The organism is Comamonas sp. wu1-DMT (assembly GCF_040187805.1).
GTDB classification, from domain to species: Bacteria; Pseudomonadota; Gammaproteobacteria; order Burkholderiales; family Burkholderiaceae_C; genus Comamonas; species Comamonas thiooxydans.
Window position 1 is genome coordinate 1 of sequence record NZ_JBANEM010000021.1, and the last position, 55,551, is coordinate 55,551.

Consider the following 55,551-nt stretch of genomic DNA (forward strand, 5'->3'; position numbering starts at 1 on the left):
ATATGTAGCAAAGCTTCCTGCCAGGAGTGGTAGTTCAGTTGGTTAGAATACCGGCCTGTCACGCCGGGGGTCGCGGGTTCGAGTCCCGTCCACTCCGCCAGATTCAAAAAGCCGCAATCAAGCAATTGATTGCGGCTTTTTCTTTGCCCGGGATCCCGAGAAAAGGCCTTGCGGCAAGGCCTTTGATTTACCCATTATTTCGGGGCCATGCGAATGGCGCCGTCCAGGCGGATGACTTCACCATTGAGCATGTCGTTTTCCAGGATCTGCTTGACCAGCTTGGCGTAGTCCTCGGGTTTGCCCAGGCGACTGGGGAAGGGCACGCTGGCGGCCAGTGCATCCTGAACTTCCTGCGGCATGGTGAACAGCATGGGGGTGCCGAAGATGCCGGGAGCAATCGTCATATTGCGAATACCGCTACGAGCCAGGTCGCGAGCAATGGGTAGCGTCATACCGACCACGCCGCCCTTGGAGGCTGAGTAGGCGGCCTGACCGATCTGGCCGTCATAGGCTGCGACGCTGGCTGTAGAAATCAGCACACCGCGCTCGCCGGTAGGCTCTGGCTCATTCTTGCTCATGGCATCCGCTGCCAGGCGAATCATGTTGAAGGTGCCGACCAGGTTGACCATGATGGTCTTGGTATAGACGGCCAGGCTGTGCGGGCCGCTTTTGCCTACGGTTTTCTCGGCCGGTGCAATACCGGCGCAGTTGATCAGGCCGGCGAGTTTGCCCAGGCTGGTGGCTTTGGCGACCACGGCCTGACCATCGGCCTCATTGCTGACATCGCAGCACAGATAGACGCCGCCGATCTCACTGGCTACGGCCTCGCCGCGCTCTGCATTCATGTCGGCAATCACGACCTTGCCGCCGTTGGCGGCCAGCATGCGCGCCGAACCTTCGCCCAAGCCTGAAGCGCCACCGGTCACGATGAATACGCGATCCTGAATCTGCATGAACTGTCTCCTTGTTCGATGTCTGTTGACGTTGACGTAAACGTCAATTATGCACAGAGTGAAGGAACTGGCGACCTGAGGAAAGCGCGCATAAAAAAAAGCCCAATCGGGAAGATTGGGCTTTGAAGGGATCCATGAAACGGGGGTTTCAGGAGGATCCAAGGAGACAACTTGCGCAAGGTCAGCATCTGATTCAATGTATGCCGACCTGACATGCTGGTGATTATAGGGTAAACCCTAGTCTTTGCCAAGCATGTCAATAACCATGTTCTTAACGCTTGGCAGCGGTCGTGGCCTTGACAGCTTCGGTTGCTGTCTTGGTGGCTGCGTTGAAATTGGCTTCGGCCATGTCGGAGGCTTGCTTCACCGCCTTTTGCACGGATTCGAAGGCGTTGTTGGCGGCGGAGACTGCGCTCTTGACCATGGCAACAGCGGATTCGGAACCGGCAGGAGCATTCTTGGTCGTGTTGTCCAGCAGGGCATTGAAGTTCTTGCGAGCTTCGGTGGACTGGGCTTCCAGCGTCTTGTTGAATTCGCCGGCAGTGTTGCTGGCGATGTCGTACAGGTGGCGGCTGTAGGAAGCGGTTTTCTCGGCCAGCGGCTGGAACAGGCCTGCTTGCAGAGTCAGCAGTTCCTGGGCGTCCTTGACGCTGAGCACGGCCTGGGTGTGCTGGGCAGCTTCGGCCAGTGCGGCGCGCGAGGCGGTGACGTTCAGTTCCACCAGCTTTTCCACGCCTTCGAAAGCTTTGCTGGTCAGGCCGAACAGTGTCTCGAAGTGGGCTTTTTGTGCGCTCAGGATTTGGTCAGGGGTCAGGCTCATGGCAATTCTCCAAAATTACGGATCTAACAAAGGGATCGGACCGGAGGAAACGTCTGCCCTGACATGACCGCTATCTTTGCCAGCCGTATGTTGCAGTGCAGCATGAGTGCATTGTGAAAGAGAATTTGTGGCAATGCAAGCTTTAATTTGTTGCACTGCAGCAAAAAAATTAATGACTCTTTGTTTTTGATAAGTATATGATTTTTAAAAGACTTTGTTATGTCTGATAACTGACAAAAATTGAAGTGGCGTGTTTTCTTTGTGCGGTGCGTCATGCGTTGATGAGTGACAACCTGCAAGCCCTGTCGCGGTGGTGCTGGCGGCGCCGGGGCAGCTCTGCAAAATGACTGCATGACTGCATCGTTATCTCATGGCAAACCTTTGCGCGCCCAGCCGCAGGCGCGCGACTCCTATCCCGTGTTTCGTGAAATCAGCACCCGCTGGTCGGACAACGATGTTTACGGTCATGTGAACAACGTCATCTACTACAGCTGGTTTGATACCGCGGTCAATGCGTATCTGATAGAGCAGGGCGCGTTGGATATTCATGATGGGCAGACGATTGGCCTGGTGATAGAGACCCAGTGCAATTACTTTGCCTCGTTGGCTTTCCCCCAAGCCGTGGAAGCGGGTATTCGCGTGGCCCATCTGGGTAGCTCCAGCGTGCGCTATGAAGTGGGTCTGTTTGCCAGGGGTGCGAGCCAGTCGGCTGCTGCCGGGCATTTTGTGCATGTCTATGTCGACAGGCAGACGCGCCGGCCTGTGCCTTTGCCCGAGCCCTTGCGGGCGGCGCTACAGTCACTGCTGCGTGCAGAGCCTGCTGGTGAATAGCAAAAATGATAGCTTCTCGCGTATGTGTATCAAAGGTTTGATTCTGATCCGATTGATATATCTGGCGGCAAATCCGAAGCCCGCATCTGCAAGAAGCGCTTAGGAGCCGTGAGTACGGTGCAGGGTGTGGAATAGCCTACACTCGTCAGTCTCTGTTGAGGCTGGCGCAGCCTGTGTTTTGAGCCAGCCTTGTTCCATGACTGAACGGACCGTCAGGCCCACCGTCGTCCATGATCATCACCAGTCTGCTAGACACCGACCTGTACAAATTCACGATGATGCAGGTGGTGCTGCATCAGTTTCCGGGCGCGCAGGTGGAGTACCGCTTCAAATGCCGCAACCCTGGCGTGCAACTGGCTCCGTACGTCAATGAAATTCGTGAAGAAATCCGCTCTCTGTGCAAGCTGCGCTTTCAAGATGCCGAGCTGGCCTATCTGAGTTCGCTGCGCTTCATCAAGAGCGATTTTGTCGATTTCCTGAGCCTGTTCCAGCTCAACGACAAATACATCACGGTCACGCCCCTGGCCAGCGGCGAGATCGACATCACCATCCAGGGCCCTTGGCTGCACACCATCCTGTTCGAGATTCCAGTGCTGGCCATCGTCAACGAGGTGTATTTCCGCAATACCCAGCCAGTACCCAACTTTCTGGAAGGACGCAAGCGCCTGGACGAGAAGATCGAGCTGCTGCAAGCGCCTGGCCTTGAGTCGCTCAAGATTGCCGATTACGGCACCCGCAGGCGCTTTTCCAGGGCCTGGCATGAAGAGGTGCTGCGGGTGCTTTGCGCCAGGCTGGGTCATTCGGGGGCGGCGCGCGTTAACGGCCAGCGCAAGGGGCAACTGGCGGGCACCAGCAATGTGCTGTATGCGATGAAGCTGGGCCTGATCCCGCTGGGCACCTTGGCCCATGAATATCTGCAGGCCTGCCAGTCGCTGGGCCCGCGCCTGCGCGACAGCCAGATCTTCGGCTTCGAGTCCTGGGCGCGCGAGTACCGGGGCGATCTGGGGATTGCGCTGTCCGACGTCTATGGCATGTCGGCCTTTCTGCGTGATTTCGATCTGTACTTCTGCAAGCTTTTTGACGGTGCGCGCCATGACAGCGGCGACCCGTTTGACTGGGGCGAGCGCCTGATCGCGCATTACAAGGCCAACAAGATCGATCCGCTGAGCAAGGTGCTGATCTTCAGCGATGGGCTGACCATCCCCAAAACCATCGGGCTGTTCGAGCGCTTCAACGGTCGCTGCCAGCTGGCGTTCGGCATCGGCACCAATCTGACCAACGATTTGGGAAATCCCCCCGAGCATGTGCCATTGCAGATCGTGATCAAGATGACGCGCTGCAACGGCCAGCCCGTGGCAAAGCTATCGGACACACCGGGCAAGAGCATGTGTGACGATGAAAAATACCTGGCCTATCTGCGCCAGGTGTTCAGCATTGCGCCGCCGGAGCCGGTTTCGCCGGCATAGAAATCAAAGAATCATTGGCGGGAGTTATGCCTGTTGCAGGGCAAAGAGCAGAGAGGATGGGCGTTTGAACAGCAAATCTTTTATGAAAGCCGCGGCGGCCGCGCTGCTGACGCTGGCAGCGGCCACCGCGCAGGCCGCAGACATTGACGGCGCAGCCATGTCCGTGGCCTGGGGCCTGCCGTTTGTGGGCATGCTGCTGTCCATTGCGCTGCTGCCGCTGCTGCTTCCGCAATTCTGGCATCACCATTTCGGCAAGGTCACTGCCGGCTGGGCGCTGGCCTTCCTGCTGCCTTTTGCGTTGGTCTACGGGTTGGGCGCGGCGGGCGTGAATCTGGTGCATGCCTTGCTGGCCGAGTATCTGCCATTCGTGATCCTGCTGACCGCGTTGTACACGGTGGCCGGAGGCATCTATGTGCGCGGCAATCTGCGTGGTTCGCCGGGGTTGAATACCGCCATCCTGGCCATTGGAGCGGTACTGGCCAGCTTCATGGGCACGACCGGAGCTTCGATGCTGCTGATACGCCCCTTGCTGCGCGCCAACGATAACCGCCGTCATCAGGCTCATGTGGTGGTGTTTTTCATCTTCATCGTCTCCAATGCTGGGGGGGGCGTTGACGCCGCTCGGAGATCCGCCGCTGTTCCTGGGCTTTCTGAAGGGGGTGGACTTCTTCTGGACGGTGAGCCATATCTGGGGCCCTATGCTGTTCCTCACGCTGGCGCTGCTGGCCATCTTCTATGCGATAGATCACAAGCTGATGGGGCAAAAGGGCGAGACCGATCTGCCCGATCCCACGCCCAGCATGGATGTGACCGGGGCTCAAAGCCGCCTGGGCTTTGAAGGCCGCGTGAACTTTGTGCTGCTGATGGTGGTGGTGGCTCTGGTGCTGGTCAGCGGCATCTGGCGCACTCCTGCGGGTATCGAGATCGCCGGGACCCATGTGGGCCTGCCCGGTTTGGTGCGTGATCTGGGTTTGCTTGCCGTGGTGCTGCTTTCGCTCAAACTCACACCCGCTCATGTGCATCAGGCCAATGAGTTCGGCTGGGGACCCATGCAGGAAGTGGCCAAGCTGTTTGCAGGTATTTTCCTGACCATCATTCCCGTCATCGCCATGCTCAAGGCAGGTGTCGATGGCCCGTTCGGTGCCGTGGTGCGCGCAGTCACCAATGCCGATGGCACGCCCAACCCGGCCATGTATTTCTGGGCCACGGGTCTGTTGTCTTCCTTCCTCGACAACGCTCCGACTTATCTGGTGTTCTTCAATACCGCCGGCGGCGACCCCGCTCACCTCATGACCGAGATGGCGCTGACGCTGACAGCCATTTCTGCCGGTGCCGTGTTCATGGGTGCGAACACATACATTGGCAATGCGCCCAATCTCATGGTCAAGGCGATTGCTGAAGATCGCGGTGTGAAGATGCCGGGCTTTTTCGGCTATATGCTCTGGTCGGTCTGCGTGCTGGTACCTCTGCTGGTTTTGATTACCTGGATTTGGTTTAGGTGATGGCTCTCCCCTTGAGGGGGACGACATCATTGCTGCGGGACGGCTCTTGCTTGATAGCTCGGGCTGTGCCGGGCGAGCTGATATGTTCTAAAAAGATGAATGAGGAGACAGCGCGATGAGTCAAAAGCCCCGTATCTTGATTGCCCGCGCCATTTCACCCGAGGTGGTGCAGCGGTTGCAGCAGCATTTTGAAGTGCAGTCCAATCAGGAGGATGTGGTCTGGTCTCCGGCAGAGCTGGCACAGCAGTTGCAGGGCAAGGATGGCGTACTGACCACGGGGTCGCAGCGCATCGATGCTGAGTTGCTGGCCGCCTGCCCGCAGCTCAAGATCGTGGCCAATATGGCGGTGGGCTACAACAATTTCGATGTGCCCGCGATGACGGCCGCGGGCGTGCAGGGCACGAATGCCCCCGATGTGCTGACCGAGACAACGGCTGATTTCGGCTTTGCCCTGCTGATGGCCACGGCGCGCCGCATTGCCGAGAGCGAGCACTATCTGCGTGCCGGGCTCTGGAAGGACTGGCATTACGACCTGTTTGCGGGTGCCGAGGTGCATGGCAGCACGCTGGGCATCCTGGGCATGGGCCGCATCGGTCAGGCCATTGCACGCCGTGCGGCTTACGGCTTTGGCATGGAGGTGATCTATCACAATCGCTCGCGTCTGGATGCTGCGCTGGAAGCCGAGTGCAAGGCCAGTTATGTCGGCAAGCAGGAGCTGCTCGAACGTGCAGACCATCTGATGCTGGTGCTGCCATTCACCCCCGAAAACCGCCACACCATAGGCGCGGCAGAAATTGCGCAGATGAAGCCCACAGCCACGCTGATCAATATTGCGCGTGGCGGCATCGTCGATGATGCGGCTCTGGCCCAGGCACTGAAAGACGGGCGCATTGCTGCAGCGGGGCTGGACGTGTTCGAGGGTGAGCCTGTCGTGCATCCCGATCTGCTGACCGTGCCCAATGTGGTGCTGACACCTCATATCGCCAGCGCCACCAAGGGTACGCGTACGGCCATGGCGGGGCTGGCGGCTGACAACCTGATCTCGTTCTTTGCTGGCAAGGGGCCGCTGACGCCCGTCAATCAGCTGGCCTGATGCCGCGATTAGGCCGTATCACGTCATATCAGTTTGAGGGCGAATACGTGCTCTGAGTGCGTTGTCGGCTTTGATAATTTCTGCCCGCTTGGCGTCTGTGCGCACAGCGGGCTTTTTTATATCAAGCGAGATAGCAATGCCTTTTATCCGCACCAGCGTCCACAAGGACACCATGCCCGCCCAGCGCCAGGCCATCGTCAACGGTATTCATCAGGCCCTGATCGACGGCATCGGCATGCCCGCCGATGAGCTGTTCAACATGGTTGAGGAATATGACGAGCAGAAGTTCTTCTTCAGCCGCACTTTCAACGGCTACAAGCGCTCGGACCGCGTGGTCGTGGTCGAGATCACCATGCGCCGTGGGCGCAGCGATGCCATGAAGCGCGCGCTGTATGCCAACATCGCCGCCAATCTGGAGAAAGATGCGGACGTCGCACCCAGCGATGTGTTCATCTTCACGCACGAAAACGACTATTCCGACTGGTCCGTGGGCGGCGGCAAGTTCGCCATGGCCATTGCCCAGCAAGTGGGCCCCGACGCCTGATTCTTGCGTCAACCGATTGCAGCCTAGCTGTCACCAAGGCTGCAACCGGAAGCAGCACTTTTGATCGCATTGAATTTTTCGTGGCTCTGAGGACTGATAATTTGCCTGCGCGCTAGTGCTTGCAAACTTCAGTCTGCAATGCCCAGGGCGGAAATTCAATGAATAGGTCTGTAGCGATTTGCTGATAAGCGCTTGCAGCTATCAAAAAAGAGTGCGAAAGGCGTGGCAAGACAGTGACTACGTGGTGGCTTGGGTTGGCGGCGCTGGCCGTATTGATGGTGGGCCTGCTTCTGGTGCTGCTGTGGTGGCTGCAGGGGCTGCGCCGTCAGACGGAACTTGCTCTGGGCCCTGATGCGATGAGGTTGCAAGCCCAGCTGCTGCAGGGATTGCAGGCGCTGGATGTCAGGCTGCAGCAGCTGGAGCGCAGCAGCCAGAGTACCCAGATGACGGTGGCCAAGAGCGATGGAGCCCTGGACCGTGTCACCCAGCATGTACAGACCCAGTTGGCCCAGGCCCAGCAAGATGCACTGGCCGCACGGCGCGAGCAGGCGGCGGCGCTGGCATCCTTTCGTGAAGACGTTTCCCAGCTTGCGCAGCGGCTGACGGGCGACAGCCAGCAAGCCCGTGCGGCACTGGCCCAAAGCAGTGCAGAGCAGGCAGTCCATGTCCAGCAGCGCTTCGAGGCCCTGGCCGAGACGACGCGCGGTACGCTGGACTCGCTCAAGGGCGACATCCAGCAGCAGCTCACGCATATGAGTACCAATATGGGGGCTGCGCTCAAGGATCAGCTGGGAAGCAATGGCGAGCAACTGCGTCATCAGTTTGCCGTGTTGCAGGATGCGGTGAGCCAGCAACTGGCTGCGCTGGCACAGGGCCAGCAGACCACGGCCGAGCAGCTGCGCGCAACGCTCAACGAGCGACTGGCCACGATTCAGAGCGAAAACTCCCTCAAGCTCGACGAGATGCGCCGCACTGTCGATGAAAAGCTGCATGCCACGCTGGAGCAGCGTCTGGGCGAGTCCTTCAAGCTGGTCAGCGATCGGTTGGAGCAGGTGCACAAGGGGCTGGGCGAGATGCAGACTCTGGCGGGCAGCGTAGGCGATCTGAAGCGCGTGATGACCAATGTGAAGTCGCGTGGCACCTGGGGCGAGCTGCAACTGGGCAGCATCATCGACAATGTGCTCACGCCCGAGCAGTACGCCAGAAACGTCAAGACCGTGCCTGACAGCGATGAGCTGGTCGAGTTCGCCATCCGGCTGCCGGGACGCAACGACGAGCAGCCCGTATGGCTGCCCATCGATGCCAAATATCCGGTCGAGCATTACCAGCGCCTGCAGGATGCCCAGGACAGCGCAGATCGTGTGGCCATTGCCGCTGCAGGCAACGCCTTCGAGACATCGATTCGAGGCGAGGCCAGGAAGATTGCGAGCAAGTACATCGCGCCGCCGCACACCACGGACTTTGCCGTCATGTATCTGCCCACCGAGGGCCTGTTCGCCGAAGTGTTGCGCCGTCCGGGCCTGGTCGAGGCGCTGCAGAACGAGCATCGCATCGTGATTACCGGTCCCGCGAATCTGGCCGCCATGCTCAGCAGCCTGCAGATGGGCTTCAAGACGCTGGCGATCGAGAAGCGCTCCTCCGAAGTCTGGGGCGTGCTCGGTCAGGTCAAGACCGAGTTCGGCAAGTTCGGCGAAGTGGTGGAGGCTACGCGCAAGTCCATCGATGCCGCTGCGCGCAAGTTCGATCAGGTGGGTGTGCGCACGCGCGCCATTCAGCGCCATTTGCGCAATGTGCAGGAGCTGCCGAATGAAGCCGGGCAGGAGCAGCCCCTGTTTCCGGCCACATCGCCTGGAGGCGATCAGACCGCCAGCGAGGACGAAGAATGAATGCGGCCCTGCTGCGCCTGATCCTTGCGCAAGTCTGTATCCACGGCACCATGACCGGAATGCGCATGGCCACGCCGCTTTTGGCGCTCAAGGAGGGCTATAGCGCAGCCGCGGTCGGCATGCTGCTGGCGCTGTTCGCGCTGACCCAGGTGTTTCTGTCGCTGCCCGCGGGCCGCTATGCGGACCGTCACGGGCTCAAGCGCCCGCTCATCATCAGTGTGGTGGCCGCATGTTCCGGAGCGGGAGTGGCCGTGCTGTTCCCGATCTATCCGGTGCTGTGCCTGAGCGCTTTGCTGACGGGCGGCGCAGCCGGCATGGCGCTCATCGCCCTGCAGCGCCATGTGGGGCGCATGGCACACAACAAGGACGAGCTGCGCAAGGTCTTCAGCTGGCTGGCGATTGGCCCGGCCATTTCCAACTTTCTGGGACCGTTTGCGGCCGGGCTGCTGATCGACTATGCAGGCGGAGAAGCGGCCAGCACGACGGGCTTCAGGGCCGCCTTCCTGCTGCTGACCCTGATGCCTCTGGCGGCATGGTTCTGGGCGAGAACGGTGCAGGAGCTGCCGGCGCTGCAGACCGAGAGCGCGAACCAGAAGGCAACGGCCTGGGACCTGGTGCAGAACCGGGGCTTCAGGCGCCTGTTGCTGTTGAACTGGGCGCTTTCCTCTTGCTGGGATGTGCATACCTTTGTCGTGCCCATTCTGGGTCATGAACGCGGACTGCCTGCCTCGGTGATAGGCAGCATCCTGGGCGCCTTTGCGATTGCTGCAGCCGTGATCCGCCTGTTGATGCCCATCATCACGCGCCATATGGCTGAATCGCAGGTGGTGCTGGGGGCCATGGTTGCTGCCTGCGCCCTGTTCATCGCCTACCCCTTCATGCCCGGTGCCTGGAGCATGGGTGCCTGTTCGGTCTTGCTGGGCGTGGTGCTGGGATCGGTGCAACCCATGGTGATGAGCATGATTCATCAGATCACGCCGCCCGAGCGTCATGGCGAGGCGCTGGGATTGCGCATGATGGCCATCAACGGCTCCAGCGTGCTGATGCCGGTGCTGTTCGGCTCGCTCGGCACGGTGGTCGGTGTCTCGGCCCTGTTCTGGGCGGTGGGGGCGCTGGTCGGCGTGTCCTCGCGCCTGCCCTGGCTGATCGGCAAGCAGGATATGCCGGCCGATGAGTGGAGTGGCCATTAAACGGGCCGGCTGCTTGCATTTAAAAAGAGCGCCCTGGGCGCTCTTTGTCTTCTGGACGTGCTTTACAGCTCTTCGACCCTGCGTGCCGGATAGCTGTCCCAGCTCTGGCAGCCGGGGCAATGCCAGAAATGGGTGCGAGCTTCAAAGCCGCAGGCTGCGCAGCGGTAGCGGGTCAGGGGCTTGGTGGCATGGTTCAGTGCCTTCTGCACGGTGGCATGGTACTGCTCTTCGGTCAGGGTCTCGCCTTCCAGCCATTGGGCGGCCGCCACCAGGGACGACTCATGCTCCAGATGCTGCACCAGGCGCTGGCGGCCGGGCGCTGCAGCATCACCGCTTTTCTGGTCCAGGGCGACCAGTGCCTGCAGCAGATCCAGCGATGGTGCCTGTTCATAGTGCTTGAGCAGCAGATCGCGAGCCTCGGCGAGCGCGCCCGTTGCTTCGGCCACTTCCACCAGCAGGCTGGCGGCCAGGGGCAGGGCTGCGGGGCTGTTCTGCGCCAGGGCCTGAAGGCTGGACAAAGCCTGCGCGGACCGGCCCTGGCGATGCTGGAGCTGGGCCAGCTCCAGTCGGGGGCGCGGAGCTTGCGGCGCCGTCTCCAGGGCCTGCTGCAGCTGCGCAAAAGCCTTGTCGAGCTGGCCATGGGCCACCTGGGATTGCGCATCTTCGCAAAGATAGTGGGCCAGGCGGGTGCTGAAGTCTCCCTGGCCCGCAGCCTGCATCTTGCGCACGATGGCCGCTGCCTGGGCCCAGTCGCGAGAGCGCTCGTAAATGGCCAGCAGTGCCAGGCGTGCCTCGCCTTCGTACTGCGTGCCTTCCAGGCGGTTCAGCGCCTCCTCGGCGCGATCCAGCAGGCCTGCCTTGAGAAAGTCCTGCGCCAGTGCATGCTGGGCACGGTCCCGGTCGGGGCGGGTGAGGTCGGCGCGGCTGAGCAGATGCTCGTGGACGCGCACCGCACGGTTGTATTCGCCGCGGCGGCGAAACAGATTGCCCAGGGCAAAGTGCAGCTCGGTAGTATCGGGGTCGTTCTGTACGGCCTCGATAAAGGCATCGATGGCCTTGTCCTGCTGCTCGTTGAGCAGAAAGTTCAGGCCCTTGAAATACGCCTTGGGAGCCTGGCGGTTGTCGGCACGCACCTGGCGCAAATCCCAGCGGGAGGCCAGCCAGCCCAGCACAAAGGCTGCAGGCAGGCCCAGCAAAATCCAAGTCAGATTAAATTCCATGCACGTCGCCCGGCGCAATGATCGAAGAAGAGTTCTGTTCCTTCACCGCAGGTGCTGCACTGGCAGCGTTGGCTGCGGCGTTCGGTACCTGTTGAGTGGCCTGTGCTTCGCGCGCTGCGCTGCGATGCTTGAGCCAGCGTGGCACCATGCCCAGCACTCCGACAAAAAGGCCCAGTGCGAAAGCAGCCAAAACCACCAGCACCAGAGGTGCGGTCCAGGCCGTGCCAAAGAAGAAATGCACGGTGGCGTCTTGCTGGTTGTTGAGTGCGAATGCGAACAGAGTGAAAAAAAATGGCTGCCTTGAGCAGCCACAGCAGGTATTTCATGCTTCCCTTTATGCGCCTTGTGTGACGGGAAGATTTTAGGCCAGCCTATGCGCGGACTGGCAAACGGCGGCATGCTCAGCCCTGATTGGGCTGACGGTGCCTACGGACTTCAGGCGGTCTGCGGCTGCTGGGCAGCGGAGTCGTCGGCCTTGAGATTGTCCACGGCTTCGCGCAGGGCCTTGCCGGGCTTGAAATGAGGAACGCGCTTGGAAGGAACCTGAACGGACTCGCCCGAGCGGGGGTTGCGGCCTATGCGGGGCTGGCGGTGATTGATGGCAAAGCTGCCAAAGCCGCGAATTTCGATACGGTGACCGCGCACCAGGGCATCGCTGACGGCATCCAGAATGGTTTTGACGGCCTGCTCGGCATCACGTTGGTTGAGTTGGCCAAACTGGGCGGCAAGTTCTTCGACGAGATCGGATCGGGTCATCGGGTGGCGGAGGCTCTAGGTTGAAAACAACAACGGGCGCACAGGGCGCCCGTTGTCTTTGACGCTTGGCGGTCAGCCAGGCGAGCTGGCTGACCGGCTGATGCAAGATTTACTTGTCAGCGTCCAGCTTGGCGCGCAGCAGAGCGCCCAGGCTGGTGGTACCAGCGTTTTCCTTGGAGGACTGAGCCGACAGGGAAGCCATGGCGACTTGCTGTTCAGCGTGATCCTTTTGCTTGATGGACAGCTGGATGTTGCGGCTCTTGCGATCCACGTTCACCACCACGGCAGTCACTTCGTCGCCTTCCTTCAGGACGGAACGAGCATCTTCCACGCGGTCTTGCGAGATTTCGGAAGCGCGCAGGTAGCCGATGATGTCTTCGCCCAGGTCGATTTCAGCGCCCTTGGCGTCCACAGTCTTGACCTTACCGGTCACAACCTGGCCCTTGTCGTTCACGGTCACGAAGGTCGTGAAGGGATCGCTGTCCAGCTGCTTGATGCCCAGGGAGATGCGCTCGCGCTCAACGTCCACGGCCAGCACGATGGCTTCGACTTCTTGACCCTTCTTGTAGTTACGAACGGCGGCTTCGCCGGCTTCGTTCCACGACAGGTCAGACAGGTGCACCAGGCCGTCGATACCGGCAGCCAGACCCACGAACACGCCGAAGTCGGTGATGGACTTGATGGGGCCCTTCACGCGGTCGCCGCGCTTGGTGTTCTGGGCGAATTCTTGCCAGGGGTTAGCCTTGCACTGCTTCATGCCCAGGGAGATGCGACGCTTGTCTTCGTCGATTTCCAGAACCATGACTTCCACTTCGTCGCCCAGGGACACGAGCTTGGTGGGAGCGATGTTCTTGTTGGTCCAGTCCATTTCGGAAACGTGCACCAGGCCTTCGATGCCGGGTTCCAGTTCCACGAATGCGCCGTAGTCAGCAATGTTGGTGACCTTGCCGAACAGACGGGTAGCGGAGGGGTAGCGGCGAGCCACGCCCATCCAGGGATCGTCGCCCATTTGCTTCAGACCCAGGGACACGCGGTTCTTTTCGGTGTCGAACTTCAGGATCTTGGCAGTGATTTCCTGACCAGCAGTCACCACTTCGGAGGGGTGACGCACACGGCGCCATGCCATGTCGGTGATGTGCAGCAGGCCGTCGATACCGCCCAGGTCCACGAACGCACCGTATTCGGTGATGTTCTTGACCACGCCCTGAACGATAGCGCCTTCCTTCAGGGTTTCCATCAGCTTGGCGCGTTCTTCGCCCATGGAGGCTTCCACCACAGCGCGGCGCGACAGCACCACGTTGTTGCGCTTGCGATCCAGCTTGATGACCTTGAATTCCAGGGTCTTGTTTTCGTAGGGAGTCAGGTCCTTGATGGGACGTGTGTCGATCAGCGAACCGGGCAGGAAAGCGCGGATGCCGTTGACCAGAACGGTCAGGCCGCCCTTGACCTTGCCGGAAGTGGTGCCGGTCACGAATTCGCCGGATTCCAGAGCCTTTTCCAGCGACAGCCAGGAAGCCAGACGCTTGGCGGTGTCACGGGACAGGATGGTGTCGCCGTAGCCGTTTTCGATGGAGCCGATGGCCACGGACACGAAGTCACCCACTTGGACTTCGACTTCGCCCTGGTCGTTCTTGAACTCGTCGAGGGGCACGTAGGCTTCCGACTTCAGGCCGGCGTTCACCACCACGAAGTTGTGCTCAACGCGCACGACTTCAGCGGTGATAACTTCGCCAGGACGCATTTCGGTGCGTGTCAACGACTCTTCAAAAAGGGCGGCAAAAGATTCAGACATGTAGTTCCTTGCCCGCAACCAGGTTTCCGTCGGCACCATTGCCAAGCGTTTTTAAGACTGATTGCGGAGGTTGTGGGTTTGGGCCCACGGGGTTAAAGGTTAACAACCTTGCTGCCGGTCCGCGGTCTGCGAAAGCCTGGCATCAAGGGCCAACAAGCCAGATGCGGGGCTGTCCCGAAAACTTCAAGCTGAAGTTTCAAGAGCGGCCAAACGGCTGGCGTTCCTGCCACCACGACAGCACCTGGGCAACCACTTCTTCAATGGTCATCTCGGAGCTGTCGAGCTGCAAAGAATCCTCGGCGGGCTTGAGCGGAGCGGTGGCGCGATTCATGTCGCGCGCGTCTCTTGCCTCAAGGTCTGCCAAAAGGGTGGACATATTAGCTGAAATTCCTTTGGAAATCAACTGTTTATATCGGCGCTCCGCGCGGCACTGGGCAGATGCCCACAAATAGACCTTGAGCGGGGCGTGGGGGAAGATGACCGTACCCATGTCGCGGCCGTCGGCAACCAGTCCCGGCAGAGCCTGGAAGGACAGCTGCAGATCCACCAGCGCGGTGCGTACGGCGGGCAGGGCCGATACGCGCGAGGCGTTCATGCCGGCTTCTTCGCTGCGGATGGCCAGGCTGATGTCCTCGTCGCCGAGCCAGACACGCTGCTGTGCATCGAAGCGTACCGGCATGTCCAGCGCCATCTCGGCAATGGTTTCCTCGTTCGACTCGTCAAGCGTCATGCCGGCGCGCGATGCGGCCAGGCCGGTGATGCGATACAGCGCGCCTGAGTCCAGCAGCTGGTAGCCCAGTGCCCTGGCGACTTCTGCGGCAATCGTGCCCTTGCCGGAGGCTGTGGGCCCGTCGATGCAGATCACGGGAATGTGCTCGCGCTCGGCTTCACTGACGGAGAACAGTGCCTCGAAATAGTCGGGAAAGGTCTTGGCCACGCATTTGGGGTCTTCGATGCGCACGGGCAGCTTGGCCGGGTTGAAGGCCGCCAGAGAGAAGCACATGGCGACGCGGTGGTCGTCATAGGTGTGGATGCTGGCTGCTTTCCAGGCGGCCTTGCCGGCCGGGGGAGTGATGCGGATGTAGTCCGCACCTTCTTCCACCGAGGCGCCGAGCTTGCGCAACTCGATCGCCATGGCGGCAATGCGGTCGGTTTCCTTGACGCGCCAGCTGGCGATGTTGCGCAGCGTGGTCACGCCGTCGGCATACAGCGCCATGGTGCCCAGCGTCATGGCCGCGTCGGGAATATGGTTGCAATCGAGGTCGATGGCTTTCAGAGGCCAGCTGCCACGGCTGACCTGCAGCCAGTTGGGGCCGCTTTCGATCTTTGCGCCCATGGCCTGGGCGGCCTCGATGAAGCGGATATCGCCCTGGATCGAGTCCTGGCCCACACCCAGAATGCGGATGCTCTTGGGCTGCGGCGCGTTGTCGGCATCGGCGTCATCGGTAGTGCCGGTGGCAATCGCGCCCAGCGCGATGAAATAGCTGGCCGACGAGGCGTCGGCCTCCACATGGATGGCGCCCGGCGACTGGTAGTGGCTGCCCGCGGGGATCACAAAGCGCTGCCAGTTATCGTTTTGCACGGCAATGCCAAAGCGCGCCAGCAGTTCCAGCGTGATGTGGATATAGGGCCTGGAGATCAGCTCGCCCACCACCTCGATGCTGATATCTCGATCCTTGGCCAGCAGGGGCAGGGCCATCAGCAGCGAGGTCAGGAACTGGCTGGAGACATCGCCGCGTACCTTGATGGATTCGCTGCCCAGCTGGCTGAAGTCGGGCTGGCCGATCTTCAGGGGCGGAAAGCCTTCATCCTTCAGATAGTCGATCTTGCAGCCCAGCTGGCGCAGCGCGTCGACCAGGTCGCCGATCGGGCGTTCGTACATCCGGGGCACGCCGGTCATCTCGAAGTCGCCGCCCAGCACCGACAGCGCCGCGGTCAGCGGGCGCATGGCTGTGCCGGCATTGCCCAGGAACAGCGTGGCCGCAGTGCCGGCCGGCAGCTGACCGCCGATGCCGGTGACCGCAATAGCCTGGCCGGGTGTGACGACGTCCGGGCTGATGCTGCAGCCCAGCTGCTTGAGTCCGGCCAGCATGACGCGGGTGTCGTCCGAATCCAGCAGGTCGTGAATGGTGGTAGTGCCCTGGCTCAGTGCGGCCAGCAGCAGCACGCGATTGGAGATGCTCTTGGAGCCGGGCAGGCTGACGGTGCCGTTGGCGGAGTCCAGTGCGGGCAGATCCAGAAATTCGGTGGTGAACATAAAACTCTCGTAACCCCTGCGCAGCCTGGCTGCTTCGACACCGGGCTGCGCGGCGGGCGTTGCCCGGTGTCTGTGGCGGTTGGGTGAATAGATCGACGCCGCTAGTTTAAGAGCCTCGCTTGCCGCCCATGGTCCATTCGGCGCGCGCGGCGCTGGCCAGGGTCAGGCGGTCCTGCAGGCCCTGGCCGTCGTTGGCTTGCATCAGCCCTTCGAGCTGCTCCAACGCCTGGCGAAACTGACGTGACTGGGCCAGCACCTGATCGCGGTTGGCCAGCAGCACATCGCGCCAGAGCTTGGGGTCGCCCGCGCCTATGCGCGTGAAATCGCGAAAGCCGGGTCCGGCCAGCGCCAGCATATCGTCGGCACCGGGCTGGTTCAGCACGCTTTGCATCATGGCAAATGCCAGCAGATGGGGCAGGTGGCTGACGGTGGCGAGTGCGCTGTCATGGGCTTCGGGCGACATGGCCGTGACCTTGCATCCCAGGGCCTGCCACAGCGCCTGGGCCTTGGCCAGATGCGCTGTCAGCGTGCGCTCCGTAGGGGTCAGCACGACCTGGGCGCCCTGGTAGAGCTTGACATCGGCGTGCTCCACGCCGGCCACTTCCTTGCCGGTGATGGGGTGGGCGGGCACAAAGCTGCCGATCTGGTCGCGCAGCGCCGAACGTGCGGCCTGCACCACATCGACCTTGGTGGAGCCCACGTCCATGATCATCATCTGGGGCGTGACCAGATGCTTGATGGACTTGAGCGTGGCCTCGGTGGCCGCCACGGGCACGGCCAGCAGCACCAGATCGGCGCCGGCCGCCGCCAGCAGGGCGGAGGGCGCTTCCACGTCGATCACGCCCATCTGGCGCGCACGTTCGGTGGTCGAGGGCGATTTGCTGTAGCCCACCACGCGCTTGACCAGGCCTGCTTTCTTGAGTGCCAGCGCGAAGGAGCCGCCCATCAATCCGCAGCCGATCAAGCCGAGCTGCTCGAACGGCTGCAATTCCTGAGTCGCCATCACTTGCTCACCGGGTAGGTGCCCAGCACCTTGTAGAACGCGCACAGGCCCTGGAGCTCTTGCAGGGCGGCGGCCACATTGGCCTGGGCCGGGTGGCCTTCGATGTCGATGTAGAAGTAGTACTCCCATTGGCCGGTGCGGGCCGGGCGCGACTCGAAGCGCGTCATCGAGACGCCATGCTTCTTCAGTGGCACCAGCAGGTCATGCACGGCGCCGGCGGTGTTGGGCACCGAGACCACCAGGCTGGTGCAGTCGCTGCCGCTGGGCGCGGCCGTGGCCAGCGTGTGCGGCAGGCAGATGACGGCAAAACGCGTGCGGTTGTAGGCATCGTCCTGGATCGCGTGGCTGACGATGTGCAGGCCGAACTGCTGGGCTGCGCGCTCACCGGCAATGCCGGCCCAGTTGGGATGCAGGGCCGCCAGGCGTGCGCCTTCGGCATTGCTCTCCACGGGGCGGCGTTCGGCATGCGGCAGGTGCTTGGACAGCCAGCCCTGGCACTGGGCCAGAGCCTGGGGGTGGGCGGCCACGACCTCGATGCCGTCCAGCGTGTTGCTGGTGCGCATCAGATTGTGGCGGATCAGCATGCTGACTTCGCCCACCACATGGCAGGGCGTGTGCAGGAACATGTCCAGCGAGCGCGTGACCACGCCTTCGTTGGAGTTCTCCACGCCCACCACGCCGTACTGGGCGCTGCCGGCGGCCGTGGCATGAAAGACTTCCTCGAAGCTGTTGCAGTACATCAGGTCGGCCGCGCCGCCGAAGTACTGGATCGCCGCTTCCTCGCAGAAGGTACCGGCCGGGCCGAGCACGGCCACGCGCTGGGGGGATTCCAGCGCCAGGCAGGCCGACATGATCTCGCGCCAGATGGCGGCCACATGCGCGCCCTTGAGCGGGCCGGGGTTGTTGGACTTGATCTTCTCGATCACCTGGGCCACGCGGTCCGGGCGGAAGAAGGCCGAGCCTTCCTTCTTCTTGAGCTCGCCCACCTGCTCGGCCACATGGGCGCGCTGATTGACCAGCTCCAGCAACTGGCGGTCCAGGGAATCGATCTGGTTGCGCAGCGACAACAGCTCGGGGCTGGCTTGGGGTTCTTGGCTCATGAATCTCTCAAATGTCGTAGCTGCTGGCGCTTTTTGCACAAGGAATTCAAACCAATACCTTGGTGAAGTACTTGCAGATCAAGCGGTGGCAGCTCATCTTTTTACAAGGCTAAGGGTGGGGCTCAGGCCTGACGTTGCTCGAAGTCACGCATGTAGTCGACCAGCGCCTGCACGCCTGCTATGGGCATGGCGTTGTAGATACTGGCACGCATGCCGCCCACGGACTTGTGGCCCTTGAGCTGCAGCAGGCCGGCTTGCTTGGCGCCGGCCAGGAAGGCGTCGTTGCGCGACTCATCATGAAGGAAGAACGGAATGTTCATGCGCGAGCGGCAGTTCGCGGCCACCTTGTTCACGTAGAACGAGGACTGGTCCACATAGTCATAGAACAGCTTGGCCTTGGCGATGTTGCGCGCTTCCATGGCGGCCACGCCGCTGAGGCCGCCTTCGGTCTGGCGCTTGAGCCACTGGAAGGTCAGGCCGGCCATGTAGATGCCCCAGGTGGGAGGCGTGTTGTACATGCTGCCGTTGTCGGCCACGATACGGTAGTCAAAGGCGCTGGGGCAGACGGGCAGGGCATGGCCCAGCAGGTCTTCGCGCACGATGACGATGGTCAGGCCGGCGGGGCCGATGTTCTTCTGCGCGCCGCCAAAGGCCAGGCCCACGCGGCTCCAGTCGATGGAGCGCGAGGCCACATGCGAGGAGAAGTCGATGACCAGCGGAGCATCCGAGCCCAGAGCCTGGAGGTCGGGCAGCTCGTGGAACTCCACGCCGTGAATGGTCTCGTTGCTGCAGATATGCACATAGCTGGCGCCGCGGCTCAGATTCCAGCTGCTGGCGGCGGGAATGGTGGTGTAGTCGCTGTCCTTGGCGCTGGCGGCCACATTGGCATCGCTGGCGTACTTGGCGGCCTCCTTGGCCGACTTCTGGCTCCAGCTGCCGGTCACCACAAAGTCCACCACGCCGGCGCGCGACAGATTCATGGGCACGATGGCGTTTTCGGCAATGCCGCCGCCCTGCATGAAGAGGATCTTGAAATGCGCGGGCACGGCCAGCAGCTCGCGCAGATCGGCTTCGGCGGCTTCGTAAATGCTGATGAATTCCTTGCCGCGGTGGCTCATTTCCATCACCCCCATGCCGGAGCCGTGCCAGTCCAGCATTTCGGCGGCTGCGGTTTGCAGCACTTCTTCAGGGATGGCGGCGGGGCCTGCGGAGAAGTTAAAAGGGCGGTTCATCAGATTTACGCTCAAAACATGTGAAAGCGCTTGTCTGGCTTGCGCTTTCAGCTATCAAAACATTGGGCCACGGGCATGGGGCCATGCCCGTGGCGTCCGGTCCGTATCGGGGCAGCCGGGGCTGGCCGATCAGGAGGCGTCGCCGGACTCGGGCGCGCCTTCGGCGCCGGCGCTGCCGGAGTCATCGGCTCCGCCGTCCTCGCCGGCATTGTCGTTCGCATCATTTTCGACGATGCGCTGCAGGCCGATGAGCTTGGCACCTTCGTCCAGGTTGATCAGCGTCACGCCCTGTGTGGCGCGGCCCAGCTCGCGGATTTCCGCAACCCGGGTACGCACCAGCACGCCGGTGTCGGTAATCAGCATGATCTCGTCCTCGGGCGCCACCAGGGTCGCAGCCACGACCTTGCCGTTGCGCTCGGACTGCTGGATTGCAATCATGCCCTTGGTACCGCGGCCGTGGCGCGTGTATTCGCTGATGGCCGTGCGCTTGCCGTAGCCGTTTTCGGTGGCGGTCAGCACGCTTTGCGAACCCGCCACCACATTGCCCGTGCCGTCGTCGGCCTCGGCGACCAGCATGGCGATCACGTTCTGATGCTCTTCGATGTTCATGCCGCGCACGCCGCGCGCATTGCGGCCCATGGGGCGCACATCGTTCTCGTCAAAGCGCACGGCCTTGCCGCCGTCGCTGAACAGCATCACATCATGCTTGCCGTCGGTCAGCGCAGCGCCGATCAGATAGTCGCCCTCGTCCAGGCCCACGGCAATGATGCCGGCCTTGCGCGGGTTGCTGAACTCGGTCAGCGCCGTCTTCTTGACGGTGCCCATGCTGGTGGCCATGAAGACGAAGTGATCTTCGGGGAAGCTGCGGTTTTCGCCGGTCAGCGGCAGCACCACGTTGATCTTCTCGCCTTCCTGCAGCGGGAACATGTTGACGATGGGGCGACCGCGCGAGCCGCGCGAACCCGAGGGCACTTCCCAGACCTTGAGCCAGTACATGCGGCCGCGGTTGGAGAAGCACAGCAGATAGTCGTGCGTGTTGGCGATGAAGAGCTGGTCGATCCAGTCGTCTTCCTTGGTGGCCGTGGCTTGCTTGCCGCGGCCGCCGCGCTTTTGCGAGCGGTACTCGGACAGGGGTTGGCTCTTGATGTAGCCGGTGTGCGAGAGCGTCACCACCATGTCGGTGGGCGTGATCAGGTCTTCGGTGGACAGGTCTTGCGCGCTGTACTCCACGGTGGAGCGGCGCTCGCCCTTCTTGGACTGACCGAACTCGGCCTTCACGGCGTTGAGTTCTTCGCCAATGATGATGGAGACGCGCTCGGGCTTGGCCAGGATGTCCAGCAGGTCTTCGATGACCGACATGACGTCCTTGTACTCGGCCACGATCTTGTCTTGCTCAAGGCCCGTCAAGCGTTGCAGACGCATCTGCAGAATTTCCTGGGCCTGGGTCTCGGACAGGCGGTACAGGCCGTTTTGCTGCATGCCGAATTCGACTTCCAGGCCCTCGGGGCGATAGTCGTCGGCATTGACCACGCCGCCGTCGGTGCGCGTGCGGGTGAGCATCTCGCGCACCAGCTTGCTGTCCCAGGATTTTTCCATCAGCGCGGCCTTGGCCACGGGAGGTGTGGGAGCGTTGCGGATGATGGCGATGAAGTCGTCGATATTGGCCAGTGCGACGGCCAGACCTTCCAGCACATGGCCGCGGTCGCGCGCCTTGCGCAGCTCGAACACGGTGCGGCGGGTCACCACTTCGCGGCGGTGCTCCAGGAAGACCTGGATCAGATCCTTCAGGTTGCAGAGCTTGGGCTGGCCGTTGACCAGGGCCACCATGTTCATGCCGAAGGTGTCTTGCAGCTGGGTCAGCTTGTAGAGGTTGTTGAGCACCACCTCGGGCACTTCGCCGCGCTTCAATTCGATCACCAGGCGCATGCCGGACTTGTCCGACTCGTCCTGGATATGGCTGATGCCCTCGATCTTCTTTTCGTGCACCAGCTCGGCCATGCGCTCCTGCAGCGTCTTCTTGTTGACCTGGTAGGGCAGCTCGTCAACGATGATGGACTGACGCTGGCCCTTGTCGATGTCCTCGAAGTGGCACTTGGCACGCATCACCACGCGGCCACGGCCGGTGCGATAGCCTTCCTTGACACCGTTGATGCCGTAGATGATGCCGGCCGTGGGGAAGTCGGGCGCGGGAATGATCTCCATCAGCTCGTCGATGGAAGCTTCGGGGTTCTGCAGCAAATGCAGGCAGCCGTCCACTACCTCATTGAGGTTGTGCGGCGGGATATTCGTGGCCATACCCACGGCAATACCGGAGGAGCCGTTGACCAGCAGGTTAGGCAGGCGGCTTGGCAGCACCAGCGGCTCCTGCTCGGAGCCGTCGTAGTTGGGGCCGAAGTCCACGGTCTCCTTGTCGATGTCGCCCAGCATTTCATGAGCGATCTTGGAGAGGCGGATTTCCGTGTAACGCATGGCGGCGGCGCTGTCACCGTCCACCGAGCCGAAGTTGCCCTGACCATCGACCAGCATGTGGCGCAGCGAGAAGTCCTGCGCCATACGCACGATGGTGTCGTAGACCGCGATGTCGCCGTGAGGGTGGTACTTACCGATGACGTCACCGACGATACGCGCCGACTTCTTATAGGGGCGGTTCCAGTCGTTATTGAGTTCGTGCATGGCGTACAGAACGCGGCGGTGCACGGGCTTGAGGCCATCACGCGCATCAGGAAGCGCCCGGCCCACGATCACGCTCATGGCGTAATCGAGATAACTGCGACGCATCTCCTCTTCAAGGCTGATGGGCAGAGTTTCTTTAGCAAACTGGGTCATGTCTAGTGATACTTTGACGGCTGGAAAACAGCCATTTTAGGTCGAATGGCGTGTGGCAGCAGAGCAACATAACTGAGGAATTACATAGCTGTCCTACTTGTTGGTGCCTAGTTGACAACACTCTTGCATGTTACGTATGGCACAATCATTTCAACGTTTTTGGTGATGGTCACTGATGACGTCCACAGATTCGCAGCCCTGCTGCGGCTTTTTCCCCAAGAGGAGAACCATGAAGAAACTGAACAAAGTGGCGATGTTGTTTGCCTCTGCTGCCCTCGTGACAGCCGCTGGCGCACAAGTGAAGGCTGCTGACGGTGGCAAGACTATCGACAACTGGCAAAACGGCACCAGCGAACTGGTGTGGAAGAACGGCACGAACGAACTGTGCTGGCGCGATGCCAACTGGACTCCTGCTACTGCCGCTGTTGATTGCGACGGTGCTCTGAAGGCCCAGGTTGCTGCTCCCGCTCCCGCCGTTGTGCCTCCCGCTCCTGTGGCTCCCCAGCCTGCAGTGGCATCTAAGGTTACCTACTCTGCTGACGCTTTCTTCGACTTCGACAAGTCCGTGCTGAAGCCCGCAGGCAAGGCTAAGCTGGATGACCTGACCGGCAAGATCAAGGACATCAACCTGGAAGTCATCATCGCCGTGGGTCACACTGACTCCATCGGTTCCGATGCTTACAACCAGAAGCTGTCGGTGCGTCGCGCTGAAGCTGTGAAGGCTTATCTGGTGTCCAAGGGCATCGAAAAGAGCCGCGTGTACACCGAAGGCAAGGGCAAGAAGCAACCCGTGGCAGACAACAAGACTGCTGCCGGCCGCGCTCAAAACCGTCGCGTGGAAATCGAAGTTGTGGGCACCAAGGCTGCTCAGTAATCTTTCGATTGCTACACAAAAAGCCCCGGCAACGGGGCTTTTTTTTATGCCTGATCCATTGCGGTAATCGCGGACAATTGCACCATGAGCAACACTATCAATGCCGACCCGGCAGAACTGGAAAAATTCTCCAGCCTGGCCCATCGCTGGTGGGATCCCGAGAGTGAATTCAAGCCACTGCATCAGATCAACCCCCTGAGACTGGACTGGATCAACGCCCAGGCCCCATTGGCGAGCCAGCGTGTGCTGGATGTGGGCTGTGGCGGTGGCATTTTGGCAGACTCCATGGCGCGCAAAGGGGCCAAGGTGGTGGGTATCGATCTGGCAACCAAGGCTTTGCGCGTCGCGCAGCTGCATGCTCTGGAGGCGGGAACGCTCAATATTCAATACCATGAGGTCAGCGTCGAGCAGCTGGCGCAGGAGCAGCCGGCCAGTTTTGATGTGGTGACCTGCATGGAAATGCTGGAGCATGTGCCCGATCCCGCGTCCATCGTGCGGGCATGTGCCAAACTGGTCAAGCCTGGTGGCTGGGTGTTTTTTTCCACCATCAATCGCAATGCCAAGGCTTTTGCGCTGGCGATCGTGGCTGCCGAATACATGCTCAAGATGATTCCCAAAGGGACTCATGAGTACGCCAAGTTGCTGCGCCCAAGCGAGTTGGCTCGCTTTGCGCGCGAAGCCGGCCTGGATGTGCAAGGCAGCAAAGGCATGGAGCACAACCCGATCTCGGGCCGCTATTGGCTCAGCAACGACACCTCGGTCAATTACATGCTGGCGACACGCCGCCCGCAGGAGTGACAGCCATGTGGAAGCACGTTAGAGCCGTTCTTTTCGATCTGGATGGCACTTTGATCGATAGCGCTCCTGATCTGGGAGCTGCAGCAGACAAGATGCGTGTGGACCGTGGCATGCCCTCGCTGCCGCTCCATGCCTACCGCCATATGGCCGGGGCTGGGGCTCGTGGAATGCTGGGTATTGCGTTCGGCATGACGCCTGAGTCTGCAGGCTTTGCGGAAATGCGCGAGGAGTTCTTTCGCAATTACGAGCAATGCATGACCGAGCGCACCTATGCTTTTGATGGCGTGCCCGAGTTGATCCGGGCATTGGAAGCCGGCCCGTTGTTGTGGGGGGTAGTGACCAACAAGTCCATGCGCTTCACCGACCCGTTGACCCGTCAGATGCCTTTGTTTGCTCAGGCTGCGGCCGTGGTGAGCGGGGACACGACGCCGCATTCCAAGCCTCACCCCGAGCCTCTGTTTGAAGCCGCACGACGCATGCAGATTGCTCCCGAGCATTGCATCTATGTCGGAGATGACGAGCGCGATATCCAGGCCGGTGCAGCAGCGGGTATGAAAACCGTAGCTGCACGCTATGGCTACCTGGGTGCGACAGCAGATACGGTTCACTGGGGTGCCGATGCACATATCAATTCACCGCTTGAGCTGTTGAAGTTGCTGGGATGAGGCTAGAATAGGCAACTAAGGGGCTGTCCTGGTTTCGACGTGGGTTCGGGACCGGTGCGGTGCATGTCGAGCTTGAGTGACGCTCGTAAATCTCCATTCAAAAAACTAACTGCAAACGACGAACGTTTCGCACTCGCCGCTTAATCCGGTGAGCCTTGCAACAGCACGCTAGTGGGCTGGGCAAGGGGGTAGCAATACCTCCCGGCTGCAAGGGAATTTACATTAGCTGGCTGGATACCGGGCTTCTTGGTATTTGGCGAGATTTTAGGAAGCTGGCTACCCAAGCAGCGTGTGCCTGCGGGGTTTGGGTGGCGAGATTTAAAACAGAGCACTAAACATGTAGATCTGTCCGGCGAAGGCTTACGGACGCGGGTTCAATTCCCGCCAGCTCCACCATTCAAGACACCGCCACACACTGGAAAGCCTAGTGTGTGGCGGTTTTTCTTTGCCTTTTGGTGTCCTGTGGTGTCCACCAAATCGCACCGATTTCGCACCGAAATCGCACCGATCATTTTTCTCCCACAATGCGAAATTCAGGCTTGGGCTTCTGGTAGTCGTCCCTGATGAACTTGCCGTATGTGCGGAAAACCATCTCCACATCCTCATGCCCCAGCTGGCTGGCCACGTACCAGGGATTGGCGCCGGCCGTCAGCAGGGCCGAGGCATAGGTGTGGCGGACTTGGTACGGGTTGCGGTACTCCACCTCGGCTCGCTTGCAGACCGGCTGCCAGAGCGTCTTGCGGATCTGGGCGTCGGTGCTCCATGGCTCGCCCGTGCGAGGGTTGAGCCAGATGCGCTCGCCCTTGAGCTCGGAAATAGGGCGCTGGGCTCGCAGCGCAGCGAGTGCCTCGGCGGATAGCTCTACATCTCGGATGCCGGCGGCTGTCTTGGGCCCCTTGATCACGCCAGCGACCTGATTGAGCTCTATCCGGGCGATGGCTCGCTCCAAATCGATGTGGCTCCACTGCAACGCCTGCAGCTCGCCTGGGCGCAGTCCTGTCTCAAACCAGAACTGGAGCATGGGCCGCTCGTCAGGCCGGCATGCCTTGAGGATGGCCTCGCGCTCAGCCGCGCTGAACGGCGTCACCACGTAGTCGCTGGCCTTGGCCGTTTGCCTGATTAGCTTGGATAGGGCGATGCGCTCGAAAGGATTGAAGTCGATCAGCTCGTCATTCAGGGCGTCCTCAAATAGGCTGCGCAGTGGGGTGAGCATGTTCCGTATGGCCTTGCTGGTGCAGTCCATTTCAGACACCCAGTCACGCAGCAGGCTGGGCAGTACCTCACCCACCTTCAGCCCGTGCCAACGGCGCATGCGCTCGCCTGTGATGGCTTTGGCGTAGCCGTTGTAGGTGGACGGGGACATTTGCCCGTTCTTGACCTGGCGGGCATAGGTGTCCAGCTGCTTTTGCAGCAGCGTTTCCATGAGCGGGTTGCTTTTTGACGGGGCTGCGGCCCTTGGGCTGTCCGGGAAGTAGTCGGCATAGGAGAAGCCACCTTCGGCAATCTTGCGGCGGATTTCGTCGCGCAAAGAGGCTGCGCGCTGAATGCTGCTCTTGTTGATTGCACAGGCTGGGAGCAGCTCGCGGCACTCCTGACCCTCCCAGGTGAAGGCAATTTGCAGCCTGTCGCCTGAGACGAGATGGCGAATCTTTACGCCGGGCGGTGTTGCTTGGGCAGATGGTCTTTTATCCATTGATCGGCGGCTTTGATGTTGACGTAGAGGCGACGGTGAACGACAGCAACCTGAGCGCCTTCGCGCCAGGTGCCGGCCTTCTTGCGCTGTTTGACTGTCTCTCGTGTCACCCCGGTGAGTTCCTCAAACTTGGAAGCCAGGACCCACTCGGGTGCGCTGACGGGCCCATCATTGGCGGCTGTGTTTACCGCTTGTGTATCTGAATGTTTCATAAATCAAGGCTCAATTCAGGGTTTGTGGTGGGGCTGGACGGCGGCTCGATATGGGCGCTGGGCCTGCGGTTGTGCGTGGGCATCAAAGGCCTGGAGATAGACTTCCCAGAGCTGCAGTCCATCAGGGCAGCGCGCCTGCTTGCCGCCGGATAGCCCGGCAGCGCAGCAGGTAGGGCAGTTGAAGTGGTGGGCTATGTAGGCCTTGTCTTCTGGCAGGCCCACGGTGCTGGCGCTGGTTGCCATGAGGTCTCCAAAAATGCAAAACCCCGCATCAGCGAGGCTCAGGGTGGTTGATAGGTTCGCGCCATCTGTCGCGCTTGTCGCCTCGGTCGCGGGCTCGGCGGCTCATGCTGCACTTCCCTGCTGGGCTGCCAGCACTGTTTCAATCTCGACTCCGTGATGCATGGCGCGCAGCGTCAGAGCTCCGCCAAAGCGCTCATGCAGATCTGCGGCAATGTCCTCTTGGTAGCCCTGGCGATGAAGGGCGCACGCGGTCTTGATGTGCTCCACCAGCACCTTGTCCTTGTGCTGTAGAGCCAGGCTGTAGACGATCTGCTCGCCATTGGCTGGGCAAGCAGCCACGAATGTGTAGCGGTAGGTGTTCAAAGCAGCATTCCTTGTTCAACTTCCGGCTCTGCCGGTAATGGCGTCCAGGTCGCGGGAGCGTTCTGGGATTCGATGCGGGTACGCATGACAGCGGCACGGGCCTCTTTGGTTGGTGGGGTGTAGGTGCCGCGCCAGGCCTGGTCTATGCCGATGTTTCGGCCGATGTTTGTGCTGTCCGCGCTGGCGAACGGTAGGCGGCTGAACACCTCGGGATTGAGCATGCGCAACCCATGCAGGCGAACGCCAGGGCGGCCCTGCTCATCGCAGACCACGGCCATGGCCTGTGCAATGCGTCCCCACCATGCCGCGCTACCAACGGTGGAGAACTCTCCAGAGCTACCGATACACAGGCGGGGCCAGTCGCTGGCCATGCGTTCCAGCCGATCAAGGCTTTCATGCATGTGCCACACAGGTGCGCCAAAGAACCGGCCAAGCGGCCACTCTGTCAGCAGTGCATCGTTGTCTGCTTCGCTGCCATCGATAACGTCAGGCACCACAGCGAAGTCGCAGGCGGGCACCATCTGTGCATCGGCTGCCCATCCATAGAAGTCGCTCCAGTCTGAGACAGGCTGGCCTTGCTTCCATGCTGTGAATGCTCCGTTATCAATAGCAAACGACTGACATACAGAAATGGCAAGAGCCAGATTCCGAGACTCTGAGAAGCTCACAAAACCATGGCCCGCTTGCAATACCTGGGCTGCTGCTGTCTCTGGCGTGATGGGCAGGCCGTGGTAATGAATCACTCAGGCACCTCCCTGCTTGGCTGCCTGGGCGATTGCGGCATCTGCTCGCTGGATAGCTTCACGCATTGCAGCTGCGCGATCTTGACCATGTGTGATCTCGTATGCGCTCGGCGTTCCAGGCATTCCAGACTGGGCGCAATTTCCGTAAAAGCGCAGCGTCAGGCCCAAGTGGGCAGCAGTCCTGAATGCTTCTCCGTCCGCATCCCGCCCGTCTGCCTGCGCCTTGGGGCTGCTGGCGAGAGAGCAAGTACCGCTTTCCAGATCCTGCGCGGTGAGTCAGTCTGGATTTCGATCTGATCGCGGCGGTTCACATAAATGTCGATGCCGTCCATGAGCAGATCCATGAACTCGCGCTTCATTTCGGGCGTCAAATCCACCGGCACCAGCTTCCAGCCATCAGGCACTGCCACGGCTGCGGGCGCTGCCTGGGCAGGGGCTGCTTCGATGGCCTGCGCGCGATCTGCGCTTTCCATGCTTTGCCTGGTGGGATGGCCTTGCTCGCCATCAATAAGCTGCCCGTGAAGCCACGATTTCCCACGCGGCGCGATGTTGAGCTCTGTGGGAATGGGGGCGTGGTTAGAAGTCTTGTCTTGCATATAGGCGGCTCCCAGAATGAGAAAAGCCCGCGGCTGCGGGCTTGTTGGTCGAAAAGGGTCGCCGGCGTTACGTCGGCTGACTTCGATGGTTGCGACAATCACAGTTGGATTGACCGCATTGTTTGGAGGAGGGGTTATGGAGCGAACAATTCAGGGTCTGCAGGTGTTCTCATCGGCTTCGCTGACAGGAATCGATTCGATGTATGCGGCCAGGGTAGGGGTCTGTGCTCAGGGTGGAGAGACTCACTACTTTCAAGTCGGGGAGGCTGAGACTGAGTTACACGCTGAGCAACTCGCTGCGGAATACATCCTGCTGATGAAAGAGCTACCAGCCGATTGGTTAGCTCAGTGTCTTGAGTCTCCAAATCCCGAGTAATGCTGCTGTTGGTCTTAAGCCCGCGCCAGCGCGCTGGGGCTGGGTAGTTAGCAGGACGATCTGGGGTATAGCAATAGCTCCATCAGGTCGGCCTTGCCGGCCGCAGTCACAAGCCCAGCCGCCGCGAGTGCGCGAACAAAGCCGAACCCGTGCTGACGAGCGTTCTCCAGCTGTATCGTTGCTTCCGGCTTCTTGTCATAGGCTGCGCGCACTCTGTCAACGATGATCTTCCAATCAGCGTGAAGATTTTCTGGCAACAGTTCGTAGCGATATGCCTGTACGGGTTGTGAAGCATTGTTCGCCATGTCTGCTCCTCGGTGGCTCGGCCTATAGATTACGCTTGTTCATTCTTTGAACGCTTTCTATGGAATGAAAAAAGCGGGTGGTGGGCTGCGGAGATTACGGGTGAATCGCTCGTTGCGAGGGCTCTATGTGATTCTGCGGTAGGGCATGTGGTAGCTTTGGTTTGCAACGTGATCGAGTTCGATGGATATATCCGGATAATTGCCCCCGGATACGTGTACCCGATCTCGCCCAGCATTTTTGGCTTCGTAAAGAAGCCGGTCGGCCTCTCGCAGGGCTTGATCTAATGGTGTGGTGCTGTCGAGCGCTGAAATCCCGAAGCTCAGGGTCAACGTGTAGCCTGATGGGAGAACTTCATTGTTCAAGCGGAGGTCGCGCTGGATGCGCAGCGCAATGGCCTCGGCATCTTTCAGTGAAATCTCCGTCAACAAAAGCACAAACTCTTCCCCACCGAACCGTGCGACAAGGTCGTTCTCCCGCACGCTGTCTTTAAGCGTCGTTGAAACCAGTTGCAGAACCTCATCGCCGCGCTTGTGACCCCAGGAGTCGTTAATGCGCTTGAAGTGATCTATATCGCAGGCCAGCACCGCCATCGGATAGAGCCGCATGTCAGCGAGGCGCTGCTGGGCATATTCCTGAAAAGAGCGGCGATTCAGCAACTGGGTCAACGCATCAAAGTCTCGCTCACGTCGTAGCTTGTCTACCGTTTCCTTCGCGGCAATAGCCGTCATCACCAAGCTGAAGAGCAGCGCGAAGTTCAAGATGCTCACCAGCGTTAGGAGCCAGTAGGGCGACTTTGGCAATGACCGAAGATCCGAGTAGCCCAGCAGCCAGATCAAACCGGGCCGAGTAAAGGTATAGGTAGTGAATGCAATGCTTAGCCAGAGCAGCAATTTATCGAGCCAGTGCACAGAGCTCATCCTTGAACGGACCTGCAGGATAGGCAGCATTAGAACCAAGCCCGAGCCAACACTGAAGGAGCAGATGCGAGCCCAAGGCATCGGATTCACCCAGCTGAAGTGGTACACAACGGCTAAGGTGACAATGGAGACCTGTAGTGCAATGTGCGGATGCGTTGATACACGCCACCTGTCCGCCCAGCACTTCGCAAGACACCAGGCTCCCAGCAGATAGATGCTGCCAATCAATAGCGCATAGCGCGTGAGCACCTCCAGGGGAATTAAGGTTTGAGCAGCGAGGGGCAGTGCCGTGAGCGAATAGGCACAGGCTTGCCAAAACAGAAAGCGTTGGGATCGTTGGTTAAACCAAGCAACGATCAAGACGGCAGCAAGAACCAGAAGCGCCAGAGATGGTGTCAGTACCATCAAGTTGTAATTCGCGGACATCTGACAAGAGCCTCCCCGATCAAAGAGCAATCATTTCAACCCTGAGCGTTAAACGGCGATCTGGAATCTCGATGCTCGTGCTACCGCTATTTGTCACAAATTATTACACCCCCGCAGACTGATAGATTACTGTCAGCCGAACTCTTGTTCCGTGCACAAAAGCTGCCAAAAGTCATCAAAATCTGCCTTAGTTGCACGAATGAAAATCGTTCCAAATGTGTAGTCCTGTCTTCACGGCTGACACTGAGTGCAGGCCAGATTTTTGATAACTCAGGCGACTACCTTTTTGATCTCTATCAACTGGACTTCCAGCCATCCCACCTTGACGGCCAGTTCTTTGCATTGCTGAGCAGCCTCTTGAAGGATGTAGGGCTTGCTGCGCACAGCAGTTCGCTTGGCGGTGCGAAGCCACGCAGTTTCATCAAACGGCTCCGGCGGCTTGCCGCCTGCCTTCTGCGCCATCTGGCAGAGCCGCTCGTGAGCTTGCTTTGCCTCGTCCAGCAGACCAGGCGCGATGCCCGTGACACGCCAACCCTTGTGCACGGACACGGGATCCGCCTTGGCGGCCAGCCGGCGCAGGCGCTCGAGCTCCATTCCTTGAGCTCGCATGGCGGCCATGCGGGAATCGGTGATGGGGTCGCCGTTGTGATTCACGAAAGTCAGACTCATGGGAGCCTCCAAAGAAAAAGCCCGCTAATTGGCGTGCAGATGGCTATCAGAAAAATTCATCCTCAATGCAACAACAGATGGTTACATTTGGCGCTTAATTTTGTGTACCAAGGTACGGATTAGGTATGGCACTTGATGATCGAACGCGCAGACTGCTTGAGGAATGGGAGGTAAAGCACGGGCTGTCAGTCATCCAGAAGAGACTTGACATCGGCTTGTTTGAATATGACCGTGAAAAGCAAAAAGATTGCTATTTGTGGCTCAAGGCAAGACAAACCATGCCACGGGATCAAATTTTCGGAAAACTTGTTTCAGGAAGTGCTGCAGTGGTTGCGTTTGCCACTGCATTAATATCTGCCCGAGAGTGATGCGTTGTTGCTGGCGCTGGTAGCCAGCGAGGCGGGCAGGTCGCCCAGGCCGGTTCGGCCTTCGCCGCCTAGGGCCTCGATCAGATCGGGGATCAGGCGCGACAGCTCGCCGGTGGCAATGGCTACATCGGTGTCGAATCCGCTATCGTCCTTGCTGTTGCCGTCCATGACCGCATCCAGCAGCGCGATGTTCTTGATCTGCAGGCCTTCGGTCAGCACGAAGCTCACACGGTCGTCCCAGGTCATTGCCAGCTTGGTGGGCAGCTTGCCGTGCTCGATGTGCTGACGGACTTCATCAATATCCAGAGGGTGGCGGGCGTAGCGCACCACGGCCTTGGATTCGTCCGCGGCTTTCAGCTCCGTTTCGCGGTCGGCGGTGAAGCCGGCGGGCGGTTCCTGGGTCATCAGCCAATGCGCCATGGCGGCTTGTGGGCTGGTCTGGGTGTCCAGCAGAGCCAGGGCGAAGCCGGGCAGGCCTTCGACCAGAAGCGTGACCACCTCGTCGGCGCGGCTCTGGGCGCTGGTATCGAGCACCAGCGTGCGCGCCTGCGGGTCGATCCAGACCCACATGCTGCCCTGCTTGGTGAAGGCCATGGGCAGCAGGTCCAGCTTGGCCTCGTCCTTGAGGTCGCGCTTTTCCTTCTTGCCAGGCTTGCGGCCCTCGGTCTTTTCGATGTGCTCGGCCTTCTCGTTGACCTTGCGATTGAGCACGCTGGCCGGCAGCACCTTCGCCTCGGTCATGAAGCGCATCACCCACTGTCCGGCCACGGATTCGACCAGCGAGCCGTGCTGCTCGCCACGCGGCGGCACCCAGCCCACGGAGCGCTCTTGTGTGGCGCCGCACTCCTCAAAGACTGTCTTTTGCAGGGCATCCTCCAGCGCCTGCAGATCGCTTTGCCAGCTCTTGGCAATGCGGTAAATGATCATGTTCTTGAACATCTGGGCTCCAGAAATAGAAAAAGCCCGCGGGAGCGGGCTATTGAGGGATTCAGATTTTTACTGCTCTCAGACAGTAAATGGCTAGGAGGTTGTTCCGCTATGCGGCGTCCAACTGAGGCAGTATTTTCTGCAGGCTGCTTAACGCTGCTTCGCCTTGATCGGTCAATATACTTGCGAGAGGCTCTGCATCATCATTCGCGAAATATGCCATTGTCCATTTCGGGAAGAGGCGCTGTGTGATGCCTTGGGCTTGATAAAGTGGAGTGAAGTTGATGTGCCTGGTGTCCAAAGCGATTTTGTTCGCAAGCGCAATCACGTGTTCCTGCGGGCCTTCGATGTATTGAACGAAGCGTTGGCCGTCAAATATCAGGACGCCCGTTATTTCGTGTGATTGGTTAAAAACGCGGGAGAATTTGGCGATCTCGGCAACGCAACCAATATCGGCGTCCGGGGCAATTTCGCTGTGATAAAGAAAACTCCCGAGCTCTGTCACGGCTTCCTCCATCTCTTATTGGGTTCAGTATAGGTTCAGATTGTTACTTGCTGGTTAGTGTTAAGCCCCATAGGTGACTCACGGCAATTCTTTGAGGCACTGCACCGTCTTGTCATCTAGCCATTCGGCATGCATTCCCGGGCAAGCGAACTCGTCGCGCAGCCTTTGGGTGATGGTCTGGGGCTCATCGGCTTGGGCATCAGGCGCGGACAGCCAGGCTGCGAGAAGCAGGGCGCCAACGATGACCAGCAGGGAGTCAACAATCGTCTTCAGCATGAGGATCTCCTGTTAGCTATCTGAGTTCAATGTTCAAAGGGGCCAGGCTTCTGGCGTGAGGGCCATGACCACGGCCGCGCCGACCAGGCAGAAGAGGCCGAAGCCGGTGAGCGTCCATTGCGCGGCGAGCAGCAGCTTTGTCGATGGGGTGGTGGTTGGGGTCGAATGCATGGAATCTCCTGAGGGCAAAGAAAAAGCCCGCGAGCGCTTGCTGCGGGCTTGAATAAAGAGCCGGTGACCTTTTCGGGTCCTGCCTGGGGAGAGGTCAGTAAGGGAGGGAGGAGGGATCCCAGGCCCGGCATAACAGGTAGATGGGGTCGAATTCTGCTTGATGCTTTTCGGGCAATCAATAGGAGCTCGTCTTACACCAAACGGGGTAGCTCCCGGTTTGCTCATGAGGCTGTGGCAGTGCGACTTTAGGCACCTGATTTGTGCGATGAGCTACCTTGAACTGCTTACGGCAAAAGAAAAAGCCCGCAAGCAGTTGCTGCGGGCACGAATAAAAAGCCGGTGACCTATTTGGTCATGCCTGGGCAAGTTGAGGAAGTGAAAGGAGTCTGTGACCCCAGGCCCGGCAAAACAGGTACGTGCTGCAAATTTTGCCCAAAGAGAGTCACGGAATCAATATGTACGTGGGCTCACAAACCATCTGGCGTGACCACTGTCGTCACGACGCGGAGGCGCCGAGTTCCTAATTGACGGTAGCTCAGGCGAATTCCTGTGCTGCCGTACCTGCTCGAGCAGTCACGCCAGATAGCCCCCGCTACTTTCCCGGGGTGTTCATGATGGGCACCTAAGACTGGTGCAATTACCCTCTTGCAGTATTCCAGCCGGGCCATGCAGGCCTGGTTTGTAAGAACCGGGGAGCCGACCCCCGGCACCATCACAGATGCAGCCGGAAATGCAGCCTTGCTTGTATTCCGCTGCTTTTCCCCGCTCACCGACCGCATGTGTGATGGCCCCGCTATAGCCCTGCGGGGAAAGGCACATGCATGCCGCATGCTGGCGAATCGCTCACATTTCAGTCTCCAATTGACCTTGCTCAGATGGCCAAGCGGCGTTCAATCTCCTGCAGGTCAAAGCTGGCCGAACGTAGAAAATGGGTCAGGTTGTCGATTTGTGACACCATCGGCGCTGTCGTTGGTTGTGATTCCTCGCCTTGAGCGCCAGCAGGGGTTGGGGCGCATGGGGTGAGGACGGGCTCCAAACGAAAGTGGACGCGATCCAAAACATCACGCAGTGCTACGACCTGCTTTTCCAAGCGATCCAACGATTCAGCAACTGGCTGGGCTACCGGCGCTGCGGACAATTTCTGTCCAGCTGCCATCTGCTGGTTTACGGAAGTAAGGTGGTTCATGGGCTTCTCGGTGGTTGGTGGTCAAACCGCAGCGCCCTGGTTCAAGACGCTCTGGTTTCCCTCCTGGTGACGCTCAGGAGGACGCGCCGATTGCTCGGTGGGCTTTTCTGTTCTTGGCATCCCTGAATACCTCAACAGGTTTCTGTTCTTGGCATCCCGTTTGCCTCACCCCGTACCGTCCCAGGGGCTGGACTCTCAGCGTCGGCACCTTCTTCTGCTGGTGCCACATCTCGTTCGCGTTGCCTGATCCCGTCCGGGGGCAGAGCGCTACTAGCCTTGTGTGAGCGATCCGTTCACCCCCGTGCACTTATGTGTCTCTTGGAAGTGCGGCCGATCTCGCCGCTTTCCCGTTTGGTAACCCGGCCGGCCCGGAAGAACGGAGCACCTTGTTTTGTGGTGCGCGGCATCAAATTGCTGCCGTTGGATAAATTATTAGTCGGAATCATAAAAAAGACAACAGTCGGACTAATTAAATGCGGCAAATTTTTTTGTATTTCAAACAAGTTGTTGTTTACAAACGGCTTTTGCTGGACGCAACTCAGGGTTGCGCAACTGTGAGTTGCGCAATGCAAAGTTGCAGTTGCAGCGCCCAAAACACTGTGCAATACTGTATAAAAAACCAGTGACGCTAATGAACACCGACCCAAACATGCTGCTCGGAAGTCGCCTTAAGAGGGCGCGCGTTTCGGCCAAGCTATCTCAGGATTTCACAGCTCATGCCCTGGGTGTGACTCGTCAGGCCGTGTCGAAATGGGAGACGGGGGCGAGTTGCCCCACGGCGCGGCAGCTGGGGGAGTTGGCAACGATGTATTGCACATGCGCGCACTCGTTGCTGTTTGGAGAGCCGTTCAAACAAGTGACGGTTCAGGACTTGATGAGGGGCCAATGCAGGCCCGTGCGATCACAACAGGAGAGAGTGAATGGACGCGAAAGAGTTGCTAGATCAGATTGAGGCATACAAGGGAAAGCACCCCCGTGTGCGCTATGTGCCGGAGGCGTATGCCGCGATGGTGGCGAAGCTGGCAGACCAGCTGACTGCCGAACAGCTGGCGGATATGGTTGCCCTGGGCGCGCTGATCAAGAGTCGCTGCAGCGTCTTGGTCCCCATCTACAAGTTCGACGAGATTCCCGATCACATCCTCGGACGGGGCCGTGCCGTTACCTGATGCGCCTCAGTGCTCTGCGCTCTCGGTCTTCTTGCGGCTGGCCTTTGGCGCAGGAGCCAGCTTTTGCTTAGGAGCTGGCACGCCAGGGTAGGGGTTAGCCGCAGACCTCGCAGGCATAACTGAGTTATGCAGCTGGTTCGTCAAGCTGATTACTTCATCCTTGGCCTGGTCGTGCAACTCACGGAACATCAGAACCAACTGCATTTCCAGTTTTGACAGTTCTGTGATGTCCATGCCGCCGGGTCGGCCGGCTTCTTGGCCGGGCTGCAATACAGCCTCACCAATTTCACTCGCAGCTGCAGCGATGGTTGCGCTGAAATCGCTGATCTGGCATCCGAGTGCTTTGCTGAATTTCGCAGCTGCAGCTGGATTCAGTGGGATCTTGCCGTTTAGATATTGGCTGACGGCGCTCTGTCCGAAACCCACTTGGTCGCTAAATGTGTCCTGGCTGGATTGCAGCCCTTGAGCTCGCCTGTCAGCTTTCCAACGCTGGAACAGTTGCTTCAGGCGCGCTGCGTCTGCTTTCTGCTCTGGAGTCAATGGGAGTGCTGGCATAAGCGGCTTAGGGTATTAGTGGGGCTCATTAATTCAAAACAGTCCGACTGTTGATTTAGTTATCAGTCGGACTCATAATTGAGGTATGCACAACCTCAAATCGATCCGGGAGCGCTTGGGATTGACCCAGCAAGCGCTGGCCGATGGCCTTGGATGCACCCAAGGCAACATCGGGCACTACGAAAAAGGGCAGACCGTCTCTCCAGAAGTCGCCCGCCGGCTGATTTCTCTCGCTGCCAGCCACGGCCTGGAACTCACGTTCGATCACATCTACTCAGACAAGCCACTGCCTGAGCTCTCTCAGCCACCCACCCCAGAAAAGGAGGTGGGCAATGACTGACACCACCAAATACATCACGCAACTCGCTCACCTGACCAAGGCGCAGAAAGCCGCTCTTGGCGCCGTGCTCAATGCGCTGCAGGGGCTTCCCCCGGACGATGCCCAGGAGGTGCTGGATCACGCGACTGCTCATCTGGCGGGGGACGAGCACACGCCAATGTTTGCCCGCGGCATTGCTGCTCCTCTGGGCAAGCTCGATCACGAACTGAAGACGAAGGTCGATGAGGTGACCTTTCATCGTTTCCGTAGGAGCTGCGCTTTGTTGGAGCTGGACACCTCGGCGCGCATCCGCGATGCAATCTATGTGCTGGAGTGGAAAAAGCCGTACCGACAGATGGTGGCGGAGAAGATGCTTCATGAAGATGAGCATAGCCAAGGGTTGCTGGCGCTGGTAGGCCACGTTCAGGCCCCCGAATTCGGAGGGCGTGGCCGATGAGTCTGAATTCGCAACTTTCACCGGTGGCCGTGCCGCTGACCATGAGCAGCCGCGACATTGCGGAGCTGACCGGCAAGGATCACTTTCATGTGATGCGCGACCTGCGCGCTATGCATGGACAGCTGGGGACTATGTTCGGTGGGTCTATCCATCCTTGGATACACCCCCAGAACGGCCAGACCTACGACGAGTACCTGCTGGACAAGGACACCAGCCTGACCCTGCTGCTGGGCTACGACCCGGTGGCACGCATGAAGGTGGTCAAGCGCTGGCAGGAGCTGGAGGCCCAGCAGCCAGCGCCAGCACAGTTGACGCGCATGGACATTCTCAAGTTGGCCATGGCATCAGAGCAGGCCCGCATCGAGGCCGAGGCGCAGCTGGCGCTGGCTGGTCCAAAGGTGGAGTTTGTCGACCGCTACGTGCAGCCAGGCACTGGCAGCATGGGTGTGCGTGAGGTGTGCAAAGTCCTTGGCGCCAAGCTGAACGACTTCACCGACTTCTTGCTGAAGCGCGGGCTGATGTACCGCACCACGCCACAGGGCCCGCTCACGCCGCGCGCAGAGCACATGCACAACGGCCGCTTTGAGGCCAAGACGGGCACAGCAGAGCACGGCGAGACTTCGCACGCCTTCGTTCACTACAAGTTCACCCCCAAGGGAGTGGAGTGGATTGCAGGCCTGTGGGGCAAGCACAAGGCGAGGCTTGTGCAGGAAGCTGGGGTGCAGGCATGAGCACCATCAGCGCTTATCTGGATCGGCCAGTAGCCTTTCAGCGCGTTTTCGTGAATCTGGGCGCGGGCATCACCGGTGCCTTGATGCTGTCGCAGGCCATCTACTGGGCCCGTCGCACCGAAGAGGAAGGCTGGTTCTACAAGACCATCACGGAGTGGACCGAAGAAACCGGGCTGTCTCGCACTGAGCAAGAGAATGCCCGCGCCAAGCTGCAGAAGCTCGGTGTCCTGGAGATTGACCGTCGCGGCATCCCAGCCAAGCTGTATTTCCGCGTGGACTTCGACGCTCTGCAGGTGGCATTGGAATCCACCCCCCCTGAAAACAAGATTGCAGGAAACCTGCAAACTGGATTGCAGGGAACTGGCAAACAAGATGCGAGCAAACCTGCAAGCAAGTCGCCGGGGAAGTCGCAAACTAATATAGGAAAGACTACCAAGAAGACTACAGCAGAGACTACTCCAGAGAATTCTTCGTCCGGGGCTGTCGCACCAGCCGCCCCGATGCAGGTGGCTGCACCCAACGGCACGGTTTATGAGATTCCTGGAGAGCTGCGCTACCCCGGACCGGAGGCCAAGAGCCACAAGACCTGGATTGCCTACGCGATTGCCTATCAGCAGCGCTACGGCACTTGGCCGCTGTGGAACAAGACGGTGGCGGGCAAGCTCACCCAGTTCATTGACCGCGTTGGCGTAGAGCTGGCTCCGCGCGTAGCAGTGCACTACGTGCGCAGGGTGCAAGAAGAGTTCATCGTCAAGCAGATGCATTCCGTTGGGATGCTGGTTCAAAGCTCCGAGAAGTGGGCAACCCAGTTCCAGACTGGTGCCAGCATGACCAGCACCCGTGCCAAGCAGGCTGACCAGCTCGAGGCAAATGCCAGTGTGGTGGATGAGGCCATGGCCATCATTCGCGCTCAGCGTGCTGCGCAGCAAGGGGGCTCAGATGCTGAATGATGCAGAACTGGCCCGCTTGTGCTCGCAGCTGGCGCTGACCTCCGAGGCGATGGGGCACGCGCTGCCTCCCGCGGCCGCCGCCATGATGGCCGATGACCTGAGCATTTACCCGCTTCCTGCTCTTGAGCGCGCCCTGAAGCGCGTTCGTGCCCAGCACACGGGCAAGCTCACCCTGAAGGCGGTCCTGGACCAGCTGGAGACACTGGCAGGCCGCCTGGCTCCAAGCGAGGCCTGGGCGCTGGCGCTGAAATCCGCCGACGAGGCGGCCACGGTGGTCTGGAGCGATGAGATTCAGCGTGCCTTTGACCAAGCTCGAGGGATGCTCGCAGCAGGCGACAAGGTGGGGGCACGCATGGCCTTCATTGCTGCTTACGAGCGCATCACCACCACGGCCCGCGAGCAGCGCCAGCTGCCTGTGATTCAAGTCTCTATCGGCTGGGACGGAGCCCAGCGCCAGGAGGCCCTGACCCAAGCTGTCAGCGCAGGCCTGTTGCCGCCTGCCGTGGCTGCAGAGCACCTGGACCGCTTGTCTCTTCCGGCGCCGGTGTTCAACCCGATGGCATTGCTTGAGGGGAAGCCCAGCACCACTGTCGCTGCCCCCCCCCGAGTTGCGCGCTCGCCTGGATGACCTGCGCGACCAACTTGCCCGCAAGTCAGGCCGCTTCACGAAAGCTCAGGTGCAGGCGCGTGCAGACCGCATTCGGTTGCTCAAGGAAAAGCGCAAGACCGCCGCCGCAGTGTTGGCCTACCAGCAGGGAGGGGTGGCATGAGTGAAAAGCGATTTACCAAAGCACTACCTCGCAGCAAGGGACCATCTGGTGCGACTGGCAATGACGCCGGGATGGTGGCACTACTCAAGGCACAGGGCTACGGAGTTGGAAGAGGAATCCGTGACACATGGTCACGGGCTGTGGCCGGGAATGCGGGAAGCGGTGCGGGCCGAGCTCAAGCGCCTGGGGTTCAAGCCGCGGCCAAGCGATCTGGACCTGGTGGAGCCAAGTACGGCAACAAGAAGACCGTCACCCCCGATGGGGTGAAGTTCGACAGCCGCGCCGAGGCGCGCCGCTGGGGGCATCTGTGCATGCAGCTGCGCGCTGGAGAAATCAGCGACCTGCGCCGCCAGGTGCCCTATGAGCTGGTGCCCGCCGTGAAGTACTCCGACGCGAGCCGCGTTAAGCAGGCCATTCGCTACGTGGCCGATTTTGTCTATGTGGAAAAGGGCGTGGAGGTGATCGAGGACGTGAAGGGCATGCTGACTCCCGAATTCAAGCTCAAGCGCCACCTGATGAAGGCCCTGCTGGGCCTGGAAGTGAGGTTGGTCAAATGATCAAGCCACTGGACCCCGCATTTTTTGGGAAGGTCGTGCCGCTGGCTGGCGAACGCAAGCCCCCCAGCGCCTCACGCATCACGCGGCTGGTGTGGCCGGAATATGAGCGCCTGGCGGACGGGCGCTACCTCATTGAGCGGTGGATGGAGAACCGCTGCTGCAACCGAGTGCAGGCGGGCGCTCGCACCGTCTACGTGTTTAACGACTACGGCTTTCTGGTGCCTGTAGAGGACTGGGGGCGTGCATGGTATTGAACGACTACCAGCAGGCCTTGAAGCGTGCTCAAGAAGATCGAAACTATCTGAGGTCGGTTATCTCGATTGTTGGTCGTGGATCTATGACAGGCCGCGCTTGCTCTGACTGGTTCGCACATTCATTGTTGAATGACGAACCTATCTCGGAGCAAGTATGGAAGCTGCTTGTTCCTCAACTCATTCGACTACGACGATTGAAGCGGTGTGATAGCGCATTGGTTCGTGGCGCGGTAGAGCGACTGCTTGCAGCGCGTGCTGCGACCCAGGGGGACACATCATGCTGATGCGCCGTAAACCCCTCAATCCCGGCAAGGGCTTCAAGTCTCGCAGCTCCTGGGCTGGCGCTGGGCTCCGTGACGAGCAGGACGAGGGCCACTACTGCGAGCCCGGCCAGGCTGCCAGTCGTGAGCAGCGCCTTGCCGAGCGCGCCGCCCGTCAAATCGAGAGCGCCCTTGCTACGGCCAGCATGGTGCCTGAGAACGTCACCATGACCCCTGGTGCTGGCACGACGGGCATCGTGGTTCCGAAAGAGCACGCCATCGAAAGCGAACCATACCGCCGTCTGGTGGCCGAGCTGCCTTGCTTTTGGTGCGGCATCAGCGGCTATAGCCAGCATGCCCACCTGAATTACGGCAAGGGGCTGGGCCTGAAGACCGATGACCGCACCGGCTTCCCGCTCTGCTGCAGCCGTCCGGGCATAGAGGGCTGCCATGTGGCCTATGACAACTACCGGCTGCTGGAAACCGGCGGCCGCGAGGCCCACCGCGAGTACGGCATCGAAGCCGGCCGCTTCACCCGCGAGCAAATCCTGAAAGCTGGGCTCTGGCCCAAGAAGCTGCCGCTGTGGCAGGGATCCCCAAGAAATACAAACTGATGGCCAGCTCTCCCCATATTTATAAGCGCTTCATTCTCCCGTCCGGAAAGGTTGTGGAGGTTCGCCGGATCGAGCAGGGGGCCAACCCCGAGGCCGTTGTCCGTGAGGTGAATGAGAACGATCAACTGGCGCCGCGTGAGGACACACTAACGCTGCGCTTTCTCCTGACCCATTGCAAAAAGGCGCTCTGATGAATCAACCCCAATCCAATACCCCATGGCCAGACGGAACCCCTCGCAGCCGGGGCAATGCATTTGATGTGTTGTATCGCTCGCGGCATGCTCCGGAGAGTCAGGAGTCAGACACCCGCCGCAAGGCCGGAGCCAAGCACGGCAGGGCGCTTCCGTTCAGCTTGCCCGGCACTCGTGCCCGTACACGCTGACCAATTCCATACCCCCTTGAAATCGCCTCGGCACTGTCGTTTCATAGCGCGCGCCGAGGCCGTTTGTGTGCGCCTGCGGTATGGCAGGGGAACACATGGCAAGCCCAATCATTGCATTCCTGGCGGGGGCGGTACCGGCTATCTCAAGCAGCGTGACGTAGAAGACCAGCGCAAGCGGGACGATGAAGACCAGCAGTTCAAGAGGGATCAGCGCGAGGTCTGGCGCAAGCAGCAAGCCGAGGCTGATTCGCTGAATCAGTCTCTCAAGCAGGCCCAGGCTCCCGCTGAAGTCGTGGAAGGCACTTTGGGCGATCAGAGCGCAGGCCCTCCGGTACCGATGGCATTGAGCCAAGGCAGCAGCGGTCAGCCAGCGCCGCAAACCTTCCGCATGGTTGCGCCAGGGGTCAACAAATCTTTCTCCACCGCAGCGGAAGCCCAGCAAGCCGTGGCGGATTACGCCAAGCCAGAGGCGATGAATCAGCGTGTGGTGGCGGCATATCGTGGCGCCGGCCTGGTCGACAAGGCCCTTGAAGTAGAGCGCAACGTCAAGCAAGGTCAGTTTGCAGACCTGCAGTTCAATGAGGCCCAGAGGGCTGCAGTTGCCAAAGATGCCGACAGCAAGCTGCGTGCCGCGCTGGGTGGTGGAGCCCAAGGCCTGAGTTCATTTGCCAGCGAATCCGGCCTGTTCGGCGGTGCGAAGGTGGGCTTCGATACAGGCAAGGACGGCAGGGTGCAGTTCTATACGCTGGGCGCCGATGGCGCGAAGTCGCTGCTAGGCCAGCCGGTGGATAACACTCAGGAGGCACTGACTGCCCTGGTGTCTCCCCACTGGAAGAGTCTCGACACATCGCATTACCTGGACATGCTTCATCGCAATGCCCAGGCGCAGCGCGCGCAGGCGAACGACGACCGCAATTACGCGCTGAATGAGCGCAGGCTGAATGCGGACATCAGCCATCGGAGTCAGCAACTGGCTATTGCCGCCGGCAAAGCATCTGGCAAAGCTGCCGGAGCAGCTCCGGAGATCGATCTTCTCTATGGATTTGATCCTAAGCAGGCCATGGGAGAGGCGTACAACCGCGCTGCCAAAGCTGCTGATGCTGCTGCTGCCGAAGGAAAGCCAATGACCCAGCAGCAGGTTGCCCAGTATGCCCAGAATGATTTTGAAGCAATGCGCCGGGCAGCAGTCAATGGCAATCAGCAGCGCTTGGCTGCATCTGCTGTTTCAAGCGCGTTGAACTCAGTCAAGGACGATCCTGCAGCGTATGCGGACACATACAAGCAGGTCATCGCCAAGGGGATAACCGCGCAACAACTGGAGCGCATGGGCTTCGCTTCCCCGGAGAAGGTGGCAGAAAAGTCCTCCGCAAAGCCAGTCGCTGCCACGCCGATTGGGATGCAAGCGCCGGCAGGCCAGGCGAAGACAGCAGGCACCTTGTCGATCGCAGAACAGGAGGCGGCAAGTCGTGCGAACTATCAGCAGTTTCTGCGCGACTCCGGTTCGCAGTCGGTAGCGGCCCGCCAGGCGGAGCTGAGCGAGAAAAAGCGCCGTGAGCGCCAGGAAAAGGAAGCGCGAGACGCCGAACGCGAAGCCGAACGCGCCGCTCAGAGGCGACAGATCGGAGCCGGGGCAGAAGCCCTCAAACGCGGCACGGCCGCTCGTGACCATTAAAGGAATCCAGATGGCAAGCAAGAAGACTCCGAAGCTCCCCTATGAATCGGTAACGCTGAAGGACATCCCTGATGGGTTCTTCAGCGGAATGTATGACCCTCAGGATGAGCAACCTGCTCCGGCGGCTGACGCCCCCAAGAGTCGCGGCCTGCTGGCCGTGGCGAATGACACGGTGATCGAGGCTGCCAACGCGGCCGCCGGTGGCTTGTCGTCTGCTGCCAACTTCATCAAGCCAGGCAACGCGGTATCGGGCTGGATTGACAAGAACATCATCCAGGCCGGTGAAGAGTCCCAGAGCGATGTGGTCAAGGCTTCAAAGAAGAAATTCCGTGAAGGGGTGGAAAAGGCCGATGGGGTGATGGGTGAGCTGGGGGCTGTGGGCAGCTACATTGCCGAGAACCCTCTGCTGGCTGCTGCTCAGGCGGCAGGTTCCTTTGTGGGGCCCGGTGCTGCGGTCAAGGGGGCGGGCATGGCTGCTCGTACAGCAGGCCTGGGTGCCAAGGGGATCGAGCGCGCAGGCCGGGCTGGTGGTGTGGCAGCTGGTGCTGCTATGGCTGGCGGTGATGCCGCCGGTACCGCCTATGACCTGGCGATCAAGGCGGGGGCCACGGAAGAAGAGGCTACGGCGGCTGCACGCCAAGCCAGCGTAATTCCGGCCCTGGTGGGCGGTGCTGGTGGTGCCTTCGGTGCCGAAAAGCTGCTGGCTGGCGCCAAGGGGTTCGGCGGTGGTGCTGCTGCGCGAGCAGCCAAGACAGGCCTAAGCGAAGCCGCCCAGGAGGCCGTGGAAGAGGGTGTTACCCAATACGAGGGCCAGCGCGCTGCTGTTCCCTTTGATCCGAGCATCGACACATCCAAGGGGGTGGCAGCTGCCGCCGGTATGGGCGCGGCGCTGGGGGGCATGACGGGCGCGGGCACTTCGCTGCTTACCGGTGGGCATGCGCCCGTCATGGATAACGCCCTGGATTCAGCCATCAATCAGCCGCAGCTGACTGTAGAGCAGGCACAAGCCGCTATTGGCTCTGTATCAAATGGCACAGCTTCGCCTGATCAGCTGCCCCTGCTGGCGCAGTTGCAGGCCGACCGCACGGGACAGAACAACGTCAGCCCCATCATGGACATGGATGCACTGCAGCGTAATGGCGTGCCTCCCATTGGCCTGCTGGACGAGGTGGCCTTGAGCCGCGAGGGCTTGGGCGCCCCGGCGCAGGTCGTGCCAGAGCGTGGCGCGCTGTCACGCGCGGCCAACCTGTCCGCGGCGACGCAGCAGGCAACCCCCTTGACAACAGCCGCGGAGACGCAAGAACAGCAACAGTCAGCCCAGCCCACAGAAGGCGCAGACATGGAGACGGGGGAGATTTCCCCCGAGGCCCGCGTCGGCCAAATCCAGGAGCATCTGGACTTCCTGGCCCAGATGGGGCGCAGCCAGGGCTGGACCAACGAGGCCTTGGCCCAGCGCACGGCCTTGCAGCAGGAGCTGGATCTGCTCTCGCCTGCCCAGCGCATGGCGGATCTGAATGACCAGGCAGCAGAAGCTGAGGCCCGCGCCGCCGATTGGGCTGGCCGTCAATACCGACCCAACCCCACGGAGCTGCCCGAGCATGCAGCCAAGGGTGGTCCGGCAGATATTCAGGAAGCGAACGAGCAGCGCCGGCTGAAGAACATCCAGCAGGCGCAACAGGAAGCGGCGGCAGCCCGGGCCCAGGTCGACCAGGTTGAAGGCGAAGGTAATGCCCAGGCACAGCTGGCCGCGCAGCAAGACCGCGCCGCGCGCGTGGCCCAGGCCGCCCCGGACATTCTGAACAAGCAGGGCAAGCCCTTCACGGTCAAGCTGCCAGCAGTGAAAGCGGCTCAGGCGGCTGGCGCTGGATGGGAGCCTGTGAAGGTGGATGGCGGCTATGTCGTGCGCCAGATGCAGCCCTCGGACAGCCCCGTGCCCACCGCGCCCAAGGTGGAGGCTCCGGCCGTGCAGGAGGCAACGGCCAAGGCTGAGGAAATCGCCCGTGAGGGCAACGCCCAGCGCCAGCAGGTGGCCCAAGCCGACCAGGACGCAGGCGCTCGATGGGATGCCATGCAGCCCGATGCGCAGCGCGCCGTGCTGGCGGCCGTGCCCAAGATGGCAAAGGTCATTCGTCAGAACCTGGAGGGCAAGGCTTGGGAAAAGATGAGCGCTGGCAACCGGGAAAAGGTGCTGAGTGCTATGAATTCAGAAGCGGCAATCGCTCAGCAGCAAAAGAAATCCGAAGAGAAGCCAATCGAGGGCGAAGACCTGGGCAATGGCTGGGCCGCATTTGCTCCGGACTCGGGCACCAAGGCCGTACCCCGTGCCCAGATGCCGCAGATCAAGGCTGAACACCGCGGCGCGATGGTCAATTTCATGAACGCCCGGGGTATCGCACACCAGGAGGAAACCGTGCCTGCCGCGAGCTTGAAGCCCACGCAGGCCGAGTTTTCGCGCGAGAAGGTGCAAAAGGCTCTGGGCTACGAGGGCGGCGACCGCTCCATTCTGGTTTCCCAAGACGGCCATGTGCTGGACGGCCACCACCAGTGGATGGCAGCGCGCGAGCAGGGCAAGGACGTGAAGACGATCCGCTTGGATGCGCCTATCGAGCAGCTGCTGGAAGCGGCCCACGAATTTCCCAGCAGCAGCACCAGTGATGGCGCCACGGTCGAAACCCCTGCGCCCGCCACCACACCAGCTCCTGCGGAAAAGCCGGCCACCGTGCGCGGTTCGCGGGCAGCAGTGACTGCCGAAGCGGAGAAGGCTCGTGCCGACTATTTCACCCCTGGCAACATCGTCAAGAGTTACGCCGGGCATGACCGGGTGATTGCCTACTCCCCGCCGGACTCGGAAGGCCGCTGGAGTGTCAAGGTCCAAGCTGTGCGCAAGGACGGTGACTCTTGGGTGGCTGCCGACGATGAACAGGAGCGCGTGCATGGCACAGATCCCCATCCGCGCGAGATGAAGGCGGGCCCGGTGGCCCGTGCACAGCCAGCGCCCGCCCAGACTCCGGGCAGCGCCAGCCCGGCAGCAACTGCATCAAAGCAGCCAACACTGGAGGCGCACATTGCGCTCATGCGCCGAGTGCGCGAGGGTAAGGCCACGGCCGCAGAGTTGCGCGAGGGCTTCAAGCGCACAGAGGGCACCCGCGAGGCCTTGACCGCCGAGCTGGGCACCATGAAGAAGGCAGAGCTGCTGCGAACGGGGGGCATGTCCTTTGCCTACCGACACAAGGACGACCGCAAGGATGAGATTGTGGAGGCCCTGGCAAGCCGCGTCCTCGATGAGTTTTCGTTGGGCCGCAACTATGGCCCGTCCAGTTACTTGGCAACCATGGAAGGCATTGCCAAGCACAAGAAGATCAAGGCACAGGCACTGCGCGAACTGGTGGACAGCCTCACCGACGAGGACATCAGCTCTCATGCCAAAGCCATTGAGAAATCCCGTACTGACGATAAAGCCCGCAGTGAGGCCCAGGCCAAGGTGCTGGCCGATCCCCAGACGCTGGAAGATTTCCATGCGGTCATGCGCCACCACGTTGCCAAAGGCGATAGCCGCCAGGACGCATTCCTCAAATTGACCGCTGAACAGCGTGCACGTTACGACGCCCTGGACGCCGACAGCACACGCACTGCAAGGGAGGCAACAAAGGCCAAACGGCGCACCGAAGTAGCCAGCGCAGGGCAGACCACGGCTGGTGACGTGATCGAGACAAAGCACACCAAGCACGGGCATGACCTGTTTGTGGTGCAACTGGCCGAGCGCGTGGACCGCGAGGACTATGACACCCTGAACGCATCTGCCCGCCGCATGGGCGGCAGCTACAGCAGTTACCGAGGCAACGGGGCAGTACCAGGGTTCCAATTCCGCACCAAGGATGCCGCCGAAGCCTTCAAGAAGCTGGTTGCCGGGGATACTGAGGATGCTCAGTCTGTGGCCGCCGCGCGCCGCGATGCATTCGAGGATGACCGCAGCCAATCCGCAGCCCAGCGCCTGCGAACAATGGCGGCAGCGCTGCACGAGCGTGCCGACGAGTCTCTGTCTCGTGATCGCAAGGCCAATACCCACCGCCGTGCTGCGATGGCGGCCAGCGCCGAGGCTGCAGCCCGGGCCGACAAGGCCATGGCCGGCACTATGGAGAACCTTGCCCAGTCCATTGAGAACGGCAAGGCTAAGTTTCTGGATGCTGTGCGCCAAAAGGTGCAGGTCGAGTTTTTGGCCGGGGAGCTGCGCACCGCCAAGGAGGCCCAGCTGCGCAGCAAGTACAAGACCTATGCCGAGCAGGAGCGCCACCGTGGGGAGCCCATGGATGCCGAAACCGTGGACTTTGCCGACTTCCCCAACTACACAGCCATGCGCTCCGACCTGGCCGCGCTGGGGCGGCAACTGCAGGACCAGGACGGCACCAAGAAGTTGGGCGCCCGTCTGATGGCCGTTGCCAATGATGTGAGCGAGGCTTATACCGACTGGGCCAAGGCGAATTTGTTGCAGGTTTCACGCTTCGGCCATGCTGGGGAAATGGCCGACTTTGCCAGCAAGGATGCTGCCGAGAGAGCCATTCGCCGCTCTGGGATTGCAGACCGAGCCATCGTGCTGCCAATCAAGCGTGGGCAGAACCGGGTGGTGCTGGCGCCGGCCGAAGCCATGAAGCAGGGTCTCTGGTCCGGGGATGACGACAAGCGCATCACGCTGATGAGCGATTTTGGGCGGGAGCTGGTGGAGGCCGTGGGCCGCCGGGCAAAGTCGGAGATTCGCTTGCCCTGGCAACTCGAGTCGGCTTTCAAGAAGCGCCAGCGTCTGGAGAGCATGGGCATTTCCACGGGAAGCGAGTACCGCTCTGCGCTGCGCGAGTTCGCCGGCGTGCAAGAGGCTATTGCCACTCCCGACAAGATCAAGCAGATGGAGCGGGCTTTGATTGGCCGCCGTGCTGATGGTCTGGACTTCTTCCCCACCAGCGAGGCCGTGGTCGACAGTATGTTGGCTGCGGCAGAAATTGAGCCAGGCATGGCAGTGCTGGAGCCATCTGCCGGCATGGGCCATATTGCCGACGCCATCCGGGAGCGCGCTGGAGTTGAGCCCGATGTGGTGGAGATGTCGGGCGAGCGCCGCGAGTTGCTTGAAGCCAAGGGATACAGCCTGGTGGGTAGCGACTTCACCGAGATGCGGCCGCGCGACGGCTTTACATACGGTGATGTGTTTCGCGACACAGAGGGCCGTCTAGGGGTTATGCGTGGATCCCGTGGCATGGGAAGCGACCGCGTGGGCTTCCATCCCTTGGATGCAGACGGTAAGCCTGATGCTCAAAAAGCCACCTGGGTGGACCGCGGCGAGTTGACTGGGGTGGAGCAGCGCGACAGTGATAGCGGATATGACCGCATCATCATGAACCCGCCGTTCTCGAAGGGCCGAGATATTCAGCATGTGCGCCATGCCTATGAGTTGCTGCGCCCCGGTGGCCGCCTGGTGGCGATCATGGGTGAGGGGGCTTTCTTCCACGGAAACAAGGCCGCCGAGGATTTCCGAACATGGCTGGACGATCTGGGCGCGACCAGTGAACGCCTGCCTGATGGCTCTTTCATGGACCCGAGCCTGCCCGTGAACACCGGTGTTTCTGCTCGCATGGTGGTGATCGACAAACCCGCGACCTCAGCGGCTGGCGACAGTGATACCCGTTTCCGCCGCCAGGACGCTGACGCTGATTTCGATGTGGACGGCTTCTTGCAGGCCATGAACGACGGCCAGCCCGTGGCCGAGGCCAGGGCTCAAGCAGTGGGTGCGGTACAGAAGACCGTGGATGCCATTCGTGCGGGCTGGGCCAATGGCCCCGAGGTCACGGTGGTGTACGACATGGCCGATCCTGCAATCCCTGCAGCCGCGCGCTGGGCCGACCAGGCACAGCGCAGTGGAGGCGCTGATGGCGACCCGGAGGGCTTCTACTACGGGGGCAAGGCCTATCTGCTGGCCAGCCAACTGCACACCGACAAGGATGTGGCCCGGGTGCTGATGCATGAGGCGCTGGGCCACCATGGCCTGCGCGGCGTGTTCGGTACCGGACTGGACAGCGTGCTCGAGCAAATCGTGGCCGTTCGCCGTGGGGACGTGCGCCGTAAGGCCGCCGAATACGGCCTGGACTATGACAAGCCGGCACACCGCCTGCAGGCAGCGGAGGAAGTGCTGGCAGAGTGGTCCCAGAGCCGCCCCGAAATGGGCTTTGTGCGCCGCGCAGTGGCAGCCGTCCGCTCCTGGCTGCGCCAGCATGTGCCCGGTTTCAAGGGCATGCGGGTAACGGATGACGAGATCATCCGCTCCTATATCCTGCCTGCCCGTGGCTGGGTGGAGCGCGGTGCTGGCGCTGGAATGGTGCGTGACATCGCATTCAGCCGCACCAGCGCGACCAGCATGCCGGATGCCATCATTGGCAGCACACTGGGCACTGCCTCCTCGCATCCTGACTATGCCGCCGCCAAGGGCGGGAATATTGAGGCTGCCTTTCGCCTGGCCCAAGACATCGTGACTCCCGAGCTGGTGGCTAAGGTGCGTGCGGCGATTGGGGATACCAAGCCCGTGGTGGTACCAGTGGCGGCGGAGGAGGCCACAGGGCGCAACAGAATCCCTGTGGCAGCAGCCGGGGTGCTGGCCCAGCGTCTGGGGCTGTCCACTTCTGGAGCCATCGTGCAGGCCAATCGTGCTCACCGCACTGGCATGGACGGGCTGGATCGCATCTTTGCGCCCGTGGACTTCGCCGGCAAGGTGGAAGCCAAGCCCTACTTGCTTGTGGATGACACTCTCACCCAGGGCGGCACGTTCGCGGCGCTGGCCAGCCATATTCGGGAAGGTGGCGGGACCGTGGCCGGGGTCATTGCATTGACCGGCAAGCAGTACAGTGCAAAAATTCAGCCCTCTGCAGAATCTCTGGCATCTCTCCGGCAAAAACATGGTGACCTCGAAAACGAATTCCGCGCCGCCACCGGCTACGGCTTCGACTCGCTCACCGAGTCGGAAGCCCGCTATCTCGCGCGCTACGAACCGGCTGACCGACTCCGAGATCGAATCTCTGCAGAAGGACACCGAGGCCGCGCTGGCGAAGATCAAGGAAATGCTGGCCCAGGCTCACTAGAAGACGGCCCGCTCTTCAGCCGCTCGCGCCTGGCCGACATCAAGGACAGCGCGCTTACCCAGCTCGACAGCATCCTGAGCCACCCCGGCAAAGTCTCCATGTGGGACAAGACCGTGGGCACTATGCGCCACCTGGCCGAGCGCAACCCGTTTTTCAAACCCGTCTACGAATCCGCGCAGCAGAATATCGACGATGTGAGCATGCTCGCCAACGATGCTGCCGACCAAGCGCCGCGTATCCTGCCTCGAGTCGACAGCATGGGGGACATCCTGGGCAAGAACCGCAAGCGCCCGGTATCTGCTGCTGACAACAAGGCCGTGGCCCGCCCTCTGTTTGAGGGGACCCTGCTGTGGGCTCGCGACATCAACGGCCAGGCCTCCCTGGTGGAGGATCTAACCAAGAAGTACGCGAACCTGGGCGTGCACAACAAGGCAGCCATGCTGCTGAAGGCCAACCGGATCGACGCTGGCGTGCTCGCCATGTGGCAAGGCCTGCCCGCGCAGCAGTACGAAAACATGATTAACTCTCGATTTGAGAGCAAGATTCTCAAAGCTGGCGTGGTCTGGATTGATAAAGAGCTGCAATCTCAGTTTGGCGCAACCCCGGATCAGATCAGCCTGTACCGGGAAGCGCGCGCGGCCATTGATCGCTCCATCGACATGACGGCTCGCGCCGACATGATGCGGACCCTGGGCGATGAGTATGCCGCTATGCGTGATGCCGTGCTCGAGCAGCCGTCCATGGATAGCGCGGCCCAGCTGCTGCTGGACATGCTGGAGCAGGACGCCAAGGCCGTGCCCGACAACCGCGACCGCCTGGCGGTGCAGATGCAGCAGATTCGCAAGCGCCTCGAGGATGCCAAGGCTCTGCAGGACTCCGGCTATGCTCCGCTGTCTCGCTTCGGCCGCTACACGGTGGACGTGGTGGACGCTGCCGGCGAGCGCCAGTACTTCGGAATGTACGAGACGATCCGCGAGGCCAACACAGCCGCGCGCAACTTCCGCCTGACCTTCCCCGACGCTACGGTGGAGCAGGGAACCATGAGCCAGCAGGCTTACAAGTTGTTTGCCGGGGTGACTCCGGAGAGCCTGGAGCTGTTCGGCAACATGCTGGGCCTGGACTCCGAAGGCAACGAGGCCCAGGACAAGGCATTCCAGGAGTATCTGAAGCTCACCAAGAACAACCACAGCGCGCTCAAGCGGATGATTCACCGCAAGGGCACGGCCGGCTTTTCTGAGGACGTGGGCCGGGTGGTGGCGAACTTCGTCTATTCCAATGCGCGCCAGGCTGCTGCAGGCCTGAACGTGGGCACGCTGGACAAGGCGATCAACGCCATCCCCAAGGACCAGGGCGAGCTCAAGGACCTTGCCATGGGCCTGCGCAGCTACATTCAGGATCCCCAGGAAGAGGGCCAGGCCGTGCGCGGCATGCTGTTTGCCCAGTACCTGGGCGGCTCGCTGGCTTCGGCATTTGTGAACATGACCCAGCCTTTCCAGGTGACGCTGCCATGGTTGAGCCAGTACGGCGGCATGAAGAAGGCCGGGGCGCAGCTGGCCCGCGCGCTCAAGGACATGGGTACCAAGGGCTTCCAGTACGAGGCCGACCTGGCCAAGGCCCTGCAGTCTGCCGAAGACGATGGCGTGGTCAGCCCCCAGGAAATCCACCAACTGATGGCCCAGGCCCGCGGCGCCGGTGCGCTGCGAGCTGGTGATGGGACCGCTGCAGGGAATGCTCGAGCAACGGCTGCCAATGCATGGGAGCGCACCAAGGTGGCATGGGGCCAGCCCTTTGCCCTGGCCGAGCAGTTCAACCGGCGCAGCACCTTCATTGCCTCTTACCGCCTGGCGAAGGAGCAAGGAATCCAGAACCCGTCCGCGTTCGCGCGCAAGGCGGTGCTGGACACCCAGTTCGTCTACTCCAAGGCGGTGAAGCCGCAATGGGCACGGGGAACCATCGGGGGCACGCTGTTCACCTTCAAGACCTACAGCGTGTCCTATCTGGAGCTGATGCAGCGCATGTGGAACCAAGGCCCTGCAGGAAGCCCTGAGCGAGCAGCTGGCCGCCGCGCTGTAGGCTGGTCAATTGCCATGCTTATGCTGATGGGCGGAGCCGGCGGTCTGCCGTTCGCTGAAGACATCGAGGACCTGATCGATGCCGGCGGGCAACTGATGGGCTACAGCATGAGCGTCAAGCAGTGGCGCAAGCAGTTGATGCAGGACGTACTGGGCAAGGAGCTGGCCGATTTCATCGAGCAGGGTGTCTCGGGTCTGCCTGGCGCGCCGGTGGACATCTCTGGCCGCCTGGGCATGGGCAACCTTATCCCCGGTACCGGACTGTTCCTCGAGAAGCGCGACCACAGCCGGGACTTGTTGGAAATCATCGGCCCAGCCGGCGACTTGATCCAGCGCGCTGCCACTGGCGCTCGCAAGGCGCTCACAGGGGATATTGCTGGCGCTGCTCTCGAGGTATCGCCCACGGCCGTGCGTAATGCTGCCAAGGGCTTCGACATGGCCGACAGCGGCGTCTACAAGGACAGCAAGGGTCGCAAGGTCATCGATGTGACGCTGGGCGAGGCGGTGGCAAAGGCTGTCGGCTTCCAGCCCAAGTCTGTAGCGGAGACGCAGGAGGCCACGGCCACCGAGCAGAACCTGATTGGGCAGAACCGGGCCATGAAGGAGCGCCTGACTGCTGACATGGCCCAGGCTGTCTATGACAAGGACAGCGAGAAGCAGGGCGACATTAGGGAGCGCATGCGCAACTGGAACCGCCGCAACCCAGAGAGCCCCCTGACCATCGACATGCTGGCCGTGCGCCGCCGTGTGATCAAGATGCGCCAGACCAAGGCTGAGCGCGTTGCAGCAGCTGCGCCCAAGTCGATTCGCGCGAACGTGCGGCAGTCTTTGGCGGAAGCGCAAGGGGGCACCACAGCCCCTTGATACGCGATGTGGGCGTGAAGATAATGCGCCCACACACTCACTGCCCGGGGCGTGCGGTTCCTACCAAGGAACCTCGATGCCCATCACACACACAACGGCGCCGGCCGCATACGGACATGCCGCCACCTCTCGCACAGGAGGTGCTGCTGCATGAAGAAAATTCTTACCGCTTGGCTGGGCCTGCTGGGGATTCACCAGCATCTGAGCGCAGAGCAAAAGCAGGACATTGTTGGGGCTGTCTATCAAGCAACTCCCGGCGCTGGCACCGCAGTGAGCTTTCGCCTTGCAGGCCTGCCGCTGAGCGACTGGCTGGTGCTTGCTTCCATTGCGTTTGTGGCGTTGCAGGCCTCTTTCCTGATCTGGAAATGGCGGCGTGACTATCTCCGTGACCAGGAGCGCCAGCGTCTGCAGCAGCGGGCCCGCGAGGCCTGCGGAAAGGACGGCACGCCATGAGCATGCCTTCCATCCTCAAACAACGCCTGGTGCAGACCGCGCTGACCATCATGCTGCTGGGGGCTGGCGCTGCCAGCATGCTGCCGTCCGGTGAGCCCCAGCCATCCGAGGCGGTGCTGCTCGCCATGGACATTGGCGCCTACTACGAGAGCAGCGGCCGTCACATCGGCACTCCCTACGTGGACAAGGTGGGCAAGGGCATGCCCCTGACGGTCTGCAATGGGGTGACTGGCCCGCAGGTCGTGGCCGGGCGCTACTACACCAAGACCGATTGCATGCGGCTTGAGCTGCCCATGTACCTGGCGGCCGAAGCTGCAGCAAAGCGCATGTTCCGCTACTGGAACACCTACAACGTGTGGGTGCAGGCCAGCCTCATCGACATGATCTACAACCTGGGCGAGGCGCAGGTGGCCGGCAGCACGATGCGTGCCCTGGCCAATGCCGGCGATCTGGATGGCGCTTGTGCCCAGATGCCCAAATGGGTGCGCGGCACGGTCAACGGCAAGAGCGCCGTACTGGCCGGGCTGGTGGATCGGCGCGGCACGACAGCTGAGCTGTGCTCGAGCTGGGGTCGTGATGGGCACTTCATGGCCGGGGTTCTGCCATGAGTGTGCGAGCTATTACTCACATCGCTGCTGCCGCTCTCGCAGCTGCTGGCGTCTGGTACTTCCAGGAGGCCCGTCTAGGTGCGGACCTGGCCGACGAACGCCTGCTGGCCAGTCAGTACCGCCAGCAGATCGCTGATGAACGCACGGCCGCCGGCCGGCGCTTGCTGGCCGTGGAACGCACGGTCAACGACAAATATCAAGGAGCCCTGAATGACGCCATCCAGAAGCAGGCCGGTTTACAGGCTGCTGCTGATCGCGCTCGCCGTGAGCGTGACGGCCTGCGCCAGCAACTGTCCGATGCCGAGCAGCGACTTGCTGACGCTTCCACCACCGCCCTCATCGAGTACGCCCGAACCCTCAGTCGCGTATTCGGACAGTGCAGCCAGCGATACACGGAGCTGGCAATCCGAGCTGATGGCCACGCAGCTGATGCAGCTACCTGCCGCTCAGCCTGGCCAGTGATTCAACCAACGACAGAAAGCAAGCCATGACTCTTACCGTTCAAATAAAAGTCCCAAGCTCCGCAGGACAGCACGAAGCAGAGATTAAGTGCAGCACGGATGGATACAAGCATGCGACAGTGCTCGCTCCTGGCGACGAGTTGACTGTTCATGTCCATGCCGCCAATGAAGTGCACATCGCTGAAGTTCCCGCCGGCACAAAGGCGGCACGAATTCCTGTCGCCGCTACGCCAGCTATCCCGCCCCACCAGCAGCGCGTGCTGGACGAAAAGCAAGAGCTGGACATCCGAATCACTAGGCTGGACGAGTTCATTCTGCGAAATGCCTTGTTCCGCCAGCTGGACCCCGAAGAGCAAGCCCGCCTGCGCCGCCAGCTCGATGTGATGCGCGAGCTGTCGGTGATTCTGGGCGAACGCATTTCAGCTTTCTGAGCCAGACGAGCCGCCCATTCCTGCAGCCCGCGTGCTGGGATCGGTGTGGGCGGATCGACCCCCCTTGAAGTTTTC

At 60.9% G+C, this 55,551-nt stretch carries 53 protein-coding genes, 1 tRNA gene, 1 other RNA gene and 2 pseudogenes; 30 read left to right on the plus strand and 27 right to left on the minus strand.

The window, feature by feature from the left end; genetic code table 11:
* The first annotated feature begins 23 nt into the window (after positions 1 to 23).
* Positions 24 to 100: transfer RNA gene (locus V8Z78_RS22515), tRNA-Asp, on the plus strand.
* A gap of 94 nt (positions 101 to 194) precedes the next feature.
* Here V8Z78_RS22515 and V8Z78_RS22520 read toward each other — a convergent pair.
* Together V8Z78_RS22520 and V8Z78_RS22525 are read right to left on the minus strand one after the other, a co-directional pair.
* Complete coding sequence (locus tag V8Z78_RS22520; protein WP_349732193.1) at positions 195 to 953, minus strand: 3-hydroxyacyl-CoA dehydrogenase; 759 nt, start codon at positions 951 to 953, stop codon at positions 195 to 197.
* A gap of 271 nt (positions 954 to 1,224) precedes the next feature.
* The gene (locus V8Z78_RS22525; RefSeq protein WP_003067688.1) at positions 1,225 to 1,773 is read right to left on the minus strand and encodes a phasin family protein; all 549 of its coding nucleotides are present in this window, start codon (positions 1,771 to 1,773) and stop codon (positions 1,225 to 1,227) included.
* 351 nt (positions 1,774 to 2,124) lie between these two features.
* Between V8Z78_RS22525 and V8Z78_RS22530 the strand changes: the two genes are divergently transcribed.
* The 7 genes and pseudogenes from V8Z78_RS22530 to V8Z78_RS22560 all read left to right on the plus strand — a co-directional run bounded on the left by V8Z78_RS22530 (position 2,125) and on the right by V8Z78_RS22560 (position 10,285).
* The gene (locus V8Z78_RS22530) at positions 2,125 to 2,604 is read left to right on the plus strand and encodes an acyl-CoA thioesterase (protein ID WP_012837589.1); all 480 of its coding nucleotides are present in this window, start codon (positions 2,125 to 2,127) and stop codon (positions 2,602 to 2,604) included.
* 230 nt (positions 2,605 to 2,834) lie between these two features.
* The gene (gene pncB / locus V8Z78_RS22535; RefSeq protein WP_012837590.1) at positions 2,835 to 4,070 is read left to right on the plus strand and encodes a nicotinate phosphoribosyltransferase; all 1,236 of its coding nucleotides are present in this window, start codon (positions 2,835 to 2,837) and stop codon (positions 4,068 to 4,070) included.
* Positions 4,071 to 4,152: 82 nt separating this feature from the next.
* Positions 4,153 to 5,572: pseudogene (locus tag V8Z78_RS22540) on the plus strand (sodium:proton antiporter).
* A gap of 115 nt (positions 5,573 to 5,687) precedes the next feature.
* A complete protein-coding gene (locus V8Z78_RS22545; RefSeq protein ID WP_349732194.1) occupies positions 5,688 to 6,665 on the plus strand; it encodes a 2-hydroxyacid dehydrogenase in 978 nt (325 codons plus the stop codon).
* A gap of 136 nt (positions 6,666 to 6,801) precedes the next feature.
* Complete coding sequence (locus tag V8Z78_RS22550; RefSeq protein WP_003067678.1) at positions 6,802 to 7,209, plus strand: tautomerase family protein; 408 nt, start codon at positions 6,802 to 6,804, stop codon at positions 7,207 to 7,209.
* A gap of 275 nt (positions 7,210 to 7,484) precedes the next feature.
* Complete coding sequence (locus V8Z78_RS22555; protein ID WP_502878870.1) at positions 7,485 to 9,095, plus strand: DNA recombination protein RmuC; 1,611 nt, start codon at positions 7,485 to 7,487, stop codon at positions 9,093 to 9,095.
* The gene (locus V8Z78_RS22560; protein WP_349732195.1) at positions 9,092 to 10,285 is read left to right on the plus strand and encodes an MFS transporter; all 1,194 of its coding nucleotides are present in this window, start codon (positions 9,092 to 9,094) and stop codon (positions 10,283 to 10,285) included. The genes V8Z78_RS22555 and V8Z78_RS22560 overlap by 4 nt, the downstream gene beginning before the upstream one ends.
* A gap of 62 nt (positions 10,286 to 10,347) precedes the next feature.
* On the opposite strand, the gene lapB is transcribed toward V8Z78_RS22560, so the two are convergent.
* The 9 genes and pseudogenes from lapB to gyrA all read right to left on the minus strand — a co-directional run bounded on the left by lapB (position 10,348) and on the right by gyrA (position 22,471).
* Positions 10,348 to 11,505 (minus strand): lipopolysaccharide assembly protein LapB, encoded by a 1,158-nt coding sequence (gene lapB / locus V8Z78_RS22565; protein WP_349732196.1) that lies wholly within the window; start codon positions 11,503 to 11,505, stop codon positions 10,348 to 10,350.
* Positions 11,495 to 11,831, minus strand: a pseudogene (locus tag V8Z78_RS22570) (LapA family protein). The gene lapB and the pseudogene V8Z78_RS22570 overlap by 11 nt, the downstream one beginning before the upstream one ends.
* Positions 11,832 to 11,940: 109 nt before the next feature.
* Positions 11,941 to 12,261 carry an integration host factor subunit beta gene (locus V8Z78_RS22575; protein ID WP_043006739.1) on the minus strand — a complete coding sequence of 107 codons (321 nt, stop codon included), beginning with the start codon at positions 12,259 to 12,261 and terminating at the stop codon, positions 11,941 to 11,943.
* 109 nt (positions 12,262 to 12,370) lie between these two features.
* Positions 12,371 to 14,053 (minus strand): 30S ribosomal protein S1, encoded by a 1,683-nt coding sequence (rpsA, locus tag V8Z78_RS22580; protein ID WP_003057144.1) that lies wholly within the window; start codon positions 14,051 to 14,053, stop codon positions 12,371 to 12,373.
* 196 nt (positions 14,054 to 14,249) lie between these two features.
* Entirely contained in the window at positions 14,250 to 16,310 is a 2,061-nt protein-coding gene (locus tag V8Z78_RS22585; RefSeq protein WP_057091876.1) for a bifunctional 3-phosphoshikimate 1-carboxyvinyltransferase/cytidylate kinase, read from the minus strand.
* Between the two features lie 106 nt (positions 16,311 to 16,416).
* Positions 16,417 to 17,313, minus strand: a complete 897-nt coding sequence (locus V8Z78_RS22590) for a prephenate dehydrogenase (protein ID WP_012837598.1) — start codon at positions 17,311 to 17,313, stop codon at positions 16,417 to 16,419.
* Positions 17,313 to 18,413, minus strand: a complete 1,101-nt coding sequence (gene pheA / locus V8Z78_RS22595) for a prephenate dehydratase (protein WP_003067663.1) — start codon at positions 18,411 to 18,413, stop codon at positions 17,313 to 17,315. Before pheA ends, V8Z78_RS22590 begins: the two co-directional genes overlap by 1 nt.
* A gap of 122 nt (positions 18,414 to 18,535) precedes the next feature.
* Positions 18,536 to 19,645, minus strand: a complete 1,110-nt coding sequence (serC, locus tag V8Z78_RS22600) for a 3-phosphoserine/phosphohydroxythreonine transaminase (RefSeq protein ID WP_046462754.1) — start codon at positions 19,643 to 19,645, stop codon at positions 18,536 to 18,538.
* A gap of 129 nt (positions 19,646 to 19,774) precedes the next feature.
* Positions 19,775 to 22,471, minus strand: a complete 2,697-nt coding sequence (gene gyrA, locus V8Z78_RS22605) for a DNA gyrase subunit A (RefSeq protein WP_349732197.1) — start codon at positions 22,469 to 22,471, stop codon at positions 19,775 to 19,777.
* A 229-nt stretch (positions 22,472 to 22,700) separates the two neighbouring features.
* Here gyrA and ompA point away from each other — a divergent pair, with 229 nt between their 5' ends.
* The 4 genes from ompA (at position 22,701) to ssrA (ending at position 25,204) form a co-directional block, all read left to right on the plus strand.
* Positions 22,701 to 23,345 (plus strand): outer membrane protein OmpA, encoded by a 645-nt coding sequence (gene ompA, locus V8Z78_RS22610; protein ID WP_003077020.1) that lies wholly within the window; start codon positions 22,701 to 22,703, stop codon positions 23,343 to 23,345.
* 84 nt (positions 23,346 to 23,429) lie between these two features.
* Positions 23,430 to 24,143 (plus strand): bifunctional 2-polyprenyl-6-hydroxyphenol methylase/3-demethylubiquinol 3-O-methyltransferase UbiG, encoded by a 714-nt coding sequence (ubiG, locus tag V8Z78_RS22615; RefSeq protein WP_349732198.1) that lies wholly within the window; start codon positions 23,430 to 23,432, stop codon positions 24,141 to 24,143.
* 5 nt (positions 24,144 to 24,148) lie between these two features.
* On the plus strand, positions 24,149 to 24,808 hold the full coding sequence (locus tag V8Z78_RS22620; RefSeq protein WP_003067658.1) for an HAD-IA family hydrolase: 660 nt from the start codon (positions 24,149 to 24,151) through the stop codon (positions 24,806 to 24,808).
* A gap of 19 nt (positions 24,809 to 24,827) precedes the next feature.
* Positions 24,828 to 25,204, plus strand: a transfer-messenger RNA (tmRNA) gene (ssrA, locus tag V8Z78_RS22625).
* A gap of 112 nt (positions 25,205 to 25,316) precedes the next feature.
* Here the strand turns inward: ssrA and V8Z78_RS22630 are convergent.
* The 9 genes from V8Z78_RS22630 to V8Z78_RS22670 all read right to left on the minus strand — a co-directional run bounded on the left by V8Z78_RS22630 (position 25,317) and on the right by V8Z78_RS22670 (position 31,352).
* A complete protein-coding gene (locus tag V8Z78_RS22630; protein WP_012837601.1) occupies positions 25,317 to 26,501 on the minus strand; it encodes a site-specific integrase in 1,185 nt (394 codons plus the stop codon).
* Positions 26,459 to 26,713, minus strand: a complete 255-nt coding sequence (locus tag V8Z78_RS22635) for a hypothetical protein (protein ID WP_012837602.1) — start codon at positions 26,711 to 26,713, stop codon at positions 26,459 to 26,461. Before V8Z78_RS22635 ends, V8Z78_RS22630 begins: the two co-directional genes overlap by 43 nt.
* Positions 26,714 to 26,728: 15 nt before the next feature.
* Positions 26,729 to 26,956 (minus strand): hypothetical protein, encoded by a 228-nt coding sequence (locus V8Z78_RS22640; protein WP_041743971.1) that lies wholly within the window; start codon positions 26,954 to 26,956, stop codon positions 26,729 to 26,731.
* 102 nt (positions 26,957 to 27,058) lie between these two features.
* The gene (locus tag V8Z78_RS22645; RefSeq protein WP_012837603.1) at positions 27,059 to 27,319 is read right to left on the minus strand and encodes a hypothetical protein; all 261 of its coding nucleotides are present in this window, start codon (positions 27,317 to 27,319) and stop codon (positions 27,059 to 27,061) included.
* A complete protein-coding gene (locus V8Z78_RS22650; RefSeq protein ID WP_012837604.1) occupies positions 27,316 to 28,062 on the minus strand; it encodes a hypothetical protein in 747 nt (248 codons plus the stop codon). Before V8Z78_RS22650 ends, V8Z78_RS22645 begins: the two co-directional genes overlap by 4 nt.
* A gap of 158 nt (positions 28,063 to 28,220) precedes the next feature.
* Complete coding sequence (locus V8Z78_RS22655) at positions 28,221 to 28,535, minus strand: hypothetical protein (RefSeq protein ID WP_041743972.1); 315 nt, start codon at positions 28,533 to 28,535, stop codon at positions 28,221 to 28,223.
* A gap of 546 nt (positions 28,536 to 29,081) precedes the next feature.
* Positions 29,082 to 29,339: a hypothetical protein gene (locus V8Z78_RS22660; protein WP_012837607.1), complete on the minus strand. Its 258-nt coding sequence runs from the start codon at positions 29,337 to 29,339 to the stop codon at positions 29,082 to 29,084.
* A 123-nt stretch (positions 29,340 to 29,462) separates the two neighbouring features.
* Positions 29,463 to 30,683, minus strand: coding sequence for a diguanylate cyclase domain-containing protein (locus tag V8Z78_RS22665; RefSeq protein ID WP_349732199.1), 1,221 nt, complete (start codon positions 30,681 to 30,683; stop codon positions 29,463 to 29,465).
* Between the two features lie 270 nt (positions 30,684 to 30,953).
* Positions 30,954 to 31,352: a hypothetical protein gene (locus V8Z78_RS22670; protein ID WP_341679470.1), complete on the minus strand. Its 399-nt coding sequence runs from the start codon at positions 31,350 to 31,352 to the stop codon at positions 30,954 to 30,956.
* 125 nt (positions 31,353 to 31,477) lie between these two features.
* Between V8Z78_RS22670 and V8Z78_RS22675 the strand changes: the two genes are divergently transcribed.
* Positions 31,478 to 31,720 carry a hypothetical protein gene (locus tag V8Z78_RS22675; protein WP_123974912.1) on the plus strand — a complete coding sequence of 81 codons (243 nt, stop codon included), beginning with the start codon at positions 31,478 to 31,480 and terminating at the stop codon, positions 31,718 to 31,720.
* On the opposite strand, the gene V8Z78_RS22680 is transcribed toward V8Z78_RS22675, so the two are convergent.
* The 5 genes from V8Z78_RS22680 to V8Z78_RS22700 all read right to left on the minus strand — a co-directional run bounded on the left by V8Z78_RS22680 (position 31,700) and on the right by V8Z78_RS22700 (position 34,785).
* Positions 31,700 to 32,659, minus strand: a complete 960-nt coding sequence (locus tag V8Z78_RS22680) for a recombination-associated protein RdgC (RefSeq protein WP_280042594.1) — start codon at positions 32,657 to 32,659, stop codon at positions 31,700 to 31,702. The two genes, V8Z78_RS22675 and V8Z78_RS22680, sit on opposite strands and share 21 nt — an antisense overlap.
* A gap of 97 nt (positions 32,660 to 32,756) precedes the next feature.
* Positions 32,757 to 33,164 carry a BLUF domain-containing protein gene (locus V8Z78_RS22685; RefSeq protein ID WP_349732200.1) on the minus strand — a complete coding sequence of 136 codons (408 nt, stop codon included), beginning with the start codon at positions 33,162 to 33,164 and terminating at the stop codon, positions 32,757 to 32,759.
* 66 nt (positions 33,165 to 33,230) lie between these two features.
* Positions 33,231 to 33,428 (minus strand): hypothetical protein, encoded by a 198-nt coding sequence (locus V8Z78_RS22690; protein ID WP_012837612.1) that lies wholly within the window; start codon positions 33,426 to 33,428, stop codon positions 33,231 to 33,233.
* A 33-nt stretch (positions 33,429 to 33,461) separates the two neighbouring features.
* Positions 33,462 to 33,599: a hypothetical protein gene (locus V8Z78_RS22695; RefSeq protein ID WP_167332948.1), complete on the minus strand. Its 138-nt coding sequence runs from the start codon at positions 33,597 to 33,599 to the stop codon at positions 33,462 to 33,464.
* 871 nt (positions 33,600 to 34,470) lie between these two features.
* Positions 34,471 to 34,785 (minus strand): hypothetical protein, encoded by a 315-nt coding sequence (locus V8Z78_RS22700; protein ID WP_012837613.1) that lies wholly within the window; start codon positions 34,783 to 34,785, stop codon positions 34,471 to 34,473.
* Between the two features lie 649 nt (positions 34,786 to 35,434).
* On the opposite strand from V8Z78_RS22700, the gene V8Z78_RS27220 reads away from it, so the two are divergent.
* Complete coding sequence (locus V8Z78_RS27220) at positions 35,435 to 35,737, plus strand: helix-turn-helix transcriptional regulator (RefSeq protein ID WP_167332978.1); 303 nt, start codon at positions 35,435 to 35,437, stop codon at positions 35,735 to 35,737.
* Positions 35,706 to 35,951, plus strand: a complete 246-nt coding sequence (locus V8Z78_RS22705; RefSeq protein WP_041743974.1) for a hypothetical protein — start codon at positions 35,706 to 35,708, stop codon at positions 35,949 to 35,951. The genes V8Z78_RS27220 and V8Z78_RS22705 overlap by 32 nt, the downstream gene beginning before the upstream one ends.
* Positions 35,952 to 35,957: 6 nt before the next feature.
* On the opposite strand, the gene V8Z78_RS22710 is transcribed toward V8Z78_RS22705, so the two are convergent.
* Entirely contained in the window at positions 35,958 to 36,491 is a 534-nt protein-coding gene (locus V8Z78_RS22710) for a helix-turn-helix domain-containing protein (protein ID WP_167332949.1), read from the minus strand.
* Positions 36,492 to 36,591: 100 nt separating this feature from the next.
* Between V8Z78_RS22710 and V8Z78_RS22715 the strand changes: the two genes are divergently transcribed.
* From V8Z78_RS22715 to V8Z78_RS22755, 9 genes are all read left to right on the plus strand, one after another.
* The gene (locus V8Z78_RS22715) at positions 36,592 to 36,846 is read left to right on the plus strand and encodes a helix-turn-helix transcriptional regulator (RefSeq protein WP_012837615.1); all 255 of its coding nucleotides are present in this window, start codon (positions 36,592 to 36,594) and stop codon (positions 36,844 to 36,846) included.
* Positions 36,839 to 37,282 (plus strand): hypothetical protein, encoded by a 444-nt coding sequence (locus V8Z78_RS22720; RefSeq protein ID WP_349732201.1) that lies wholly within the window; start codon positions 36,839 to 36,841, stop codon positions 37,280 to 37,282. The genes V8Z78_RS22715 and V8Z78_RS22720 overlap by 8 nt, the downstream gene beginning before the upstream one ends.
* Positions 37,279 to 38,013 carry a phage antirepressor KilAC domain-containing protein gene (locus tag V8Z78_RS22725; RefSeq protein WP_302132022.1) on the plus strand — a complete coding sequence of 245 codons (735 nt, stop codon included), beginning with the start codon at positions 37,279 to 37,281 and terminating at the stop codon, positions 38,011 to 38,013. Before V8Z78_RS22720 ends, V8Z78_RS22725 begins: the two co-directional genes overlap by 4 nt.
* Positions 38,010 to 38,963 (plus strand): hypothetical protein, encoded by a 954-nt coding sequence (locus V8Z78_RS22730; protein WP_302132024.1) that lies wholly within the window; start codon positions 38,010 to 38,012, stop codon positions 38,961 to 38,963. The genes V8Z78_RS22725 and V8Z78_RS22730 overlap by 4 nt, the downstream gene beginning before the upstream one ends.
* Positions 38,953 to 39,591 (plus strand): hypothetical protein, encoded by a 639-nt coding sequence (locus V8Z78_RS22735; RefSeq protein WP_349732202.1) that lies wholly within the window; start codon positions 38,953 to 38,955, stop codon positions 39,589 to 39,591. Before V8Z78_RS22730 ends, V8Z78_RS22735 begins: the two co-directional genes overlap by 11 nt.
* Before the next feature lie 138 nt (positions 39,592 to 39,729).
* A complete protein-coding gene (locus V8Z78_RS22740) occupies positions 39,730 to 40,290 on the plus strand; it encodes a DUF1064 domain-containing protein (protein ID WP_347612542.1) in 561 nt (186 codons plus the stop codon).
* Positions 40,287 to 40,544 (plus strand): hypothetical protein, encoded by a 258-nt coding sequence (locus V8Z78_RS22745; RefSeq protein WP_012838668.1) that lies wholly within the window; start codon positions 40,287 to 40,289, stop codon positions 40,542 to 40,544. Before V8Z78_RS22740 ends, V8Z78_RS22745 begins: the two co-directional genes overlap by 4 nt.
* 277 nt (positions 40,545 to 40,821) lie before the next feature.
* A complete protein-coding gene (locus V8Z78_RS22750) occupies positions 40,822 to 41,418 on the plus strand; it encodes a DUF968 domain-containing protein (protein WP_012838667.1) in 597 nt (198 codons plus the stop codon).
* Positions 41,418 to 41,609 carry an NUDIX hydrolase gene (locus V8Z78_RS22755; protein WP_041744171.1) on the plus strand — a complete coding sequence of 64 codons (192 nt, stop codon included), beginning with the start codon at positions 41,418 to 41,420 and terminating at the stop codon, positions 41,607 to 41,609. Before V8Z78_RS22750 ends, V8Z78_RS22755 begins: the two co-directional genes overlap by 1 nt.
* 156 nt (positions 41,610 to 41,765) lie before the next feature.
* Here the strand turns inward: V8Z78_RS22755 and V8Z78_RS22760 are convergent, their stop codons facing one another.
* The gene (locus tag V8Z78_RS22760) at positions 41,766 to 42,452 is read right to left on the minus strand and encodes a hypothetical protein (RefSeq protein WP_349732203.1); all 687 of its coding nucleotides are present in this window, start codon (positions 42,450 to 42,452) and stop codon (positions 41,766 to 41,768) included.
* Positions 42,453 to 42,500: 48 nt separating this feature from the next.
* Between V8Z78_RS22760 and V8Z78_RS22765 the strand changes: the two genes are divergently transcribed.
* The 6 genes from V8Z78_RS22765 to V8Z78_RS22790 all read left to right on the plus strand — a co-directional run bounded on the left by V8Z78_RS22765 (position 42,501) and on the right by V8Z78_RS22790 (position 55,476).
* Entirely contained in the window at positions 42,501 to 43,472 is a 972-nt protein-coding gene (locus V8Z78_RS22765) for a hypothetical protein (RefSeq protein ID WP_349732204.1), read from the plus strand.
* A 10-nt stretch (positions 43,473 to 43,482) separates the two neighbouring features.
* A complete protein-coding gene (locus V8Z78_RS22770; protein ID WP_349732205.1) occupies positions 43,483 to 53,523 on the plus strand; it encodes a PLxRFG domain-containing protein in 10,041 nt (3,346 codons plus the stop codon).
* Between the two features lie 150 nt (positions 53,524 to 53,673).
* Positions 53,674 to 53,976: a hypothetical protein gene (locus V8Z78_RS22775; protein ID WP_349732206.1), complete on the plus strand. Its 303-nt coding sequence runs from the start codon at positions 53,674 to 53,676 to the stop codon at positions 53,974 to 53,976.
* Positions 53,973 to 54,584, plus strand: a complete 612-nt coding sequence (locus V8Z78_RS22780; RefSeq protein WP_349732207.1) for a lysozyme — start codon at positions 53,973 to 53,975, stop codon at positions 54,582 to 54,584. The genes V8Z78_RS22775 and V8Z78_RS22780 overlap by 4 nt, the downstream gene beginning before the upstream one ends.
* The gene (locus V8Z78_RS22785) at positions 54,581 to 55,075 is read left to right on the plus strand and encodes a hypothetical protein (RefSeq protein ID WP_349732208.1); all 495 of its coding nucleotides are present in this window, start codon (positions 54,581 to 54,583) and stop codon (positions 55,073 to 55,075) included. Before V8Z78_RS22780 ends, V8Z78_RS22785 begins: the two co-directional genes overlap by 4 nt.
* A gap of 110 nt (positions 55,076 to 55,185) precedes the next feature.
* Positions 55,186 to 55,476 (plus strand): crAss001_48 related protein, encoded by a 291-nt coding sequence (locus V8Z78_RS22790; protein WP_349732209.1) that lies wholly within the window; start codon positions 55,186 to 55,188, stop codon positions 55,474 to 55,476.
* Positions 55,477 to 55,551 lie beyond the last annotated feature (75 nt).

Coding starts and splice junctions, on each gene's coding strand:
- V8Z78_RS22685 (WP_349732200.1), bottom strand. CDS start 33,164: ATGGAGGAAGCCGTGACAGAGCTCGGGAGTTTTCTTTATCACAGCGAA.
- V8Z78_RS22720 (WP_349732201.1), top strand. CDS start 36,839: ATGACTGACACCACCAAATACATCACGCAACTCGCTCACCTGACCAAG.
- V8Z78_RS22530 (WP_012837589.1), top strand. CDS start 2,125: ATGACTGCATCGTTATCTCATGGCAAACCTTTGCGCGCCCAGCCGCAG.
- V8Z78_RS22750 (WP_012838667.1), top strand. CDS start 40,822: ATGCTGATGCGCCGTAAACCCCTCAATCCCGGCAAGGGCTTCAAGTCT.
- V8Z78_RS22585 (WP_057091876.1), bottom strand. CDS start 16,310: ATGTTCACCACCGAATTTCTGGATCTGCCCGCACTGGACTCCGCCAAC.
- V8Z78_RS22725 (WP_302132022.1), top strand. CDS start 37,279: ATGAGTCTGAATTCGCAACTTTCACCGGTGGCCGTGCCGCTGACCATG.
- V8Z78_RS22770 (WP_349732205.1), top strand. CDS start 43,483: ATGGCAAGCAAGAAGACTCCGAAGCTCCCCTATGAATCGGTAACGCTG.
- ubiG (WP_349732198.1), top strand. CDS start 23,430: ATGAGCAACACTATCAATGCCGACCCGGCAGAACTGGAAAAATTCTCC.
- V8Z78_RS22690 (WP_012837612.1), bottom strand. CDS start 33,428: ATGCTGAAGACGATTGTTGACTCCCTGCTGGTCATCGTTGGCGCCCTG.
- V8Z78_RS22640 (WP_041743971.1), bottom strand. CDS start 26,956: ATGGCAACCAGCGCCAGCACCGTGGGCCTGCCAGAAGACAAGGCCTAC.
- V8Z78_RS22635 (WP_012837602.1), bottom strand. CDS start 26,713: ATGAAACATTCAGATACACAAGCGGTAAACACAGCCGCCAATGATGGG.
- gyrA (WP_349732197.1), bottom strand. CDS start 22,471: ATGACCCAGTTTGCTAAAGAAACTCTGCCCATCAGCCTTGAAGAGGAG.
- V8Z78_RS22575 (WP_043006739.1), bottom strand. CDS start 12,261: ATGACCCGATCCGATCTCGTCGAAGAACTTGCCGCCCAGTTTGGCCAA.
- V8Z78_RS22700 (WP_012837613.1), bottom strand. CDS start 34,785: ATGAACCACCTTACTTCCGTAAACCAGCAGATGGCAGCTGGACAGAAA.
- V8Z78_RS22590 (WP_012837598.1), bottom strand. CDS start 17,313: ATGGCGACTCAGGAATTGCAGCCGTTCGAGCAGCTCGGCTTGATCGGC.
- ompA (WP_003077020.1), top strand. CDS start 22,701: ATGAAGAAACTGAACAAAGTGGCGATGTTGTTTGCCTCTGCTGCCCTC.
- V8Z78_RS22655 (WP_041743972.1), bottom strand. CDS start 28,535: ATGGAAAGCGCAGATCGCGCGCAGGCCATCGAAGCAGCCCCTGCCCAG.
- rpsA (WP_003057144.1), bottom strand. CDS start 14,053: ATGTCTGAATCTTTTGCCGCCCTTTTTGAAGAGTCGTTGACACGCACC.
- V8Z78_RS22660 (WP_012837607.1), bottom strand. CDS start 29,339: ATGGCGAACAATGCTTCACAACCCGTACAGGCATATCGCTACGAACTG.
- V8Z78_RS22545 (WP_349732194.1), top strand. CDS start 5,688: ATGAGTCAAAAGCCCCGTATCTTGATTGCCCGCGCCATTTCACCCGAG.
- lapB (WP_349732196.1), bottom strand. CDS start 11,505: ATGGAATTTAATCTGACTTGGATTTTGCTGGGCCTGCCTGCAGCCTTT.
- V8Z78_RS22755 (WP_041744171.1), top strand. CDS start 41,418: ATGGCCAGCTCTCCCCATATTTATAAGCGCTTCATTCTCCCGTCCGGA.
- V8Z78_RS22745 (WP_012838668.1), top strand. CDS start 40,287: ATGATCAAGCCACTGGACCCCGCATTTTTTGGGAAGGTCGTGCCGCTG.
- V8Z78_RS22520 (WP_349732193.1), bottom strand. CDS start 953: ATGCAGATTCAGGATCGCGTATTCATCGTGACCGGTGGCGCTTCAGGC.
- V8Z78_RS22555 (WP_502878870.1), top strand. CDS start 7,485: ATGGTGGGCCTGCTTCTGGTGCTGCTGTGGTGGCTGCAGGGGCTGCGC.
- serC (WP_046462754.1), bottom strand. CDS start 19,645: ATGAACCGCCCTTTTAACTTCTCCGCAGGCCCCGCCGCCATCCCTGAA.
- pncB (WP_012837590.1), top strand. CDS start 2,835: ATGATCATCACCAGTCTGCTAGACACCGACCTGTACAAATTCACGATG.
- V8Z78_RS22785 (WP_349732208.1), top strand. CDS start 54,581: ATGAGTGTGCGAGCTATTACTCACATCGCTGCTGCCGCTCTCGCAGCT.
- V8Z78_RS27220 (WP_167332978.1), top strand. CDS start 35,435: ATGCTGCTCGGAAGTCGCCTTAAGAGGGCGCGCGTTTCGGCCAAGCTA.
- V8Z78_RS22740 (WP_347612542.1), top strand. CDS start 39,730: ATGAGTGAAAAGCGATTTACCAAAGCACTACCTCGCAGCAAGGGACCA.
- V8Z78_RS22675 (WP_123974912.1), top strand. CDS start 31,478: ATGGCACTTGATGATCGAACGCGCAGACTGCTTGAGGAATGGGAGGTA.
- V8Z78_RS22705 (WP_041743974.1), top strand. CDS start 35,706: ATGGACGCGAAAGAGTTGCTAGATCAGATTGAGGCATACAAGGGAAAG.
- V8Z78_RS22780 (WP_349732207.1), top strand. CDS start 53,973: ATGAGCATGCCTTCCATCCTCAAACAACGCCTGGTGCAGACCGCGCTG.
- V8Z78_RS22550 (WP_003067678.1), top strand. CDS start 6,802: ATGCCTTTTATCCGCACCAGCGTCCACAAGGACACCATGCCCGCCCAG.
- V8Z78_RS22620 (WP_003067658.1), top strand. CDS start 24,149: ATGTGGAAGCACGTTAGAGCCGTTCTTTTCGATCTGGATGGCACTTTG.
- V8Z78_RS22560 (WP_349732195.1), top strand. CDS start 9,092: ATGAATGCGGCCCTGCTGCGCCTGATCCTTGCGCAAGTCTGTATCCAC.
- V8Z78_RS22735 (WP_349732202.1), top strand. CDS start 38,953: ATGCTGAATGATGCAGAACTGGCCCGCTTGTGCTCGCAGCTGGCGCTG.
- V8Z78_RS22695 (WP_167332948.1), bottom strand. CDS start 33,599: ATGCATTCGACCCCAACCACCACCCCATCGACAAAGCTGCTGCTCGCC.
- V8Z78_RS22775 (WP_349732206.1), top strand. CDS start 53,674: ATGAAGAAAATTCTTACCGCTTGGCTGGGCCTGCTGGGGATTCACCAG.
- V8Z78_RS22730 (WP_302132024.1), top strand. CDS start 38,010: ATGAGCACCATCAGCGCTTATCTGGATCGGCCAGTAGCCTTTCAGCGC.
- pheA (WP_003067663.1), bottom strand. CDS start 18,413: ATGAGCCAAGAACCCCAAGCCAGCCCCGAGCTGTTGTCGCTGCGCAAC.
- V8Z78_RS22525 (WP_003067688.1), bottom strand. CDS start 1,773: ATGAGCCTGACCCCTGACCAAATCCTGAGCGCACAAAAAGCCCACTTC.
- V8Z78_RS22680 (WP_280042594.1), bottom strand. CDS start 32,659: ATGTTCAAGAACATGATCATTTACCGCATTGCCAAGAGCTGGCAAAGC.
- V8Z78_RS22670 (WP_341679470.1), bottom strand. CDS start 31,352: ATGAGTCTGACTTTCGTGAATCACAACGGCGACCCCATCACCGATTCC.
- V8Z78_RS22665 (WP_349732199.1), bottom strand. CDS start 30,683: ATGTCCGCGAATTACAACTTGATGGTACTGACACCATCTCTGGCGCTT.
- V8Z78_RS22715 (WP_012837615.1), top strand. CDS start 36,592: ATGCACAACCTCAAATCGATCCGGGAGCGCTTGGGATTGACCCAGCAA.
- V8Z78_RS22630 (WP_012837601.1), bottom strand. CDS start 26,501: ATGGATAAAAGACCATCTGCCCAAGCAACACCGCCCGGCGTAAAGATT.